The following is a 57671-nucleotide window of genomic DNA, read 5'->3' on the forward strand; positions in this document are numbered from 1 at the left end:
AGAAGTCCAGCAACAACCAGCGCACGCGGGCGACGACGGTTGGTCTCGAACACGGGCGCTTCGCGAACGGCAGTGCACGCGCTGCGCACCGCGCAGGCCCTGGCGAACGCGGCCGGACTCACCCATCTCGACGTACGCGCATGTCCGGAGAACACCGCATCGGGCGGCGTACTTCGCAACGCCGGGTTCCACCAGGTAGGAGATATCACCACGGGGAGGGCACGGCGGGTGCGTTGGTAGCGTGGATGTTTCAGACGGGCAGCTACGGATGGAGGACCGAAATTGGGCAGCTTGGCGGACCATCTGCCGGTTCGGATTGCGGACGTGGTGGTGCGGCGGCTCACCTATGCGGACGCGGAGCCCTTCGCGAAGGGGACCGCGGACGGTTCGGTTCGGCGGTTCGGTCATCTGCCCTTGGCCGACTACACGCCCGAGATCGTGCGCGACCAGATCGACGGCGTGATCGATCAGGGTTTGACCGACAACTCGCTCGCCGTCCTCGCAATCGCGGATGCCGGATCCGACGACTTCCTCGGCAGCGTGGTCCTTTTCGATGTGCGCGACGATCGGGCGGAAGTGGGATTCTGGTTGAGTCCGCAGGGACGCGGCAGAGGGGCGGCGACGCGAGCGCTGCGCGCCGCCGAAACCCTCGCGCATGCGGCCGGACTCACCCACCTGGACGCGCGCACGTCCCCCGCGAACGCCGCATCGGTCAACATCCTCCGCAAGGCCGGATTCCACCAGGTCGGAGACGTCACCACCGGAACCGCGCCCTCGGGCGAAGAGGTGGCGCTGCTGATGTTCGAGAAACGCGTCGCCGAGCCCCACCCCGAGGCATAACGCGCTGCCGATCCCGGAAAGCCAACCGAGATCCAGCCAACGACAGGAATCGTTCCCGCGACCTCACCCCGACCGCCGCAGGCGCACCCCTCGATCAACGAGCGGCAACCCAGTTGATGCATCCCAGTCCGCAGTTCGGCTTCAATCCGCACTTCGGCAAATCTGTCCGATGGCCCTGCAGCACATCAGTTGTCGCATCCCCGTCGGCGCCTTGGCCCACATCCCATAACAGGGTTGGTCCACCAGCAGGCCGGGGTCATTCCCACCATCTCGTCATGTCCGCCGAAGGCGAACCCCGAACCACAGGTGACGCAAGCCCGTCCGCTACACACAGCGGTCGACAGCAATCCTGTTGGCAGAGTTCTATCCGCCGCGCACGACAAAGTAGCTGCAGGGAAGAGTATTGGTGCAAACCTGTGTGGGTTTGGGCCGTCTCGATTTTGGACTGAGCGGAGCGCACGTCGGAGCGGGGGAGCGAAGCGGAGGAGCTCCGGCGTGCGCGGAGGGAGGGAAAAATCGAGACTCAGGGGCCCAAACCCCGCCCGGAGCGAAGCGGAGGGCAAATTAAACACAGCACGAGCGGGTCTGAGCGGATTCACTCCGGAAGCTGTTCGTAGATCCGCGGTTTCAACCACCCCGGTGGTGTCGAGCGTTTTCTCAGACCCAGCCCGCAGCTTCCAGTCCGTCGAAAACCGTCTCGGCCGTGTAATAAAGCCCCTGCATCGACAGCTCCGCCGGTCCGCACGTGACCTCGTTCTTCATAGCGATCCCCTGCGACAGCGCAGTCCCACGCACGCCCTGAAACAGCACGTAACTCGTATTCCCATCACCAAGCACGACATCCCCCGCCTTGCCCACGAAGTACAGGTTGAAGAAGTCCGCCAACTGCGCGCCATACTCGTCTCGCAGTTCGTCCGTAATGCTGTGGGTCGTCCCGATCAGCGCATCACCAATAGTAAAGAAGTCGCGGGTGTTCTCGATCCACGTTCCAGTCTCAGCAATGGCCTTCGGAAAGTCGATCAACAGATGCGCGTCCAGTCCCGCGCCCGCCACCCGCCCCGCCGAGCGGTTCGAATCGGCGGCCATGGCGTAATACCGCTGCCAGCCCGGCGTGACCTGCCCGCCGGTGAGATGCCCGTGCAGGTTGGTCAAATACTCATGGAAAAACGCAAAACTGACCTTGCGCGCCCACACCGGATCATCGAATCCCCCCTGGTCCAGCAGTGGGTTCGCATCCCGCAGGATGTTGCGGTAGAACACCGCGAAAATCCCCCGCCGATCCTTGTGACCGGTGAATATCTCAGCGATCCGGTTCATGCGCTGCTCGCCGTCATGCAGGTCGCTCAGAGTAACCGGGTCCGAGAGCCGAATGAGCTCGGCCAGTTCCCCGTCGCGCACCGCCTCGACCGCGGGCGAATGCGATCCGGTACCGGGGGCATCGACGGCGGCGGCGGTTCCGGCCGCCGATCCAAGGACGCCCACCGTGGCCATAAGGATGACCGCGAGACGGGACGTTTTACGCACAGCACAACTCCAAGCAGATCTACAAAAAGGATTGCTAGAAGTGTGCCAACTGTTCACCAACTCGATCAAATACGGCAAACTCCGCTTTGATCAGGCATCAAAGCAAACTGCTATCGAATAGCCAAGCAGTGCCGAAGAATCCGCATTCGTCACACCCAGCCCCCACCGAACACCCGTGCCGGATATCACACGCCACCCGCCTCAGCGCCCGCCCAACTCCATCCGCAGCGCCGTCACCAGCTCTTCCGGCGTCCCCACCGTGGAATACCCCGCCGCATAACGATGCCCACCCCCACCGAGCGCCGTAGCCACCCGAGCCACATCCACCCCCGGCGACCCATCAACGGAATCGTGCGACCGCAACGAAACCGTCCACTGCTCAGGCTGCATCCGAGATTCCTTGAACACCGCCGCCACCTCCGCCTCGGAGGTAGTCCGAACCAAATCGATAATGCTCTCGACCTCCTCGGAACGCACGCCGTCCAGGTCCTCCCGCCGCACGAAGGCATACACCAGCCCCGCACCCCCCGCCGCCTCCCGATCCAGTTGCGCCGAAGCCAGCACCCGCGACAGCATGGTCAACCACCCGAACGGATGCGTATCCATGAGCGTCCGAGTAATCCCCGCCCCGTCGATCCCGGTCGCGAGCAGCCGCTCCGCGAGCGCATGCGACCCGGGCCGCGCCCATTTGAACGACCCGGTATCGGTGACCAGCCCGGCATACAGACAATGCGCCACATCCCGATCGATGGGCTCCCCCCAGGCATCGAGAATGCGCGCGATCAACCCAGCAGTCGACTCCGCCGATTCATCGACGATATTCACCGTCCCGAACCGCGTATTGGACCGATGGTGATCCAGCACCAAACTGACCCGCGCACCGACCAGTCGGTCTCGCAGCGACCCCAGCCGCCCGGCGCTACCGCAGTCCACCGCCACCAGCACATCGACCTCGTCCGGAACGTCCGCGGGCCGCACCAGCAACTCCGTCCCGGGCAGCGACCGCATGGACGCGGGCAACTCCGCGGGCTCGGCGAACGACACCCGCACCGGCACCCCGCGCCGATGCAGCACCTGCGCCAAGGCCAGCCCGCTGCCGATGGTGTCGGCATCGGGCTGCACATGGCAGAGCACCGTGACCGACCGGGCGGTGTCGAGCACCGACACCGCCGCGGCCAGATCGACCTGTTCCGTCACCGGCGCGTCTCCTCCCCGGTTCGCGACCGCAGGTCAGTCTTCGTCGTCGTCTTCGTCGTCGGCCTTGTACGGGTCGGCGTCACCGGCATAGGTGGCGCCCACCGCGACCTGGGCGACGCGGGCATCGGCGGCGCGGGCGCGAGCCAGCAACTCCTCCATCTGCTTCGCGGCATCCGGGACGGTGTCGAGGGCGAAGGACAGGATCGGGGTGAACTTGACGCCGGTCCCCGCCCCGACCTTGGAGCGGAGAATGCCCTTGGCCTTCTCCAGCCCGGCGGCCGCTTCGGCGTAGTCCGGTTCGGCGTCGAGGGTCTCCCCCATCACCGTGTAGTAAATGGTGGCCTCTCGCAGATCACCGGTCACCTTGGTATCGGTGACGGTGACGAAACGCAGCCGCGGATCCTTGATCTCGTACTCGATGGCCGTAGCCACGATCGTGGAGATCCGCTTGGCGAGTCGGCGTGCCCTGGCCTGATCCACCATGGCCATGCCCTCCTCACTGGATAGATTCAGTCTTCGGGTCCGAAGACGCGGCGGCGTACCGCCAGCAACTGTAACTCCGGGCGATCCGCCACGTGCCGTTCGCACTTGTCCAGCACCTGGGTGAGATGGCTCATGCCCGCACTGGCCATCGCCACACCCAGCAACGTTCACCGGTAAAGGTCGTGTTCCCCGCCTTCGACGGCGCAGACGCCCATTTTCTGGAGGTCCGCGATGATCGGGCGGATGACGGAGCGCTTCTGCTTGAGCGAATGCACATCGCCGAGCAGGATGTCGAATTCGAGCGCTCCGAAGAACAACTTGTCTCCCATGTGTCGCGCACGCACTTATTCTCGTAAAACCAACGCGCCCAAAAGGCGTACGCGGAAGCGCGCCGGATTGGTAAGTGGCCCACGGAAACCCGTGGACCGGTACGGCATCGCCGGGCCCGGATTGCTCCGGACCCAGCGATCGCACTGTACTCCTAGTCGCGCGGCTTCTCGCGCAGCTCGTAGGCCTCGATGACGTCGCCCTCACGAATATCGTTGTAGGTGAGCGTCATACCGCATTCGAAGCCCTCGCGGACCTCGGTCGCGTCGTCCTTCTCGCGCCGCAGCGAGGAGATCGTCACGGTCTCGGCGACCACGACATTGTCACGCAGCAGGCGCGCCTTGGCATTGCGCTTGACCGAACCCGAGAGCACCATGCAGCCCGCGATATTGCCGAACTTGGAGGAGCGGAAGATCTGGCGGATCTCCGCCCGACCCAGCTCGACCTCTTCGTAGACCGGCTTGAGCAGACCCTTGAGGGCCTTCTCGATCTCGTCGATGGCCTGGTAGATGACCGAGTAGTACCGAATGTCGACGCCCTCGCGGTTGGCCGCGGAGGCCGCCTTGCCATCGGCCCGGACATTGAACCCGATAATGATCGCGTTCGAGGCCGAGGCCAGGTTGACATTGGTCTCGGTGACGCCACCGACACCGCGGTCGATGACGCGCAGTCGCACCTCGTCGCCCACATCGATACCGAGCAGCGCCTCTTCGAGGGCCTCGACGGTACCGGAGTTGTCGCCCTTGAGGATCAGGTTCAGCTCCGAGGTCTCCTTCAGAGCGGCATCCAGATCTTCCAGGGAGATCCGCTTGCGGCTGCGCGCGGCCAGGGCGTTGCGCTTGCGAGCATTGCGGCGATCGGCGATCTGCCGCGCGATGCGGTCCTCCTCGACCACGAGCAGGTTGTCACCCGCGCCCGGCACCGAGGTGAAGCCGATGACCTGGACGGGCCGCGACGGCAGCGCCGCCTCGACATCGTCGCCGTGCTCGTCGACCATGCGGCGCACGCGACCGTAGGCGTCGCCCGCCACGACCGAGTCGCCGACGCGCAGCGTGCCGCGCTGGATGAGCACCGTGGCGACCGGACCGCGGCCGCGGTCGAGGTGGGCTTCGATGGCCACACCCTGCGCGTCCATATCCGGGTTCGCCCGCAGGTCGAGCGCCGCGTCGGCGGTCAGCACGACCGCTTCCAGCAGCGATTCGATATTGGTGCCCTGCTTGGCCGAGATGTCGACGAACATGGTCTCGCCGCCGTATTCCTCGGCGACCAGACCGTATTCGGTCAGCTGCTGGCGAATCTTCTGCGGATTCGCGCCTTCCTTGTCGATCTTGTTGACCGCCACCACGATCGGCACGTCCGCGGCCTGCGCGTGGTTGATGGCCTCCACCGTCTGCGGCATGACGCCGTCGTCGGCCGCGACCACGAGGATCGCGATATCGGTGGCCTTCGCACCACGGGCACGCATGGCGGTGAACGCCTCGTGACCGGGGGTATCGATGAAGGTGATCAGTCGGTCGTCGCCATTGACCTCGGCCAGCACCTGGTAGGCGCCGATGTGCTGGGTGATGCCACCGGCCTCGCCCTCGCGGACATTGGCCTTACGGATGGTGTCCAGCAGTCGGGTCTTACCGTGGTCGACGTGACCCATGACGGTCACCACCGGCGGGCGGGACTGCAGGTCTTCCTCGTCGCCGTCGTCCTCGCCGTAGGTGAGGTCGAAGTTGGCGAGCAGCTCGCGGTCCTCGTCCTCCGGGGAGACCACGTGCACGACGTAGTTCATCTCCGAACCCAGCAGCTCGAGGGTCTCCTCGTTCACCGACTGGGTCGCGGTGACCATCTCACCGAGGTTGAACAACGCCTGTACCAGCGAGGCCGGGTTGGCGCCGATCTTCTCGGCGAAATCGGACAGCGACGCGCCGCGGGCGAGACGGATGATCTCGCCGTTGCCGCGCGGCAGCCGCACGCCACCGACGGCGGGAGCCTGCATCGACTCGTACTCGGCGCGCTTCGCCCGCTTCGACTTACGACCCTTGCGGGGCGCGCCACCCGGACGTCCGAAGGCACCCGCGGCACCGCCGCGACCGCCACCCGAACCGGGACGGCCACCGCCGCCACCGCCGGGACGACCCCGGAAACCACCCGCGGCGCCGCCACCGGCACCGGCCGGACGACCGGCGCCCGGACCACCCGGACGCGCCGGACGACCCGCGCCACCGGCGCCGGGACCACCCGGACGGGCCGCACGCTGCGGCATCGCACCCGGATTCGGGCGCGGAGGCATCGAGCCCGGGCTCGGCCGCGGGCCGCCCGGACGGGGGCCGCCACCCTGGGCGCCACCCGGACGCGGACCACCCTGGCCGGGACGCGGGCCACCCTGCCCCTGACCCGGACGGGGACCGGCCTGACCCGGACCCGGACGCGGACCACCCGGGGTCGGGCGCGGACCGGCCGGACGCTCGGGCGCGGAAGAGAAGGGGTTGTTACCGACGCGCGGGGTCTTCGGCCCCGGCTTCGGGCCGGCCGGGCGCGGGCCCGGAGCCGGTGCGCCACCCTGTTGGGCGGCGGGACGCTGCTGCTGGCCCGGCTGTGCCGGACGCGGGGCGCCCGGGGTCGGGCGCTGGGTCGGCTGCGCAGGCGCAGCCGGGGTAGCCGGGGTCGCCGGAGCAGCGGAAGCTGCTGCGGGAGCGACGTTTTCACGCGCCGCGGGCTTGGGGGCCGGACCGGGGCGAACCGCCGGAGCGGGCTTCGCGGCCGGAGCCGGTGCGGGCGCCGGGGCGGCCTCGGCCGCCGCGGGCTTGGGCGCCGGAGCGGCCGGAGCCGACGGACGGGGTGCGCCGGGACGCGGTCCCGCGCTGGCCGGGGACGGCTTGGCAGCCGGGCGCGGCGCATCGCCGGGCTTGGCTGCGGACTTCGCGGTGCCGTTCGCCGGGGCGTTCTTCGCCGCGAACGATTCCCGCAAGCGACGCGCGACGGGGGCCTCCACCGTCGACGACGCCGACTTCACGAACTCGCCCTGCTCCTTGAGCCGCGCGAGTAGTTCTTTGCTCGTGACACCGAGTTCTTTCGCCAACTCGTGCACGCGGGCCTTGCCTGCCACTGCTCTCCTCACTGAGAGGTCGAGCGTGGCAACCCTTGTGGGAAGGGGCGCCCGCACGACCTCAGATTATTTCCGATGGCCGATCATCGCTGGGACTTCACGGTGTGCTCATGAGTGCTCGTGCCTGTTCTCTACGTAATGCTCCAGGGCTGAGATATCCAGATATCCGGACACTCGTAGTGCTCTGCCGAATGCTCGGCGCCGGGTTGCGAAACTCAGACAAGACGAAGAGGGGTGCAACCAGGCACCCCTTCCGGGCTGTCTGCGCCGCGGATCGGGAACGATCGCAATCGTCTGGGGGTCCCCAGCGTCTTGCACCACGATTCGCAACAACTCGGCGGCCAACTCTCGTTTCCGACATCCAATGCAGGTCCGTACGGGTTCTGATCTCGATCGTTCCCGTGCGGCGCGCAAAGGGGCCGGAGACTCGTGCTGAGCCTGCGTCCACTCTACCGCTGTCATGTCCCGATCTCCGCATCCGTACCCTTTGGAAGTTACCAAGCTGTCATCCGAGGGGTTTGTTTCACCTTGCGATCTTGGTCGACCCGAGCCGGGTCGACGCTACCGGGACGGCTCGTACCGCGCTCCCGAGTTTCTAGCCCCGGCCCGCCTCCGTACGCACCCCACCTGCGACATCGGGGGCCGCATCACTGCGAATGTCGATCCGCCAGCCGGTGAGCCGGGCCGCCAGGCGGGCATTCTGCCCCTCCTTGCCGATGGCCAGGGAGAGCTGGAAGTCCGGGACCACGACCCGCGCGGCACACGCGTCCGGATCCACGATCGTGACGGAAACAACTTTCGACGGCGACAGAGCATTCCCGACGAAGGTGGCCGGATCGTCGGCGTAGTCGATGATGTCGATCTTCTCGCCCGCCAGTTCGCTCATGACATTGCGGACGCGCTGACCCATCGGGCCGATGCACGCGCCCTTGGCGTTCACACCGGGGACGGTGGAGCGGACCGCGATCTTGGAGCGGTGCCCGGCCTCGCGGGCGACGGCCACGATCTCGACCGAGCCGTCGGCGATCTCGGGGACCTCCAGGGCGAACAGGCGGCGCACCAGATTGGGGTGGGTGCGCGAGAGGGTGATCTGCGGGCCGCGCGGACCGCGCGAGACGCCGACGACGTAGCACTTGATGCGGTCGCCGTGCTCGTAGGTCTCACCGGGCACCTGCTCGGCGGGCGGGATGACGCCCTCCGCGCCGTGCGCCTCGCTGCCGATGCGCACCACCACGGTGCCGCGGGCGTTCATGCGGGCATCGCGCTGCACGACGCCGCCGACGATATCGCCCTCGTGGGTGGAGAACTCGCCGAAGGACTTCTCGTTCTCGGCGTCGCGCAGCCGCTGCAGCACGACCTGGCGGGCGGTGGTGGCGGCAATGCGGCCGAAGCCCTCGGGGGTGTCGTCCCATTCGGAGATGACATTGCCGTCGGCGTCGAGTTCGCGGGCCATGACGCGCACGACACCGGTCTTCTGGTTGATGTCGATGCGGGCGTTGGGCTGATGGCCCTCGGTGTGCCGGTAGGCGGTGAGCAAGGCCGACTCGATCGCGGAGATCACCGTCTCCATCGAGATCCCCTTGTCGGCGACTATCGCACGCAGGGCTTCGATTTCGATGTTCATTCCACGATCCCTCCGGTCAGTGAATCGGACGCTGCTGCTTCTTGTTCTGCGGATTCCTCCTGCGCGCCGGGCTGGGGACGGCCCGGTGCTACTCCCCCTGCCAGTTCCAGTTCGGCCGCGCCGGGGGGAGCGAACTCCACCTGGACGACGGCGAACTCGATATCGGCCAGCGGCACCGTCACCCGGTGTGGTTTCCGCTTGCCGCCGAGGACCAGCGCCACCTCGGTGTCGGTGGCGGCGCCGACGCGGGCCTCGAACCGCGACTTGCCCTCCGGAGATTCGGCGCCGTGGCGCAGCGTGACCTTGACCTTGCGGCCCTGGGCCCGCCGCCAGTGGCGTAGCTCGGTGAGGGGGCGATCGATGCCGGGGGTGGTGACCTCCAGCAGATACGGGGTCTCACCGAAGTCGCCGGCCTCGCCGAGAGCTTCCGATAGTTCCGAACTCAAGGTGGCGACGGCGTCCAGATCGGCGGAGCCGTCGCTGTCGACCGTCACCTTCACTTTGGTGTGTGCCGTCCCGGCAGCCGAAATATCGACGCCTTCGAGGTCGAATCCCCGGCGTTCAACGAGCGCAGCAACTAGCTGGCTCACCCTTTCCTCGGTCGGCATCGGCATGTGGGGCGGCTCCTGGTTCAGTTGTGACGGGTTGAGTTGTCATTTCGGACGGGTACGGCGAAATACCCTGCCGAAGATCTAGCGTAACGCGCTGAAAGAGTGTAAAGGACCAGCCAACGGTCTCGAGTTCGGCATGGTCGGCGCTGTGCCCATCCGGGCGGTTTGCTGGGGCGATGACGGCGTGTCCAGCTACGACGCGCCCGTAGCGGCGGTAAATCGATCGAGATCACAGCCTATCCGACGGCCCTGGCGCGGCAAACGTGTTGCGACGGCTGGCACCATGTACCCGTGCCAAGCAGTCAGAGCGGCGTATCGATGCCACACCGGCAGAGCGCCCCGCCCGAGTCTCTCGTTCCCCCCGTGGGCCGTCGCGCCGTGCTGCGGCTGGCCGGTGGTGGCGCGCTGGCGGTCGCCGCGGTGGGTGTGCTGAGCGCCTGTACGGACGATCCCGCTCCGGCCGCGCCGGATCCGCTGCTGGCGCAGGAGGAGTCGGCCCTGGTCGATGCCGCCGCCGCGACCGCGGCCATTGCCGTGGCGCCGGAGAAGGCGGGCGCGCTGGAGACCATCGCGGCGCAGCGCACCGAGCACGCGACCGCGCTGCGGGCCGAAATCGATCGCGCCATCGGCACTTACGGGGACGGGACCAAGCCCAGCTATCGCACGCCCCCGCCCACGCCGGTGGTGCCGGTGCCGCCGCCGTCGGTGAGCACGGTGCGTACGCAGTTGAGCGCGGCGCAGCGCTCGGCCGCCGAGCTCGCCGTCCAGCTGTCCGATTACCGCGCCGGGCTGCTCGCCTCGATCAGCGCCGCCTGCGCCACGCACGCGGGGGTGCTGCTCGCATGACCACTCCGGATCAGCAGGCGCTCATGGATGCGTTGAGCGCCGAGTACGCGGCTGTCTACGCCTACGGCGTCATCGCGGCCTATGCGAATTCCGATCGGGCCAAGCTCGTTTCGGAGTACACCGCCGCGCACCGGGTGCGCCGCGATGCGACCGCCGATGCGCTGAAGTCGCTCGGTGCGGGTGTTCCGGCGCCGGATGCGGCGTATACGGCGCCGTTCGTGGTGGACGATCCGATTCCGGCGGCCAAGCTGGCGGTCACGGTCGAAACCGATTGCGCGACGGCCTGGCGGGCGGCGGTGGAGACCGCCGATACGCCCGATGTGCGGCGCACCGCACTCGAGGCGCTCACCGAATCGGCTGTGCGACTGGCCACCTGGCAGTCCGTGCTCGGCGCCAATCCGCCGACGGTCGCCTTCCCGGCTCAACCGTGAACGATTGATCTGAATTTCCTTCGATCGGAAATCGGCGCGAATTGCCGGTAGGGTTGTCGCGCGTCGGCAGGCGTATTTCTCTGCCGTGCAATCAAATTCCGGTGTGAGGTCGAGGGAGACAGCGTGGCGGTCGATACTGCCCGGGAAGAAAAAGCTCTGCGGAAGCTGACAGATCGCCTGGTCGGCGACTATGGCGAAGAGCATGGTGCGGACCAGGTCACGGCCGTGGTGGGGGCGGTTCGACAGCGGTTCGACGGGCATACCATTCGAGAATTCGTTCCCATTCTGGTGGAGCGGATTGCACGGCGAGAACTGACGCCCGCAGTGGAAGCAGATATCTCGCAGGCGAATACGGAAATTGTTCCGACAATTCCCATCAGGGACAAAGAGAATTCCTTCGCCGGTAACCTGCTGGACACCTTGAAGGGCGATAGGCGGATTCTCGGCGGGCTCGCCGCCGCCGTGGTGCTGGTGATCGTCGCCGCCGTGGCGCTCACCGGGCGTGGGCCAGATCCGGCCCCGGTGGCGGGCGCCCCGGCGACCCTCACCACGATCCGCGGGGTGGTGGGGTCGGAGAAGATCGGGTTCTTCACCGATCCGCGCGTGGTCGACGCGCTCGCGAAGCAGGGCTTGCGGATCGAGGTGGACCCGGCCGGTTCCCGGCAGATCGCCACCACGGTGGATCTGGCGAGCTACGACTTCGCCTTCCCGTCCAGCGCGTCCGCCGCCGAGCGAATCCAGCGGCAGCGCAATGTGAGCGGCAAGTACACCCCGTTCTCCTCCCCGATGGCCGTCGCCACCTTCAAGCCCATTGCCGAGCTGCTCACCGCGGCGGGCGTGCTGCGGCCGGGCCCGACGCCGATCCTCGATATGGCGAAGTACCTGGAACTGGTGGAGAAGGGCACCCAGTGGGACGAGCTGCCGGGCAATACGTCCTACCCGGTCCGCAAGCATGTGCTCATCTCCACCACCGACCCGCGCACCTCCAATTCCGCGGCCATGTACCTGGCGGTGGCGGCCTATGTCGCGAACGAGAATTCGATCGTGCGCGGCACCGCCGCCGAAGACCATGCCCTGTCCCGGGTTTCGCGCCTGTTCACCCGCCAGGGATACACCGAGAACAGCACCGACGGCCCGTTCCAGGAATACCTGGCCTCCGGCATGGGCCCGGCCCCGCTAGTGTGGATCTACGAGGCCCAGTACGTGGACGCCGCCGTCCAGGGCCGCCTGAAGCCCGACATGGTGCTCATGTACCCCTCCCCCACCGTGCTGTCCCAGCACACCGTGGTGCCGCTGAACGACAATGGCGATCGCATCGGCCGTCTGCTGTCCACCGACCCGGACCTGCAACGCCTGGCCGCCGAGCACGGCTTCCGCCCCAACGATCCGAGCCTGTTCTCGAAAGTAGCCGCCCAGCATCAGGTCCCGGTGACCCCGGACCTCATCGACGTCGTCGACCTCCCCAGCTACGAAACCCTGGAGCGACTGCTCGACGGGGTCGCCAAGGCCTACAACTGACCCGGAATCAGCTGCCGGAGAAGGCTTCCTGCCGGATGAGCTGAAACATGCTCGGGTTGTCGACAGTGGTGACGACGCCGACGGTCTTGCCCGCATAGCCGCGGTCTCCGGCGAGCCGCAACAGGCTCGCCGCGAGATCGCGCCGCGAGGTGTACCGGCCGTCGGCACGTCCCTCGACCACGGTGTAGTCGGTGATCTCCGGCAGTTCGTAGAGTCCGCTCGGGCGCACGATGGTCCACTCCAGATCGGTTGCGCGGACCAGGTTCTCCATGCGCAGCATGTCCGCGTAGAGGGTCTTGCCCATCACTTTGGTGACGTAAGGCTGCAGGATCCGGTTGAACACGAACCCGGCATCCGGGTACGGGTGCGGGTCCACCGCACTGGAACTCACCGCCAGTAGCCGGTGCACGCCGTGCGCCCGCATCCCGGCGACGATGTGGGCGATGCCCTTCGAGTAGGTGTCGATGGGCGTCTTGGCGAACGACACGCCCAGTACCGAGATCACGGCGTCGCGCCCGGCCACCGCGGCCTCCACGGCCGCGCCGTCGAAGACGTCCGCCCCGATCACTTCCAGCCGGTCGTGCCGCAGCGGAAACCCGTCCGGCTGCCGCGTCACCGCGGCCACCCGATGCCCTGCGCCCAGTGCTTGTTCGGTGAGCAGCCGCCCGGTGGGTCCGTTGGCGCCGAAAACGACGATGTTCATGATGTCTTCCTCCCTGCCACGACCCCGATCTCCTTTGGGCGTCGTATCATATGAGAACCATACAATATGATTTGAGGTTCATACAATATGAGTTCCGTACGAGATTCGGAGGAGGCTCGGCAGCGCCGTCGGCTGACCACCGACGCCAAGACGGCATTGCGCGAGCTGAACACCCAGCTGTCGCTGCTCAACCGCCGTTTCGGTAGCCGAATCGAGCTCAAGGACGCGGACTGGACCTGCCTGGATCTGGTCAGTCAGCACGGGCCGCTCACCCCGAGTGCGCTGGCGCGGCTGGCCGGGCTGCATCCGGCCACGCTGACCGGCATTCTCGATCGCCTGCAGCGCGGCGGCTGGGTGATCCGGGAACGAGATCCCGAATCCACCGACCGCCGCGCTGTCACGGTTCGCGCGGTGAAGGACCGCAACCCGGAGCTCTACCGCATGCTCTCGGGTATGAACGGGCGCATGGACGAGTTGTGTGCGCGTTATTCGGCGGGCGAGCTCGAGGTCATCACCGACTTTTTGCGGGGTTGTGCCGCGGCGGGCAGGGAATCGGCCGCCGAGCTGGCGGAGTGAGGCCGAATACCGCTGGGGCGCATCGTGATCGCCAGGACGGCGGCGCTGAGGAGGGTGAAGACCATGACCCAGACGGCGCCGATGTGCAGGGCGTGGATGAAGGCGTCGTCGGCGGCGCGGGCCAGGTCGGGGCGGTTGATGGCGGCGGCGAGGGGACGGGCCAGTTCGGCGGATTCCCGCATGCGGTCCCGTAATTCGGCGGGGAGGTCGGCTACGGAGCCCGCCATGGCGCGGCTGTAGACGATGGACATGATGGTGCCTCCGATGGCGATGCCGAGGACGCTGCCCGTTTGGCGGACGGTATTGGTGACGGCGGAACCGGCGCCCGCGCGGTCCAGGGGCAGGGTGCTCATGAGGGCGGCGGTCACCGAGCCGATGACCATGCCGATCGACAGCCCCTGGATCGAGAGGACGATCTCGTTCCAGATGATCGGGGTATCGAGGCCGAAGAACACGAAGCTCCCCATGGACAGAGCGGCAACCACCAGAGAGGTGGTGGCGACCGGGCGCAGCGTGAAGCGGCGGACCAGTCGGATGGCGAGCGGGCCGCCGATGATGACGCCGAGTGCGGTGGGGGCGTTGGCCAGACCGGCCTCCAGGGGCGAGAAATCGCGTGCGCCTTGCAGATAGAACGCGCCGTAGAAACCGACGGCGGTCATGGCCAGGAACAGCAGGCCCAGGGCCGCATTGCCGCCGCCGAAGGTGCGGTCGGCCAGGAGGCGCGGGTCGAAACTGGGCTGGGCGCTGCGCAATTCGACGAGGACGAAGGCGGTCAGCAGGAGCACTCCGGCCGCGATGGGCGCCCAGACGTCGACCGGGGTCCACGAGGCCACCTGCCCGGCGCGGATCAGGCCGTAGGCCAGGGCGGCGAGGCCGCTGATCGACAGCACCAGCCCGGAGAGGTCCAGGGGGCGGCGGGTGGGACTGCGGAAGTTCGGGACCAGTACGGCAATGCCGATGAGCGAGACGGCGACCACCGGGATATTGACGAGAAACACCGAGCCCCACCAGAAGTGGTCGAGCAGCAGACCGGCGAGCAAGGGGCCCGCCGCCAATCCGACACCGGCGGAGGTCGAGAACATGCCGATCGCGGCGGCGCGTGCCGGTCCGGTGAAGGTCCAGGTGAGGATGGCCATGGTCGGGGGCATGATAAGCGCGCTGCCCACGCCCATGGCCGCGCGGGCGGCGATGAGCTGCCCGATGTCACCGGCGTAGGCCGCCCACACCGAGGATCCGGCGAAGATCACCAAGCCCGTGACGAGCACGGTGCGATGTCCGAAGCGGTCGCCCAGCGCACCGGCGGTGAACATAAGGGCGGCGAAGACGAGGGTGTACGAGCCTGTGGCCCACTGCAATTCGGCCGGATTGGCGCCGAGCCCCGCAATCGGGTCGGCAAGGGTTTCGAGGGCGGTGCCGAGGATGGTGTTGTCCAGCCAGATCAGCAAGGAGGACAAGAGGAGAACGGCGAGGATCATTCGCTGCCGCACAACGGGCAGCGTCGGAGGCGTGGTCATGAACACCTTCGGTAAGATTGGTAAGAACCTGACAATCCACAGAATGCTAGATTGTCAGGTACCTGTCAATCCCTGAGGAGGGCTGCCCCGTTGAGCTGGGACTGGGACGAAACCGGATCGCTCACCTTCATGGTCCGCAGCGTCTGGCTGAACATGCGCGCCGCAATCGGCGAGGAGCTCAAGGACTTCGGGCTCTCGACCTCGCAGTACGCGACCCTCATGATGGTCGGCGCACGGGAGGGCATGTCGGTCGCCGAGATCGCGCGGGAAGTGGCCAGCACCCGGCAGGCCGCCAATGAAATGGTCGGCGGCCTGGAAGCGGACGACTTGGTCGAACGCCGCCCCAACCCCTCCGACAAACGCAGCCACCAGATCTACATCACCGACCGCGGCCGCGAACGCTTCGCCGCGGCCCGCGTCGCCGTCTCGCGCCGGGAAGCCGAACTCGAGACCGATCTCCCGCCCGACCAGCGCGCGGCCATCCGAGCCTGGATGGCGGGCATCGCCACCGCCTGCCACTGAGCGGCCGGGGCGGCGACCCGCGCGGGCACCGCCGATTCAGGGCACGTAGATCGGAGGATCCCGGCCGGGGTTCTGCTCGACGCACGGCGGCGGGTTGTCGGCGCTGCACGGTTCGGCATTGCAGCGGACGGCGACCGCCACGATCACGACGGCCGCGCAGAGAAGCCACCCGATCCAGCCCAGCACGCCCCATTTCCCCTCATTGCCATTGCGGTTCATCGGGCTGCCTGGTGCCGGGTTCGTTCCTGCCCCAGTGCACGAAAAACGCCCCAACCCCGGGCAATTCGGAGGTGGGGCGCGGTTCTGATGCGGGTCAGCCGCGAATCTTGGCGATGACCGATGCGGCGGCGGTGTCGGCCGGGAGTTCGTCGGCGGTGCCCGCGAAGCGGTCGCGGAGTTCGACCTTGCCTTCGGCCCAGCCGCGGCCGATGACGAGGACGTAGGGCATGCCGAGGAGTTCGGCGTCCTTGAACTTGACGCCCGGGGAGGCGGTGCGGTCGTCGAAGAGGACGTCGAGACCGGCCGAGTTGAGTTCGGCGACAACCTGTTCGGCCCCGGCGCGGGCGGCGTCGTCCTTGTTGGCGATGACGACGTGGATGTCGTAGGGGGCGATCTCGGCGGGCCAGCGCAGGCCCTTGTCGTCGTGCTTCTGCTCGGCGAGGACGGCGACCATGCGGGAGACGCCGACGCCGTAGGAGCCCATGGTGAGGCGGACGGGCTTGCCGTTCTCGCCGAGGACGTCGACCTCGAAGGCGTCGGTGTACTTCTCGCCGAGCTGGAAGATGTGGCCGATCTCGATGCCGCGGGCGGCTTCCAGGACGCCGCGGCCGTCGGGCGAGGGATCGCCGTCGCGGACCTCGGCGGCCTCGATGGTGCCGTCGGGGGTGAAGTCCCGACCGGCGACCAGGCCGACGTAGTGCTTGCCGGGCTCGTCGGCGCCGGTGATCCAGGCGGTGCCGGAGACCACGCGGGGGTCGACCAGGTAGCGGATGCCGTTGGCCTGCAGCGCCTTCGGGCCGATGTAGCCCTTGACCAGGAAGGGGTTGGCCTTGAAGTCGGCCTCGTCGAGCAGTTCGACCTCGGCGGGCTCGACGGAGGCGCCGAGGCGCTTGTCGTCGACCTCGCGGTCGCCGGGCACGCCGACGCCGATGATCTCGGTCTTGCCGTCGGGGAAGTGCAGCTTGACCATCACGTTCTTGAGCGTGTCGGCGGCAGTGACGGGACGGCCCAGCTGCTCGGCGATGCCCGCGCCATTGGCCCAGTCGACCAGGGTCGCGATGGTCGGGGTGTCGGGAGTGTCGTGCACGACGGCCTCGGCCAGACCTTCGAGGGGAATCTCGGGGGGCGCGGCGGTGACGACGGCCTCGACATTGGCGGCGTAACCGGATTCGCGGCAGATGACGTAGGTGTCCTCGCCGACGGGGCTGTCGGCCAGGAACTCCTCCGACGCCGATCCGCCCATGGCGCCGGAGGTGGCGGCCACGATGACGTACTTGACGCCGAGGCGGTCGAAGATGCGCTGGTAGGCCTCGCGGTGGGCGTTGTAGCTCTTCTTCAGGCCGTCGTCGTCGAGGTCGAAGGAGTAGGAGTCCTTCATGATGAATTCGCGCCCGCGCAGAATGCCCGCGCGGGGGCGGCCCTCGTCGCGGTACTTGGTCTGGATCTGGTAGAGCGTGACCGGCAGATCCTTGTACGAGTTGTACTCACCCTTCACCGTGAGGGCGAACAGCTCCTCGTGGGTGGGGCCGAGCAGGTAGTCCTGGCCCTTGCGGTCCTTGAGGCGGAACAGCGCGTCGCCGTATTCGGTCCAGCGGTTCGTCGCCTCGTAGGGGTCGCGCGGCAGCAGCGCGGGCAGCGAGATCTCCTGAGCGCCGATGGCGTTCATTTCCTCCCGGACCACGTCCTCGACCTTGCGCAGCACGCGCAGGCCGAGCGGCAGCCACGAGTAGACGCCCGGGGCGATGCGGCGCACGTATCCGGCACGGACGAGCAGCTTGTGGCTGGGCACCTCGGCGTCGGCGGGATCGTCGCGCAGGGTACGCAGGAAGAGGTGGGAGAGACGGGTGATCACGGGGACACAGCGTAGCCGCTGCCAGCGCGAAGCTCACAAGGCATTACCGTGTTCGCCTGTGCTGGTGCTGCTGCCTCCCTCCGAAACCAAGTCCGATGGCGGATCGGGCGCTCCCCTGAACCTCGACTCGCTGTCGATGCCGCAGCTCACGGCGGTGCGCGACAAGCTGGTCACGCAGCTGACGACGTTGGCAGCCGATCCGGACGCCTCGCGTGCGGCGCTGGGCCTGGGCAAGGGGGCTGACGCGGAGATCGCGCGCAATGCCGCCCTGCGCAGCTCCCCCACGCGGCCCGCCCTGGACCGCTACACCGGCGTCCTCTACGACGCCCTCGATGCCGCGGACTTCACCAAAGCGCAGCGCGCCAAGGCGAATGCGCGGCTGGCCATCGGCTCGGCGCTGTTCGGCGTCATTCGCGCGGGCGATCCCATTCCGGCCTACCGGCTCTCCGGCGGCTCCAAGCTGCCCGGCCTGCCCACGCTGCAATCGGTCTGGAAGCAGGTGCTGCCCGAGGCCCTGCGCGCGGAGACCGATGGCGCGCTGACCGTCGACCTACGCTCGGGCACCTACCAGAATCTGGGCCGCATCCCCGGCGCGATCACCGCCACCGTCCTCACCGAGCGCCCCGACGGCTCCCGAACCGTGTTGAGCCACTTCAACAAACATCACAAGGGCCTGCTGGCGCGGGCGCTGGTGCTCTCGCGCACCGAACCGGCCGATATCAACGGCCTGGCCCGGGTGGCCGAGAAGTCCGGTCTGCGCATCGAAATCGCCTCGCCGACCGAACTTCTCGTCCTGACCTGAGCGGGGCTCAGGCCGGGACGGGCAGCCTGGGTCGCGCCAGCACATCCGCGACCCGCACCGCCACGTAGCCGTAGCCGCCGACCACGATCCGGTCCGCCGGTTCACTCCAGTACAGCGAGGAATAGCTGTCCTTGTCGTCGAACAGTTCCGGGAGCAACGGAATGTGGGTGCCGTCCGCCGGGAAGTAGAGGACGCCGACATCACCGCTGTCGGTGCCGCCGAACTTCAGCAGCAGACCGCCCTGCGGGCCGGGGCGCACGGCCATCACATTGGTCCACGCCGGAACGTGCCGGATCGGCTCGGCACCGCGATGCGCCTCGTACAGGTCGCGATCGGACAGGTAGAAGAAGCCGTCGTCCCCGGCGGGCACCGAGGTGAAGTCGACATGGGAGCTCTTCGCCGCCAGCGCGAAGGTGCGCACAAAGCCCGTTCCCTCGGCATCGAGTTCGTAACCGTCACCGTCCCAGAGCAATACGGTGTCGCCGTCGGCCAGCCGCGCCGTGCCGGTCATCGGGCGCTGTGCGTCGCCGAGCACGCTCTTCGCGACGGCGGCGGGCGCGATGCCCGGAATCTGTTCCCACGCACCGGATTCACCGAGCCACAGCGGACCGGGCAGCGGATCGCCGATCGCCATCTTGCCGAAGCGCAGCAGATGCGTCTTCACCTCGTGCAGCACCACGGGCCTGGTTCCGAGGAAATGGCATTCGTGCGCGTAGAGATCGGCGCCGTCCGGTCCCTTGGCGGGCAGTGCGCGCGGCGCGTCCGCGGAACCGTCGACCAGGATGGGGCCGAACTCCCGCGGCCGCGCCTTGGTGTCGGTGGTGGCGAAGGCCAGCCATCCGCCCTCCGGCGACCGCGCGGCCACGACCCAGAACTCGTTGCGCCGCAGCGCGCATCGCGGCGGCCAGGCGGCCAGATCCCACAGTTCCACCCCGGGGGTGCTGCTGTCGTGGTGGCACATGAGGTGCCCGTCGTGGATATCGTCGAGAATGCTCGCCATGGGCGAGGACGCGGCGGTCTCCACCGCTGCCGCCGGTGTGCCGTCATTGCCGAGATAGCGCGCCCACATAAGTTCCGGATCGCCGGGGAACTCACCGGCGGCGGGCACCGCCAGATCCGTTGCCTCCCAATAGGCGAGCTTGCGATCGACGGCGGCGCGCAGCACGGCCAGCAGTCCCCGGTAGCCGCGCTGCTCACCCTTGGGCAGCGGCGCGATCTGCTCCTCGACCCAGGTCAGTACCTCGGCTACGTGATCGGCCGGAATATAAACGCCGGTGGCGTAATTGCCGGAGAAGGCGTACGGGAAGCGCCCGTGCAGTTGCGGATGCGCCGCGACAAGTTCGGTGAACAGGTCATCGGGTTCGTAGGCGGCCCGGAGCGGGAACTCGTCCGGGAACACCCGGCCCGGTTGCCCGATGGACAGGCTGAACGCCTGTCCGCGTTCGTAGCGGTACGGCAATGAGCACGCGCTGAACATGACCGCCGCGACGCACACCGCGGCCGCCGCGGCCGCGGGGTCCTCCCCGTCCAGCAGCGCCCGCACCTGCTCCCACACCTCGGCGGCTCCGGGATGGACCCGGTCCAGCGCGGTCGGCTCCTCCGACAGCCCGAGCAGCCGCGGCACGAATTCCTCCCGAATCGCCGCCTCGTCCACCAGATGCAGCGTGCAGTCGTAGCCCATATGCCCCTCCGTATCTCGCTGTGCAGGGGCATACAACCACATCCCCGCGACATCGAGGGGACGCCGAGATGCCGTGGGGCCCGCGGTTACTGGGCGGAGTGGCTGGGCAGCACGCAGACGGCGTCGAGGCCGAGAACGTGGTTGAGGCGGCCGAAGGCCAGCCAGGAGCCGAGGCACATGGACAGTTCGACGAGTTCGGCCTGGCTGTAGTGCTTCAGCATGCGCTCGAAGAACTCGTCGTCGAGATTGTGGTGATCGAGGGCGTAGCGTTCGGCGTGTTCGGCGGCCAGGCGGGTGCGGTCGTCGAAGGCTTCGGTCGTGCGCCATTCGGTGACATCGTCGGCGAAGGATTCCTCGACCTTCTCGCCATTGCGGTCGGTGCGCCAGTCCAGGCAGAACAGGCAACCGTTGATCTGGGCGATGCGCAGCCGCGCCGCTTCGAATTCGCGCAGGCCCAAGGTGGTGTGGGAGTAGACGGCGAGGGAGAAGTTGGCGGCGGCCACGCCGATGCCGGGGACCATTTCACCCCAGACGTAGCCGATGGGGTCCTTGCCCTCGGGGATGTCGATGATCATGGGGTGCTCCTGTCGAGAGTTCCGGGACGCAGGGGGATGTCGAGGGCGTCGTAGAGGCCCGGTTCGGCGGCGGTCAGCCAGGAGATGGCGTGCACCAATCTGGCTACGGCGGTGGCGTTTCCGCCCGCGGAGTGATTGCCGTCCTCATCGGTGGCCTGGATGGTGAGCTCGAGGTGCGGGCGGCCCTCGATGATCACGCGGTGCGCGCCCGCGCCGCTGGGTGGCAGGGGCCAGTCGGGGGCGCAGGAGGCGTGGATGCGGGTGACGTGTTCGATGACGATGCGCGGGCGGCCCTCGACGATGCCCTGCACCTCGAACCGGATCGCGCCCTGGGTGCCCGCCTCGAATTTGCCCATGCGCTCGGTGTCCACGGTCTGCTCGAGCGGGCGGCGTTCCACGACTTCCTGGATGTCGTCGAGATCGACGCCGAGACCGCGCGCCAGCAGCCGAATCTGCCCGCCCCACACCATGGTCGGCACGGTGGGCATGATCATGGGCGGCTGATAGTCCAAGGGCTGGCCCATGCCGACCAGGTAGCGCACCGAATCGGGCTGGTCGTAGGTGGTGTAGTCGAAGATCTCCTGGCAGCGGATCACATCCACGCGGCTGCCGAGACCGCTCATGAGCAGCGGGAGCACATCATTGCCCCAGCCCGGGTCGACGCCGGAGACGAACAGCGAACCACCGCCCTCGGCAATGGCTTCCAGGACCCGCTCGCGCAGTTCGCTCGGCGCGCTGCGATGGTCGTAGAGCGGATAGAGCGCGGGCGTGACCACCACGGCTCCGGCGCGAAGGGCGCGCAGGATATCGGCGAGGGCGTCGTCGGGGCGGATGTCACCGGAGGCGGCGTAGACCACCGCGCGCGGTCCGGCGGCGAGGACGGCGGCGATATCGTCGGTCGCCGCCACCCCCAGTTCCGTGTCCAGCCCGGCCAATTCGCCCGCATCGCGGCCGACCTTGGCGGGGTTGTGCACGAGCACGCCGGACAGTTCGAGCTCGGGATGTCCGGCGACTGCGCGAATGGCGGCCCGGCCGACATTGCCGGTGCCCCAGACCACGGTGGAGATCATGGCCGGAGGGTAGCAATTGCTTGGTGGCTCCCGGGGCGATTTCGTGAACACGTTTCAGTTTTCTCCGGCGCCCCGGGAGCGGGGGTTCAGCGCGAGGACATGGCCGAGAGGCGCTGGTCCAGCACGGCGGCCCAGTCGACATTGCCGAGCGCGTTGTAGTCCACGAACAGCACGTCGTAGACATCGCTGCCCTCGCTGATCCAGCCGCCCTTCTTATCGGCCTCGAGGATCACGTCCATGCCCTCGGGGCGCGCGACGAAGGTGACCTCGAGCTGGTTCAGCCGCGGATACCGGTGCGAGGGACCGAATTCGATCTCCTGGTAGAACGGCATCTCCTGGCGGATGCCGCGCAGCCCGCCCCATTCCACATCGGCCGAGCGCAGCGGCAGGCCGAGGCGTTCGATGGCCTCGAGGATGACGTGCTGGGCGGGCAGCGCGCCGATGCCGAGCGGATCGCTGTCGCCCGCGTCGACCGCGCCCGCGATCTCGACGATGGTGCGCACCGAGACCGTCGCGCCGTGCAGATGGCGGCCGTTGTAGAAGGTGATCGGGGTTTCCAGCGGCGTGTAGAGCGAGAACGGGATCTCGAAGGGCTCGTTCGGGCCCAAGGTGGAGGCCCAGTGCACATCGGTGCGGCCGAAACCGCGATTGCTCTCCGACTCCTCGTCGCTGTGCTCGAACTCGACCCGGGTGACGAATTCCAGTGCGACACGGTTGATGTCCTGCGCGACCTTGCCGCCGCGCAACCGGATGACGCCCTGCACCGTACCGCCGGGCTGCACTCCTGGGGTGTGGAGTTCCGTCTCGACCTCGGCGCCGCCCACCCCGACGGACGCCAGCAACTTCTTGAACATGCCCACCAGTGTGTCCGCTGAATGACGAGAACGCTTCCCGGATCCGGTAACCCGTGGTCGAATTCTCGAATGAGCAGCACCGAGGCGCTGGAGCGGATTCGCGCCCTGAAATACCGCTACCTGCGATCACTGGACCTGAAGCTGTGGGACGAGTTCGGCGACACGCTGTGCGCGGATATCGTCGCCTCCTACGGTTCGCCCTCGGGCGGCAGGCCGCTGGACTTCACCGGGCGCGACGAGGTCGTCGAGTACATGCGCACCGGGCTGGGCGGCAATATCATCAGCGTCCACGTGGCCACTCATCCGGAGATCCACGTCGACGGCGAGACCGCCACCGGCAGTTGGTGTCTGGAGGACACGATCATCGTCCCCGACTTCCACATCATGATTCGCGGGGCCGCCTACTACCGCGACGAATACCGGTGCGAGGACGGCGTGTGGCGCATCGCGCGCACCGGCTACGAGCGGATCTACGAATCCAAGATGTCCACCGAGGCGCTGCCCGGGTTCGCGCTCACCGCCAATCGCTGGGCTCCCACCCCGTGAACTGTGCGTTCATCGACGTGTAAACACTTGTCGGTGGCCCTGGCGATAGTGAGTTGCACGGCCGCGCAGTGATGTTCGGCCGCCGCGGTTCATTACGACACAACGCTAGGAAAATCGATGCGCAAGATCCTCATTGGCATGACCGGCGTGGCCTTCGCTACCCTCGCCACGGTGCTGCCCGCCGCCCCCGCGCAGGCCTCCGGCTACTGGGGGGCCATCGCCGTCTCCGGTAACGGCGATCTCGGCTGGTCCTGGAACTACCTCACCGAGAGCGCCGCCAATGACGCCGCCCTCGAAAAGTGCGGCTAAGGCAGCTGTTCGGTGGTCACCACCTTCACCGACTGCGGCGCGGTGGCGTACTCGGAGTTCATGGACAAGTACACCGGCGGCTACGGCGCCTCCCCGTACGCGGCCGAATCCGACGCCAAGTGGTACCACGACTCCTACATCGTGAAGGAAGCCATCTGCAACGACTGAACCTTCGGGGGAGGTTCACCGGGCATCGCACGATGCACTTCGTAGCGATGTTGGCCCCGGGGGCACAGTAGTTCGGGTTGTCCGGCTCGGTTTCCGAGCCGGATTTCCTGTGTCAGCGCTCGGATTTCCCGTATCAACGCTCGGCGGCCTCGACCAGCTTGCGGATCTTCGCGGCATCCGCCGCGGCGGCGGGGTGCTCCCAGAACGGCGCTTTCGCGGCGTACAGCTCGGCGTAGACGGGGGTGTCCGGTTGCGTGCGCCAGGACTCGGCCAGCGATCCGATATCGACGGTGTCGTAGCCGAGAGCCTCGATCAGTTGGGCCGCAGCAGTTTTCGCCTCGGCGTCGTCTCCGGCAATGGGCAGAACGGTGCGGTCGGCGCCCCCGGCGGGGCGGGCCAGCACGGCCAGGTGGGTGAAGTAGATATTGTTGAACGCCTTCACGACTCGCGAACGCGGCAGATGCCGCTGGAGCAGTTCACTGCTGGTGGCGGTACCGGCCTCCAGATCCGGGAACTCGCCGTCGCGATCGGGGTAATAGTTGTTGGTGTCGATGACGACCTTGCCGACCAATTCATCGACGGGGACCTGCCGATAGGCGCGCAGCGGGACGGTGACCACGACGATATCGCCTGCGGCGGCGGCTTCCGCCGGGGTGGCGGCGCGAGCCTTGGGGCCGAGTTCGGCGGCCAGTTCGGCCAGGGTCTCGGGGCCACGGGAATTGCTGAGCACAACGTCGATTCCGGCAGCGACGGCCAGGCTGGCCAGGGTCCCGCCGATATTGCCGCTGCCGATCAATCCCAATGTAGTCATGCCCGCTCCCAACACGAGGTGCGCCGGGGATGTTCCCGGCTATCCGGCCGCGATCTCGGCCGCGCCCGCGGCGAGGGCGGCGTCCAGAATGCCGGGAAAACGCGCGTCGAGATCGGCGCGGCGGAGCCGGACGTAGCGAATGCGCCCGTCCTGTCGCACGGTGATGACGCCGGATTCGCGCAGCACTCGATAGTGGTGGGACATGGTCGATTTGTGCACGTCGATGTCCTCGGCGGCCGCGGTGCAGGTGTGTTCCCGATCGTCGGCCAGGGCGGCGAGCAGACGGAGGCGGACCCGGTCGGACAGGGCGTGCACTGCGCGCTGGCCGATTCGACAGTGCCGCAACCGATCTCCCCGCCGCCGAGCATTCACAGGCGTGAGGATCGTTCCCGCGGCCGCCGACCACCGACGGCCGCGAGAACTCGCCGGGTGGTCTCAACCGAGGGTGATGGCGTCGAGGCGGGTGCGGAGGAATTCGGCGGAGACGACCGGGAGCAGGCCGCCGATGCGGCCGATGGGCGGGGGCAGGGGTGTGACGCGGGCGTCGTGATCGAGTTCGTAGAAGTAGATGAGGGAGACCAGGTCTTCGTCGGGGGCCGAGTCCTGGGGCGGGAGGACGCGGTGGCGGCCCGCGGGCCAGCGTTGACCGCTCCAATGGGCGAGGAGGTCACCGATGTTCATGGTGAGGGCCACGGGGTCGTAGGGGGCGTCTTCCCAGCCGCCGTCCTCGGTGAAGACCTGCAGGCCGCCCGCGCCGGGTTCGCGGTCCGGGACGGTGACGGTGCCGAAGTCGGTGTGCGGGCCGATGCGGAATTGGCCGGGTTCGGGCGGGCCGACGTGGGTCAGCGGTGGATGCCAGTTGATATTGCAGGTCCAGGTGGGGCGGGTGGTGAAGCCTTCGAACGGGTTGTGCGGCAACTCCAGTGCGGCCGCGAACAGGGCCAGCAGTTCGTCGGAGAGGGTGCGCATGGCGTCGGTGTAGGTGGTGAAGAGGTCGCGGAGTTCGGAGATCTCTTGCGGCCATGTGTTCTTCAGGAACCAGACGTCGTCGACGGCCGGGTCGCCGGTGCGGGTGTCGGCGCCGACGGCGAAGGTTTCCTTGAGGTCGGGCGGGGTTTCGGTGCCTTCGGCGTAGCCGTTGGCCTCAAGGCCGGGGCCGATCCAGCCGCGGCCGCCGACCGAGACGGCATAGCGTTGTTTCACGTCTTCGGGGAGGGCGAAGAAGCGGCGGGCGGCGGCGCGCAGGGCGGCCGGAAGCCCTTGGGGGACACCGTGTCCGCGCACCAGCAGGAAGCCCGCGCGCTGCATGCCCGCGTCCACCTCGCGCAGGACGGCGGCGGCCTGCTCGCCACCGGCGCGCCAGCGGTTCAGGTCGACGGTCGCGATGGCGGTCACTCGGCGACTCCTATGTCCTCGTGCCACAGGTCCGGGCGTTCGGCGATGAAGCGGGTCATCATGTCGATGCAGGCGGCGTCGTCGAGGACCGTGATGGAAACCCCGTGTGCGGCAAGCCAATCGTGGCCGCCGCTGAAGGTCCGCGCTTCGCCGACGATGACCGCGCCGATGCCGAATTGCCGGACCAGGCCGCTGCAGTACCAGCAGGGCGACAGGGTGGTCACCATGATGGTGTCGCGATAGTCGCGGCGGCGGCCCGCATTGCGGAAGGCGTCGGTCTCGGCGTGCAGGCTGGGATCGCCCTGCTGGACGCGGCGATTGTGGCCGCGGCCGAGCAGGGTTCCGTCGCTGTCGAACAGGGCGGCGCCAATGGGGATGCCGCCCTCGCCCAGGCCGATCAGCGCTTCCTCGTACGCGGTCGCCAGCAGTTCCGATGCCTTGATCATGCCGATCATGCTGCCACCGCCTGCCGGGATATCCGGGAACGGTTGACGGCCCAGTAGATCGCGGCCGACAGGACGAAGCCGACGAAGAACGTGATATCGCCGAGTTCCGGTAGCTGCCTGGGGATCACGCCGACGAACTTGTGCTGATTGGAGAACAGCAGCACCGACACGCCCAGACCGATGACGAAGGCCGCGACGCCGCTCCAATTGGCGTAGGTCTTGTCGTACAGCAGGTGGTCGATATCGCGGCCGCGGCGCAGGAACTGGTCGGTCAGCACCACGCCCAGCCACGGTCCGATCCAGTAGGCGACAATGAGCAGGAAGGCCTCGTAGCTGGCGGCGGCATCGGCCAGCGCCCACCAGGCCACCAGGCCACCAGGAATCCGACGCCGCCGAAGACGACGCACACCAGTGCGCGCTGGGTGTGCACCGGGAGTTTGACGCCCATGGTCACGAAAGCCATTGCGCCGGAATACACATTGAGCGCATTGGCCGCCACGGCGCCGACGGCGATGGCCAACAGGGCCAGATCCGCCAGCAGATTCGGCAGGTTGCCGGTGAACACATCGGTGGGGCTGCCGGTCACGGTGCTCGCAATGGTCGCCGAGGCCGCGCCGAGCATGCTGAGCCACAGGCAGGAGATGAACAGTCCGGCCGCGGCGTACAGGCCGGTCGCGGTCCTGGACACCGTGGACGGCAGGTAGCGGGAGTAGTCGGCGGCGTAGGGATTCCAGCCCGCCGCATAGCCGAAGGCGGTGCCGACGGTCAGCAGGAAGCCGCCGATGCCGCCCACTCCCCCGGCGGGCGCGGGCGCGCCGAGGTCGGCCTCGGCGAAGACGGATACGGTGACCAGGGCGAACACAATGGCCAAGAGCGGGAAGGCGATTCGCTCGAAGGCCTGCACCAGATTGTGGCCGAAGAACGCGAAGGCGGTCTGCGCCACCACGATCACCAGCAGCGCCGGGACCTTCGGCAGTCCGGTCAGGGTATTGAGCGCGAACGCCCCGCTCACGCTGTTGGTGGCGAACCAGCCGACACCGCACATGATGGACATGAAGGTGGCGGGCAGCGCATTGCCGCGATAGCCGAAGGCCACACGTCCCAGCACCATTTGTGGGACGCCGTGCAGCGGCCCGCGCGCGGAGAGCACATAATGCGCCGCCGCGCCTAGGCCGATACCGACCGCGAGACCCAGGCTCGCCTGCCAGAAGTTCATTCCGAAGGCGGTCACCGAGAGCACGCCGATGAAGATGGTGGCGAACTCCATATTGGGAGACATCCACGTCCAGAACAGCTTTCGCGGTGTTCCGTGCCGGGCTGCCTCGGGTATGTGGTCGTCACCGCCGGGCTCGATGGCGGCGACGCGATCGCCGTAGGCGACCTGGGGCTCGTCGGTCAGTGCCAATGTCGTTCCCTCCCTTTATCTCTCGTGTGTCTCTTCGAGCACGGTGCGGCCCAGCAGCGCGTAGCGCGCCGGATCGGTCTTCTTCAGGTAGGTGGCGTATCCGATACCGGCCAGGGCCACGAGGGCCACCAGATACGGTGTCGCCTTCAGGATGAGCGAACCGGCCTCGGCGCCTGCGGCGGTATCCATATTGACCACCAGCAGCAGCACCACGCCGAGCATGGCGACGCCGCCGATGAGCGGGGCCAGGAAGGTCTTGAACCAGTCCCGGGTCTCGGGATGGTTGGTGCGGAAGTAGTTCATGACCGCGAACGAGGTCACCGCCTGCACCACCAGGATGGCCATGGTCCCGAGCACGGCGAGCAGCGTGTACAAGCCCGTGTAGGGATCCTTGCCCGCCAGTGCGAAGGCGAGCACCAGGACCGCGGCGATACCGGTCTGCACCAGGCCCGCGATATGCGGGGAGCCGTGCTTGGGATGGGTTCGGCCGACGGTGTTCTTCAACCCCGGGATCACGCCCTCGCGGCCGAGTGCGTAGAGGTAGCGGGAGGCGCAGTTGTGGAAGGCCATACCGCAGGCCAGTGAGCCGGTGATCATGAGCCACTGCATGGTGGTGACGGCCCAGTGTCCGGCATAGGTTTCGGTGGGCGCGAAGAAGACGTTCATCGGATTGGCCGAGGCGGCGTAGTCGAGGGCCGTGTCCCTACCGCTGCCGGAGATGGCCATCCAGGACACGAACACGTAGAACGCGCCCACGCCGAGCACGGCGATCATGGTGGCCTTGGGGATGATTCGCTTGGGATCCTTGGATTCCTCGCCGTACATGGCGGTCGATTCGAAACCGACCCAGGACCAGAAGGCGAAGAACAGGCCCAGGCGCGCCGAGGCCGCGCCGCTGAAGGCGTTGACGGGATTGATCGGCTCCAGCGAGATGCCCTCGGGTCCGCCGCCGTGCACCAGCACCGAGACGGCCATGATGGCGAGCACCGTCACCTCGGTCACGAGCAGGCCGATGAGCAGTCGCTCGGCCACCGCCACGCCGAACCAGGTGCCGATGGCATTGATGGCCAGCATGAGGATCGCGAAGACCCACCACGGAATGTCGGTGCCGAGCTGATCCAGCACCGTGGTGTGCGCGAAGTAGGAGAAGATGCCGATCAGCGACGGCTCGAACACCATGTACGCGAAGGTCGCCAGCATGCCCGCGGCCAGACCGGCGGTGCGGCCCAGGCCGAAGGAGATGAACCCGTAGAACGCTCCGGTGGCGGTGATGTGCTTCGACATGGTGGTGAAGCCGACCGAGAAGATCGCCAGCACCACCATGGCGATGAGAAAGGCCGCGGGCGTTCCGATTCCGCTGCCCGACGACATCATGAACGGCACATTGCCCGTCATGGCCGTGATCGGCGCGGCCGTGGCCACGGCCATGAACACCACGCCGAGCAGGCCGACGACATTGGGTTTGAGTCGTGAGACCTCCCCCGTCGGCTGGGTTCCGCTCGAAAGTACGGGTGGCGTACTCGCTTCCATTGTGTAGCTCCTCATCCCGGTCGCATGACCGTGTGAGGGATTGTGCGGGCGAGTTTGTTGCGCGGATATGAAACCGAGTTACCAGCGGAAACCAATACTGTGACTCAAGTCACAAATCTTACAGGCTAGATGATTCACCTTCCGCGACTTTACGGTTCGTCGATGGACAACGCCTTCGCCCGAGCCATGTGGCGGGTGCTCGAACCCCTGCACGCCGTCACCTATTTCGCCCCCGAATGCCGCGCCGCCAACAAGGCCGTCGGCCTGCGCGGCTACTGGATGGGCTACTTCGGCGCCCGCTCCGCCCCCTTGGGCCCGGTCGGCCCCAGCGTCGTGGAAGCCACCTTCTACAACTTCCACCCCGCCATGATCCGCCGCGCCATCCCCGACGCCTGGTCCTTCGCCACCCCCGAAGCCATCCTCGAAACCCGCCGCACCGCAGCCGCATCGGTCCTGCACTCCCTCATCCCCGACCTCCCCGCCCTGGCCGCCCGATCCCTCCCCCACCTCCAACAAGCCATCACCTCCACCTCCGCCTCCGGCCGCCCCCTCTTCGCCGCCAACCGCGACCTCCCCACCCTCGACGACCCCACCCAAGCCTTCTGGCAAGCCGTCACCACCCTCCGCGAACACCGCGGCGACGGCCACATAGCCTGCCTCCTCGCCGAAGAAATAGACGGCTGCGAAGCCCACGTCCTGTTCATGGCCTTCTCCGGCGGCCCCGCCTCCTTCTGGCTCGAAAACCGCGGCTTCACCGAATCCGACTGGGCCGCAGCCCGTTCCCGCCTGGAAGCTCGCAAACTGATCACCGGCGACGAGCTCACCGACGAGGGCCGCGCTCTGCGCACCCACATCGAATCCCGCACCGATGCCCTCGCCGCCACGCCCTATCACGCCGTGCCGGACATCGAATCACTCATCACCCTGCTGACCCCCGCCGCCAAGACCATCGCCCGGAGCGGCGCGGTGCCCTACCCCAATCCGATGGGCGCCGATCCGGCCTGACTCAACTCGGGGAGGCGAGATCGCGGATGAGGAGGGCGGTGTGGAGGGAGGTGCGGGTTTCGCCGTTGTCGAGGTCTACGTCGAGGATTCGTTCTATGCGGGAGAGGCGGTCGTAGAGGGTGGGGCGGGAGATGTTGAGGCGTTTGGCCAGTTCGGTTTTGTTGCCTGCCAGGTCCAGGAATTGGCGGAGGGTGCGGGTCAGGTCGGTGGCTTGGCTGATGTCGTGGCGGAGGAGGGCGCTCAGTTCAGTTTCGGCGAAGCGTTGGACGCCTGGTTCGTCGCGGATGAGGGAGAGGAGGCCGCGGAGGCGGACGTCGCCGGAGCGGTAGAAGGGGCGGGGGGTGGAGGTGGGGAGGGAGAGGGCCACCTCGGCTACGTGGGCGGCTTGGGAGAGTTCGCGGGCCGTGTCGAGGAGGGAGTCGGAGTCCGAACCCGCGCCTATGACGGCTCGGTCGGTGCCTGGGACGCGGCGGATTTCGGCGAGCATGGTGGTGCAGACCGTGGTGAGTAGGTCGTCCAGGTCGCCGGTGCGGGGTAGCGCCAGGATGAGGATGACGCGGTGGCCGTGGTCGGGGGCGGCCAGGGCGGTGGCTTTGGCCAGGGCCACGCCGTGCAGGGCGGCGTCGAGGAGGGCGGCGGTGCGGCGTTGGTGGGCCACCGGATCGGATTCGGTTGCGGCGGAGACGTCTATGGCCAGGGGGACGTAGCGGGAGCGGCGGGTCAGGCCGAGGGTGGCGGCCAGGGCGACGGCATCGCGTTCGTCGGTGAGGCGGCCGGTGATCATATCGTCGATGAGGCCGGTCTGGGCCTGACGGTGCAGGCCGAAGCGGTCGCGTTCGATCATGCGGTGCAGGGTCAGGGTTTGGGCGGCGCGTTCGAGGACCATGCGGGCGCGGGTGGTGGGGACGCGACTGGAACGCAGGACGAGGCGGCCCCAGCGCTGGGTGTGCGGGCCGACGGGGACCACATTGGCGTCGTGGTCGGGCAGCAGGCGGGAGGTGGACTCCCAGTGGTCGAGCAGGGTCGAGGTGGCGGTGTGGCGGGCGGTCAGGGCCAGCACGCGGTGGGTGAGATCCTCGAGGACCACCGAGGCGTCGAGCATGCCCGCCGCGGTTTTCACGATTTCGGCCAGGGAGGCGCGGCGCACGCTCAGGGCGGTGAAGGTCTCGTGGACGGTGCGGGCGAATTCGAGTTCGGCGTACTGGTCGGCCACGATCACCCGGTGCACGGCCTCGGTGATCTCGACGAAGCGGACGATCCGGTGCAGGGCGATGATCGGAAGCCCGAGGCGGTCGGCGGTCTCGCCGATGAGGAGCGGCAGTTCCTGCAGATAGGTGCCCAGCTCGATGACCAGGCCCGAAACACCGGCCAGGGCAAGCGATTCCAGATACTCGACACCGGCGGCGTCGGTATCGGCCAGGGCTTGGCCGGTGGTCAGGATCAATTCCCTGCCGACCAGCAGTTTCGCGACATCCGGTAATTCGCTGACGTGCACCCAGCGCACCGGCCGGTCCAGGGACCCGCCGCCGACCACTTCCGGCTGCCCGGCGCGCACCACCGGCATCGCCAGGACATCAGCGACGGAGAGGAGCACCGACGAATCGTAATACGAAATCCGGAATCACGTACAGATCGTCGGGGTGCTAACGGCGGGTAATGGTGCAGAGTGAGAGCCGGGCCACCGTAGTCCCACCCCTTCGGCCTCCGCCCTCGGCCACCGGGGCGGGATCCACGGATCGTCCTCCCTCCAAGGCCCGTCCCAGTCATGCCGGTGACCGGGGCGGGTCCTCTCGCATATGCACGGCCCGACGCACATCCATCGAATCGAGGAGATATGCAGACCATCGCACACTGGCTCGACGGCAAACCCTTCGCCGGAACCAGCGAGGCCAATGCGCCCGTGACCAATCCCGCCACCGGCGTGGTGACCGGACATGTCACGCTGGCGAATGTCGCCGACGTGCGCACGGTCGTCGATGCGGCCGCCGCGGCATTCCCGGCCTGGCGCGATGCCTCGCTCGCCAAGCGCACCCAGGTGCTGTTCAAGTTCCGGGAGCTGCTCAGTGCCCGCAAGGAGGAGCTGGCGGCCATTGTCACCTCCGAGCACGGCAAGGTGCTCGCCGATGCGCTCGGCGAGGTGAGCCGCGGCCTGGAGATCGTCGAATTCGCCTGCGGCATCCCGCATCTGCTCAAGGGCGGCTACACCGAGAACGCCTCCACCAAGGTCGACATCTTCTCCGTGCGGCAGCCGCTGGGCCCGATCGCCATCATCTCGCCGTTCAACTTCCCGGCCATGGTGCCCATGTGGTTCTTCCCGGTCGCCATTGCCGCGGGCAATACCGTCGTGCTCAAGCCGAGCGAGAAGGACCCCTCGGCCTCGCTGTGGATCGCGGAGCTGTGGGCCGAGGCCGGACTGCCCGACGGCGTCTTCAATGTCGTGCAGGGCGATAAGGTCGCCGTGGACGAACTGCTGGAAAACCCTGGCATCAAGGCGGTGTCGTTCGTCGGCTCGACCCCGATCGCCAAGTACGTCTACGAGAACGGCACCAAGCACGGCAAGCGCGTGCAGGCCCTCGGCGGCGCCAAGAACCACATGGTGGTGCTGCCCGACGCAGATCTCGATCTGGCCGCCGACGCCGCGGTGAACGCGGGCTTCGGCTCCGCGGGCGAACGCTGCATGGCGATCAGCGCGCTGGTGGCCGTCGGACCCATCGCCGACGATATGGTGAGCCGGATCGCCGAGCGCGCCAAGACCATCAAGACTGGTGACGGCACCCGCGGCACCGATATGGGTCCGCTGGTGACCGAGGCGCACCGCGACAAGGTGGCCGCCTATGTCGCCGCGGGCGAATCCGCCGGGGCCACCGTCGTTCTCGACGGCCGCGAGGTACAGGCCGACGGCGCCGAGGACGGATTCTGGCTCGGCCCCACCATTCTCGACAATGTCACCACCGAGATGAGCGTCTACACCGACGAGATCTTCGGCCCCGTCCTGTCGGTCGTGCGGGTGGAGTCCTACGACGAGGCCCTCGCCCTCATCAACGGCAACCCCTACGGCAATGGCACCGCCCTGTTCACCAATGACGGCGGCGCGGCCCGGCGCTTCCACAACGAGGTCGAGGTCGGCATGGTCGGCATCAACGTCCCCATTCCGGTGCCCATGGCCTACTACAGTTTCGGCGGTTGGAAGAACTCGCTGTTCGTCGATTCGCATGCGCACGGCACGGATGGTGTGCACTTCTTCACCCGCACCAAGGCCGTCACCACGCGCTGGCTCGATCCCAGCCACGGCGGCCTGAATCTCGGCTTCCCGCAGAACCACTGAGAAGGAACCGGCCATGACTCTTCCGAACGGACTCGATCCGGAAGTGGCGCGCGCGCAGGCGGCGCGCACCTACGAGCTGGATCGCAAGCACATCTTCCACTCCTGGTCGGCGCAGGCCGCGCTGAAACCCATGGTGGTGAGCGCCGCGCAGGGCTCCTATGTGTGGGACGGCGACGGCAACCGGCTGCTGGACTTCTCCTCGCAGTTGGTGAACACCAATATCGGACACCAGCATCCGAAGGTGGTGGCTGCCATCCAGGAGCAGGCGGGCAAGCTGTGCACCATCGCACCGCAGCACGCCAATGACGCGCGCTCGGAGGCGGCGCGGCTCATTGCCGAACGCACGCCGGGCGAGTTGAACCGGATCTTCTTCACCGATGGCGGCGCGGACGCGGTCGAGCACGCGGTACGCATGGCGCGGCTGCACACCGGCCGGTACAAGGTCCTCGCACGGTACCGCTCGTATCACGGCGGCACCGAGACCGCGGTCAACCTCACCGGTGATCCCCGGCGCTGGCCCAATGATCACGGCAATGCGGGCATCGTGCATTTCTTCGGCCCGTTCCTGTATCGCTCGCAGTTCCATGCGGCCACCGAGGCCGAGGAGACCCAGCGGGCGCTGCAGCATCTCGAGCAGACCATCGCGTTCGAGGGGCCGAGCACCATTGCCGCCATCATTCTGGAGTCCGTGCCCGGCACCGCCGGAATCATGATTCCCCCACCGGGATACCTGGCCGGGGTGCGCGAACTGTGCGACCGCTACGGCATCGTCCTCATTGCCGATGAGGTGATGGCGGGCTTCGGGCGCACCGGAAAGTGGTTCGCCATCCAGCATTTCGATGTGGTGCCGGATCTGATCACCTTCGCCAAGGGCGTGAACTCCGGTTATGTGCCGCTCGGCGGCGTCGCCATCGCACCGCATATCGCGGCGACCTTCGACGACCGCGCCTATCCGGGCGGGCTCACCTACTCCGGGCATCCCCTGGCGACGGCCGCCGCGGTGGCGACCATCAATGCCATGACCGAGGAGCGCATTGTCGAGAACGCCGCCGACATGGGCGAGCGCGTGCTCGGCCCGGCATTGCGCGAGCTGGCCGAGCGGCATCCCAGCATCGGCGAGGTGCGCGGGCTCGGCGTGTTCTGGGCGCTGGAGTTGGTGCGCGACCGCGCGACCCGGGAACCCCTCGCGCCGTACGGCGGCACCAGCCAGGCCATGACCGAGACCATTGCCACCGCCAAGGCCGCCGGTCTGCTGTTGTTCGTCAACTTCAACCGGGTGCACGTCGTCCCGCCGTGCACCATCTCCGAGGCGGAGGCCAAGGAGGGTCTGGCCATTCTCGACCAGGCGCTCACCGTCGCCGACTCGTTCGTGGACTGAATGCGAGCGCACCCACTCCGCCGTCCCACTCAGCGGGATAGCGGCGGAGTTGCCCGTACCGGATGCGGAAACGGGCAAAGGGTGCGAACGTGTGGTGGCTGCTCGGTGTACACAAGAGGAATCAAGGAGCGCAGTGAGTCAGCAGGAACTGCAATTCATCGGCGGTGCGCGCCGGGCCGGATCGGGTGAGCCGCTGTCGATCACCGCGCCCGCCACCGGCGCGGTCATCGCCACCGGCCATGGCGCGAGCTCCGCGGACGTCGCCGCGGCCGTGGCCGCGGCCAAGGCGGCCTTCCCGGAGTGGGCGGGCAAGACCCCGGGCGAGCGCTCGGACATCATGCACGCCTGGACCCGGGTACTGCACGAGCGCGCCGGGGAACTGGCCGCCGTCGAAAGCGTCAACGCGGGCAAGCCGATTCGGCTCGCCCGGGAATTCGATGTGCCCGGCACCATCGACAACACCGCGTTCTTCGCGGGCGCGGCGCGCAATCTGGAGGGCAAGGCCGCGGCCGAGTACTCCGGCGACCACACCTCCGCCATTCGCCGCGAACCGCTCGGCGTGATCGGCTCCATCTCGCCGTGGAACTATCCGCTGCAGATGGCGGCCTGGAAGATCCTGCCCGCCGTGGCGGCCGGAAACACCATTGTGCTCAAGCCTTCCGAGCTGACGCCGCTCACCTCGCTGCTGTTCGCCGAGGCGGCGACGGCGGCCGGTGTCCCTGCGGGCGTTGTCAATGTGCTCACCGGCGTCGGCCCGGTCGCGGGGCAGGCGCTGGTCGAGCATCCCGATATCGCCATGGTGTCGTTCACCGGGTCGACGGTGGTCGGGCGGCAGGTCGCCGCGACCGCCGCGGGTTCGGTCAAGCGGGTGCATTTGGAACTCGGCGGTAAGGCGCCGTTCGTCGTATTCGACGATGCCGATCTCGAAGCCGCCGCCCGCGGCGCGGTCGCGGGCGCATTGATCAATGTGGGCCAGGATTGCACCGCCGCCACGCGCGCTTATGTGCAGCGGCCGCTGTTCGACGAATTCGTCTGGCGGGTCGCCGATCTCATGGATCGGGTGACGCTCGGACCGGTCGAAGATCCGGAAACCGATATGGGTCCGCTGATTACTCTGAAGCATCGCGACAAAGTGATCGGCATGGTCGATCGCGCCCGCGAAGCCGGTGCGAAAGTCATTCGCGGCGGCCGAATTCCGGAACACACCGATACGGGCGGCGCGTACTACGAGCCGACCCTGATTACCGGCGCGACCCAGGATTCGGAAATCGTGCAGCAGGAAGTCTTCGGCCCGGTGCTCGTGGTGCTTCCCTTCGATACCGATGACGAGGCAATGGAACTCGCCAATGACACCGCCTACGGCCTCGCGGCCTCGGCCTGGTCCACCAATGTGTACCGCACCCAGCGCGCGAGCCGCGAGATCCGAGCGGGCTGCGTGTGGATCAACGACCATATTCCAATCATCAGCGAAATGCCGCACGGCGGCTACAAGGCCTCCGGTTTCGGAAAAGACATGTCCACCTACGCATTCGACGAGTACACCAATATCAAGCATGTCATGTCGGATATCACCGCCGCCGCGCACAAGTCGTGGCACGACGTGATCTTCCGGGCCGAGTAGACAACCGAATATCAGACCCGACGGGCGAACTGCCTCCGCCCGTCTCCGCCGTGAGGGCGGGGCGCCGAATCACTCTCCACTCGGCACCCGCCCTCACGGTCGTGCGTGTAGCGCAAAGACTACTCGACAACTGAATTCGTTGCGTAACAGGGATTTTTCAATGGAATCGCTTGCGCAGAAACCAGACTATGGGAATATCTTCTCGACGCCGCAGCACCGCTGCGAACTCCGTTATCCCGTCTGGTGAAGGTGCCACCCTCATGAACAAGTCCTCGGACTCCCTGCCACCCGCGCTGCGCGGCTTATTCGGCGCGCGACCCACCCGCCGCGGCCTGATCCGCGGTGGCGCGCTACTCGCGGCGGCGGGCACGCTCGCCGCCTGTGGCACCAAGGGTTCGTCCAATACCGGGGCGGGGGCCTGCACCGCGCCCGTCGACACCTCCGCACTGGAGAAGACCGTCAACTTCTCCAACTGGCCCGGCTATCTCGACGAGGATCCCGGCAATGCCGAGATCCATCCCACCATGGCGGAATTCACCGCCAAGACCGGCATCAAGGTCGACTACGTCGCCGATGTGAACGACAACAACGAGTTCTGGGGCAAGGTCAGCGCACAGCTCGCGGCCCGCCAGAACATCGAGCGCGACATCATGGTGCTCTCGGACTCCACCACGGTGAAGGTGGTGCGGCAGGGCTTCACCCAGAAGTACGACCGCTCCAAGATGCCGAACTTCAGCAAGAATCTCGCGCCCATGCTGCGCAATACCGAGATCGATCCGGACAACGATCGCATGGTGCCGTGGCAGTCCGGGCTGGTCGGCATCGGCGTGAACACCAATGTCACCGGCGAGGTGCGCACCATCGACGAACTGCTCACCCGGCCGGATCTCAAGGGCAAGGTGGTCTGCCTGACCGAGATGCCCGACACCATGGGGCTGATGCTGCATTCGCTGGGCAAGAGCGCCGCCAAGTTCACCGACGACGACTTCGACAATGCGCTGGCCAAACTCCAGAAGGCCGTGCAGTCCGGGCATATTCGCAAGTTCACCGGCAACGAGTACGTGCAGGATCTGGCCAAGGGCGATATCGCGGCCTGTATGGCGTGGTCCGGCGATGTCATCCAGCTGACCGCCAAGGACGAGAAGATCAAGTTCATCAGCCCGGACGAGGGCGCCATGCTCTACTCCGACGAGGCGCTCATTCCCATCACGTCCTCGCATGCCGAGAGCGTCATGAAACTCCTCGACTACTACTACGATCCGGCGGTCGCGGCGCGGCTGTCGGCCTTCGTCAACTACGTGTGCCCGGTCGCCGGTGCGCAGGAGGAGATGGCGAAGTTCGATCCGGAGCTGGCCAAGAACGAGCTCATCTTCCCGAGCGCGGCGACCCAGAAGAAGCTCAAGGTCTTCATGCTGCTCGACGAGGCGAAGGACAAGGACTACCAGTCCAAGTTCCAGACCGTCACGGGAGCGTGATAGTGACCGATCAGCACCTCCATATCGAGGGCGTGACGAAGAGTTTCGGCGATTTCACCGCGGTGTGCGAGCTCGAGCTGACCATCCCCGACGGGTCGTTCTTCGCCATTATCGGGGCCTCGGGCTGCGGGAAGACGACCACGCTGCGCATGATTGCCGGGCTCGAGGAGCCGACCACGGGGCGGATCACCCTGGGCGGCAAGGACATCACGCCCATGAAGCCGTACAAGCGGCCCATCAATACCGTCTTCCAGAACTATGCGCTGTTCCCGCACATGACCGTCGAGGACAATGTGGGATACGGGCTGCGGCGCAAGGGCATCGGCAAGGCGCAGTCGCGCACCCAGGCCGCGCAGATGCTGAAACTGGTGCAGTTGGAGGGTTTCGGGTCGCGCAAGCCCGCCCAGCTCTCCGGCGGGCAGCAGCAGCGGGTGGCGCTCGCCCGCGCGCTGGTCAATCATCCCGAGGTGCTGCTGCTCGACGAGCCCTTGGGCGCACTAGATCTCAAGCTGCGGCGGCAGATGCAGCTCGAGCTCAAACGCTTGCAGACCGAGGTCGGCATCACCTTCGTGCACATCACCCACGATCAGGAAGAAGCCATGAGCATGGCCGATACCGTCGCGGTGATGAACGGCGGCTGCCTGGAGCAATCCGGTGCGCCACAGGAGATCTACGACTATCCGGCGACCGCGTTCGTGGCCAACTTCCTGGGCCAGACCAATCTCGTCGAGGCCACCGTCACCGGCAGCGGGGATTGCGTGACCGTGGACGCGCACGGGCAGCGACTCGCCGTGCCGATCGAGCGCAGCCGGGTCACCACCGGAGCGGCTCTGGTCGGCGTACGGCCCGAAAAGCTGCACATCGCAGCCGATCCCGAGGATGTGCCCGCCGCGCACACCAGTGTCACCGGCACCGTCACCGATGCCATCTTCCTGGGTGTGTCCACCCAGTATCTGGTGCAGGCGGAGTGGGGTCAGGAGCTGACCGCGCTGGTGCCCAATGCCGGTCCCGCGGGCATGATCGCGCCTAACACGCAGGTGTCGGTGCACTGGCATCCCGATCACGCGTTCCTCCTGGGACGGTCGTGATGCCCGGCCTGTTACCCGCCGCCACCGCCGAGGTCGCCGCGCCGCGCGTGAAACGCGGTCTCACACCGTATCTGCTGCTCGCGCCCGGCACGCTGTTCCTGCTGGTGTTCTTCGCGGTGCCGACCGTGCAGCTGCTGGCGGCCAGCATGTACGACCGCACCGGATCCATCGAATCCGGTTACGCGCAGACCTTCTCGATCGACAACTTCGCCTTCGCCTGGGACGCCTATCACCCGCAGATCCTGCGGTCACTGGGGTATTCGCTGATCTACACGGTGCTGTGCCTGCTGCTGGGCTATCCGCTCGCCTACGCCATCGCGTTGAAGGGCGGGCGGTGGAAGAACCTCATGCTGCTGGCGGTCATCGCGCCGTTCTTCACCAGCTTCCTGGTGCGGACCTTCGCCTGGAAGGCGATTCTCGCCGATACCGGTGAAGTGGTGGGGTTCCTCAAGGCGATCCATCTGCTCGACGCCGACGGGCGGCTGCTCGCGACGCCCATCGCGGTGATCGCGGGGCTGGTCTACAACTTCCTGCCGTTCATGGTGCTGCCGCTCTACGCGAGTCTGGAGAAGCTGGATCCACGGCTGCTGGAGGCCTCGGCCGATCTGGCGCACGGACCGGTGCGGACGTTCTGGCGGGTGACGCTGCCGCTGTCCATGCCGGGCGTGGTGGCGGGGACGCTGCTGACCTTCGTGCCCGCCATGGGTGATTACGTCAATGCGCAGCTGCTGGGCAATACGAATACCACCATGATCGGCAATGTCATTCAGTCGCGATTGCTGGTGGTGAAGGACATTCCGGTGGGCTCGGCGCTGTCGGTCATGCTGATGATCTCGATTCTCGTGCTGGTCGTGCTGTACCTGCGCAAGACCGATACCGATGAGGTGGTGTGAATGGCCCAACTCTCGGGACTCTCAGGGGCTTCGCCCCTGAAACCCCAAACGCCCCGCACCCGCCGGGTCATGCAATGGCTGCGCGCGAATTCGGTGCTGCTGCTCGGGTTTCTGATCCTCGGCTATCTGCTCGCGCCGATCGCGGTGGTACTGCTGCTGTCGTTCAATCAACCCGAGAGCCGCAATACCACCTATGTCCTCGATTTCGACGACTTCCACTTCACGCTGAACAACTGGACCGATATGTTCGGCCCGGCCGGATTGCGTGACGCATTGATCATGAGCTTGATCATCGCCACGCTCGCGGCGCTGGCGGCGACCGTATTGGGTACCGGAATCGCGTTCGCGCTGGCGCGTTATCGGTTCCGCGCGCGGTCCACGGTGCAGGCGATCATCTTCCTGCCGATGGCCACTCCCGAGATCGTCATGGGCTCATCGCTGTTGACACTCTTCATCGGATTGGGCATTCCGCTCGGGTTTTGGGCTATTCTCATCGCACACGTCATGTTCTGCTTATCGTTCGTCGTAGTCACCGTGAAGGCGCGATTGGCCGGGCTCGACCCGAGGCTGCAGAAGGCGGCCATGGATCTCTACGCGACGCCGTTCCAGGCGTTCCGATCCGTGGTGCTGCCCCTCGTCTGGCCGGGCATCCTGGCAGGCGCCCTGTTGGCGTTCTCGCTGTCCTTCGACGACTTCGTGGTCACGAACTTCACCGCGGGCACCGAACAGACCTTCCCCATGTACGTCTGGGGCATCAATCTGCGCGGTATTCCGCCGCAGGTCAATGCGGTCGCCAGTGCCACCTTCCTGATTTCGCTGGTCTTCGTCATCGCCGGGCAGCTGCGCATGCGCCGCCGCTCCGACGATCGCGCCGCCACCAGCTGACCCCGCCGAAAGCCGCCGGTCGATCCTCCCTGTTCCGGGAGTGATCACCGGCGGCTTTCGTGCACCCGGGAGATGAAAACACCCCCATAGACCAACGCACACCGTTGTTGGGCCGGGCGGCCGGACCGCCTGGCAAGAGAGAAGGAGTTGATCGGCCATGCAGGCCAAAGCGAGCAAACTGTGGGCGTCGGCACTGTCAGAGGCAGCGCCGACGCCGTACTGGACCGACCGGCCGGACCGGCCATCCCCCACGGAACCCCTCACCACCGCCACCGACGCCGATCTGGCCGTCATCGGCGGCGGCTACAGCGGGCTCTGGACGGCATTGATCGCCAAGGAAAGAAACCCGGGCACCGATGTGGTGCTCGTCGAATCCGCCATGTGCGGGCATGCGGCCTCCGGGCGCAATGGCGGATTCTGCGCCGCCAGCCTCACCCACGGACTCGGCAATGGCATGGAGCGCTTCCCCGACGAGATCGACGATCTCGAACGCCTGGGACAGGAGAACCTCGACGCCATCGAGGACGCCATTCGCCGCTACGGCATCGACTGCGATTTCGAGCGCACCGGCGAATTGGAGGTCGCCACCGAACCGCATCAGCTCGAATGGTTGCGGGAGAGCCATGATGCGGCGGTCTCGCTCGGTTACCGCAGTGAATTGCTCAGTGCGGCGCAGGTACAGGATCTGGTGCACTCGCCGACCTATCTCGGCGGCTGGTGGGACCGCGACGGCGTCGCCATGCTCGACCCGGCCCGACTCGCATGGGGTCTGCGCCGCGCCTGCCTGGAGCTGGGCGTGCGGATCTACGAAGGCACGCCGGTGCAGCGCATTTCGAAGTCGAACGGCAGGCTGACCCTGCACACGCCGCACGGCGAAGTGCGGGCGCCGCGAGTCGCCCTGTGCACCAGCGCCTTCCAGGGGCCGCTCGCCATGGTGTCGCGGCATGTGGTGCCGGTCTACGACTATGCGCTCATGACCGAGCCGCTGACCGAGGAGCAGCTGGAATCCATCGGCTGGGGCCGCCACCGCATGGGATTGGGCGATGCCTCCTACCAGTTCCACTACTACCGCCTGACCAGTGACAATCGCATCCTGTTCGGCGGTTACGACGCGATCTACCACTTCGGCGGCAAAATCGCCCCCGACCTGGAGTACAACGAGGAAACCTTCGAAAGACTCTCCGAACACTTCTTCCAGACCTTCCCGCAATTGGACGGTCTGCGCTTCACCCACCGCTGGGGCGGCATCATCGACACCTGCGGACGGTTCTGCGCCTTCTTCGGGTCCGCCTACAAGGGCAGACTGGTGTACGCCGCGGGCTATACGGGGCTCGGCGTCGGCGCGACCCGCTTCGGCGCGGAGGTCATGCTGGACAAGCTGTACGGGCTCGATACCGAGCGCACCCGGCTGCGCATGGTGCGTTCCCGGCCGCTGCCCATGCCGCCGGAGCCGTTCCGCTCGGTCGGCATCAATCTCACCCGATGGTCGCTCGCGCGGGCCGATGCACACCAGGGGCGACGCAATCTGTGGCTGAAGGCCATGGACGCCACCGGATTGGGGTTCGACAGCTGAGTGAGACGGCCCGGCTCCCTGCCGCTTTCGCGGGGGCCGGGCCGTCCGGGCTCAGGAATGCGGGATGTCTCGCAATTGTCTCAAAAATAGTCTCATTCGGCCGAGGCCGTGAGATGGCGGTACACGGTCGCGCGCGAGACGCCCAGTTCGGCGGCGATTCTGTCGACGGTGTAGTCGCCGGAATCGCGCATGCGGCGCGCGGATTCGACCATGGCCGCGGACATCGCGTTCGGGCGACCGCGGCCCGACGGGCGCGCGGGGGTCTCTCGCGGCTGGTCCCGCGTGGCGGTGTCGGCGCGTAATCGAGTCCAGCCCAGCAGGAGTGCGGCGCCGTCGAGAATGGCCGCGCGCAGCTGCGCGATGGGCTGGTCGGCGTAGATCATGACGGGATCGCTCAGCGCCGCGAATATCTGGGCGGCTCGCACCTGCGCGGCGAGGTCCGGGTCCGGTCCGGCGATCAATTCCTGTGCGCCCAGGCCGATATCGCGCATGCGCGCGAAGGTCGCCGGGTTGGTGGCCAGGATGTGGCCGTGCATCTGCATCCGCATCAACTTCCGGTGCGCGAGCCAGACGTCGACCAAGCCCTCGATCACCGCCCAGCATCTCGCCTCCGCGTCCGGGGCCTGCCGCGCGGATTCCACCACCGTCTCGGAACCGGCCAGCAGCGGTTCGACCAGCGCGGAGACGATATCGCTCTTGCTCGGGAAGTGGTAGAGCACGGCGGTTTTCGTCAGCCGCACCCCTTCCGCGATCTCGCGCACGGAGACGGAGTGGTAGCCGCGCTCGGCGAACAAGTCGAGCGCGGTCCGCAGTATTCGGCTGCGCGGATCATCGGTCACGAGGTGAATCCTAACCGTTGACTGACCGGCGGTCAGTTCCGTACCGTCGCTACTGACCGTTGGTCAGCATTTTTGAGACGGGGTGTCATTATGAAGAACGAGCGAATTCTGATTTCCGGGGCGGGCATCGCGGGGCAGACGGTGGCGTACTGGCTGGCGCGCCACGGGTTCCGGCCGACCATTGTCGAACGGGCGGCGCAGCTGTCCCGCGGCGGGCAGGGCGTCGACATTCGCGGTCAGGCGATCGCGGTCGCCGAGCGAATAGACATCATGGCGCGAGCGCGGGCGAGCGCCATGCGCACCGCCGGACTGCACTACGTGGATGCGGCGGGCCGCGAGATCGCCCGGGTCGATATGCGCCGCATTCAGGAGAAGTACGACACCGCCGATGTCGAGATCATGCGCGGCGACCTCGTGCACATCCTGCACGACGTCACATCCGGCCAGGTCGAATACCTTTTCGGCGATTCCATTACCGCCCTCGATCAGGACACCGACGGCGTCACGGTCACCTTCGACCGCTCCCCCGCCCGCCGATTCGATCTGGTGATCGGCGCGGACGGCCTGCACTCCACGGTGCGCCGCCTCGCCTTCGGCCCGGAACGCGAATTCGTCCACCACATGCGTCACTACTTCGCCTTCTCCGACGCCGATCCCCGCCTCGGCGACAACGGCTGGATGACAATGTTCAACACCCCCGGCCAGATGGCAGGCATCTACAACTCGGCCACCTCCCCCGAAGCCAAGGCCTACTTCATCTTCCGCAGCCCCGAACTCGACATCGACCATCGCGACCCGGAATCAGTCCGCGCCGTCCCGACCAAGCAGTACGCCCCCGAAACCGCCTGGCACGTCCCACAACTCCTGGCCGCAGCCCTAGCCGACCCGGACCTCTACTTCGACGCCCTAGCCCAAGTCCACCTCCCCACCTGGTCCACCGACCGCATAGCCCTCGTCGGCGACGCCGCCTACTGCGCCTCCCCCGCCTCCGGCGCAGGCGCCGAACTCTCCCTCCTCGGCGCCTACCACCTGGCAGGCGCCCTCGCCGCCGCGAACGGCAACCACAACACCGCCTACCCCCACTACGAACAAGCCCTCCGCCCCCTCGTAACCACGAAACAAAAAATAGGCCCGAACCTCCGCCTAATGGTCCCGAAGTCCCGCCTCGGAATAACCCTCCGCAACACCATGACCCGCCTCCCCCTCCTCGTACCCCTAGCAGGCATGGAACGCATCATGTCCCCCAAATCCACCCCACCCCTCCCCCACTACCCACACCCAACCCCCACCCGCTGCCCCTGACCCGAGCATGTAATGGTGCAGGCGAATCACGAGAAGCCCCCTGCACCACTACATTGGCCCGCTTGGAGTTGGTTAGACTGTGCTGCAACGGCCCCCACCACTCCGGCCCCTCGTGGGTCATAACTGGCCGCAGGCTGCAATGATCCGCGCGGCGTCGTGCGGATCATTGGAACCTGCGGAATCAGATGGGGGCGTTCAGGCTTCATCACCATCCCAGGGGTAGTCCCAGCTGTTCGGCGGGGTGTCGACTACGCCCGAGGCGAGCAGATCCTGGGATGTGAAGGTCTTTTCGACTTGCTCGGCTATCAGGATGCGGAGCAGGTTTTCCAGGATGTCGAGGTGGGCTGCGCGGGATTCCGCGTGCAGGTCGGTGATTCGCTGTGTCGCGGTGTGGACTTCGGCACCGGGGTGGCCGGATTCGTCCAGGGTCTTGATCAACAGACCGGCTTCGAGGTAGCTCGCGTATGGATGGCTCAGGGCCAGGCAGGACCGGACGGTATTGCGGATGCCTGCGCGAGCAGGTACGCCTCGGCGAGGTCGCGGGTACCGTAGGTGCGTTGGCCGGGCCGGTTCTCGGTGGTCACGCCGCGACAGTAGACAGGGTCGGGGGCGTAGAGCGAGCCGATTATGGGATGTGGGTGATGGCTATGGCGGATTCGACGAGGCTGCCTAGGTAGAGGGTGCCGTGGTGTTCGGCTACGGAGGTGACGAGAGCGTAGTCGGTGCCTTCGCGTTGGAGGTCGTGGACGGGGGTGCCGGTGAAGTCGAAGGCCATGGCCCAGGCGGTGCGGGCGGGTTTGGGGCGGAGGGGTTCGGGCATGGCCCAGGTCAGCTGGCGGAGGATGCCGGGGAGGGGGAGCAGGGTGTCCAGCAAGGGGTTTCGGGGGGTGACCAGGGAGACCCAGATCAGGTTGTCGGTGCCGAGGTACACGTTGTCGGGGCAGCCAGGGAGGTTTTCGATCAGGGGGTCGTGGGTGCCTGCGTTCGGGCCGGTCAGCCAGTAGCGGGTGAGGCGGTAGGCGGCGGTTTCGGCTACCACGAGGCAGGAGCCGTCGGGGGCCAGGACCACGCCATTCGCGAAATCCAGGTTGTCGACGAGGGTTTCGATGGCGCCGTCGGGGTGGCGGCGGAAGAGGCGGCCGGTGCCGGAGTGTTCGAGGATGTCGCCCATCCACTGTTTCAAGGGCCAGCGGCGGGTGGATTCGGAGAAGTAGATGGTGCCGTCGGCCGCGGCGACGACATTGCTGGGGAAGGTGAGGGGTTGGCCGTCGACTTCGGTGGCGAGCACCTCGATCGTGCCGCCGGGTTTGTCCAGGCGGAGCAGGCCGCATTCGGCATCGCAGATCAGGAGCGAGCCATCGGGTTCGGCGTGCAGGCCTAGGGGGCGGCCGCCGGTGTGGGCGATCTGTTCCACCGTGCCGATGCCGGGGTCGACGGCCAGGATGGCGCCGTTCTCGATGCCGGTGAGAACGCGGCCGTCGGCGGCCACCACGACGTCTTCGGGTGCGATGCCGGGCAATTCGATGCGGCGTAGGTCGGGCATGGGTGGGATGCTGCGGGTTTCGCGGGCCCGGGGCGTGGCCTTGGGCGGCGTCCAGCGGCGCGGCTGCATCTTCGGCATGACCCACGGTAACGCTAGGCGGGGACCGGCTTTTCGGTGTTTCGCAGGAGAAGTACGGCCGTCGCCAGGTAGATGGCGACTATGACCAGGTTGAGGATGCCCTGCGGGGTCTCGCCGTGATCGAAGCGATCGATGGCGGCCACGGTGATGACGCCCGCGCCGAAGAGAAAACCCGAGGTCAAGGCCGAGAGGGCGAAACGCGCGGGCAGGGCGGCGGCGATCAGGAGGAACAGGGAAAAGGCGGCGTCCGGCAGGGCGAAGATATTGTCGGCGCGATAGTCGGGATTGAGGGCCAGGGCGGCGAGCAGTCACAGGCTGACGGGGACGGCGACGATTCGGGCGAGCTGGATCGGCATATCGACTCCAAGGCGAAAACCATTGTCTGGGAACAGAATTTCCGAGCTCCGGAATCGCGGCAACTCGGACACCCGACCGAGTGGCGAAGGGCACCGGGCACAGGGACTTTTGCCAGGGGCAAGAGTTCGGCACACTGCGTGAATGGGGACAAAGCTCGAAACAGTATTGCTGGACCGCTGGGCGGAGCTGGCCGGGCCGATGGCGCGGGCGGTCGGGGAGGATCTAGTACGCCGCTACAGCGAACCGCACCGCCGCTACCACACCGTCGACCACCTGGCCGCCATGCTGGCGGTCATCGACGACCTGGCCGCGGACGCCACCGATATCGACGCGGTCCGCTACGCCGCCTTCTTCCACGACGCCGTCTACGCCGTGGACCGCGCCGACAACGAGGAACGCAGCGCGGAATTGGCGGAGACAGTGCTCCCGGCGCTCGGCGTCACCCCCGCGACGGTCGCCGAAGTCGCGCGGTTGGTCCGCCTCACCTCGGGGCATCACCCCGACCCCGCCGACCGCAACGGCGGCGTGCTCTGCGACGCCGACCTGGCCATCCTGGCCGCCGACGAATCCGCCTATGCCACATACACATCCGCGGTACGCGCCGAATACGCCCACGTCCCCGACGACCTGTTCCGCAAGGGCCGCGCCGCAGTGCTACAGGGTCTGATGCAACAGCAGCACCTGTTCCGCACCCCCATCGCGCGCTCCCGCTACGAGGCCGCCGCCCGCGCCAACCTCACCCGAGAACTGGCAACCCTTACCGAATAGCCCGGACGCACTTCCACGGTGCGCTGGTGGCGGGGCGGACGGCTCTCTGCCACCGGCGCGGCGGGGGCCGATTACAGGAGTTTGGTGGCGCCGGTGAGGACTGTGCGGAGGATTTGTTCGATTTCGGTGAATTGGGTGTGGTCGCAGATGAGTGGGGGTGCGAATTGGATGACGGGTTCGGCGCGGTCGTCGGTGCGGCAGTGGAGGCCGTTGGCGAAGAGTTCCTTGGAGATGTGGTCGCGGAGGACTCGGGTGGATTCTTCGGGAGTGAAGCGTTCTCGGGTGGACTTGTCTTTGACCAGTTCGACGGCCCAGAAGTAGCCTGCGCCACGGACTTCGCCGACGATGGGGAGGTCGGCGAGCTTTTCCAGGGTGGCGCGGAAGAGGTCTTCGTTGGCGCGGACGTGGCCGTAGAGGTCTTCGTTCTCCATGATGTCGAGGTTGGCGAGGGCTACGGCGCAGCCTACGGGGTTGCCGCCGTAGGTGGAGCCGTGCATGAACGGGACGTCCTGGCGCTGGAAGGGTTCCATCAGTTTGTCGCTGATCAGGACTGCGCCTAGGGGGGCGTAGCCGGAGGTCAGGCCCTTGGCGGTGGTGATGATGTCGGGCTGGTAGCCGAAACGCTGTGCGCCGAAGGCGTATCCGAGGCGGCCGAAGGCGCAGATGACCTCGTCGGAGACCAGCAGGACATTGTGGCGGTCGCAGATTTCGCGCACGCGCTGGAAGTAGCCGGGCGGCGGGACGAAACAGCCGCCGGTGTTCTGCACGGGTTCGAGGAAGACGGCGGCGACGGTCTCCGGACCTTCGAAGAGGATCGCCTCCTCGATGCGGTCGGCGGCCCACAATCCGTAGGCGTCGTAGTCGTCGGTGTGCTCGGTGGCCCGGTAGAAGTTGGTGTTGGGCACCCGCTGGGTGCTGGGCACCAGCGGCTCGAAAGGCGCTTTCGCGCTCGGAATTCCGGTGATCGACAGCGCGCCCAGCGATGTGCCGTGATACGCCATCGACCGGCTGATCACCTTGTGCTTGGTGGGCTCCCCCGCCAGCTTGAAGTACTGGCGCGCGAGTTTCCATGCGGTTTCCACAGATTCGCCGCCGCTCACGGTGAAGAACACGCGGTTCAGGTCCCCGGGCGCGGACGCCGCCAGCCGGTCGGCGAGTTCGATGGCCGGAGGATGCCCGTACCCCCACAGCGGGAAATACGACAGCTCCATCATCTGCTTGGCGGCCGCCTGCGCCAGCTCCGCGCGCCCGTGCCCGACCTGCACCGCGAACAGGCCCGCCAATCCGTCGAGATAGCGCTTACCGCTCGCATCGAACAGGTAGGCCCCTTCACCCCGGACGATGACGGGTGCTTCGGTCTCGTCGCGCCCGTTGTGATTGGTGAAGTGCATCCACAGGTGGTCGCGCAGGACGCGGGAGGCGTCGGCGACGGGTCTGGATTCGGCGGTGGCAGTCATTGCGGGACTCCTCGAAGTAGGACTTGCTTCGGTTATCCCACAGTTTCAGCATCTCAGCAACCGATTTCGTTGTTTCAAGATTGTGAGCTACGGATTTCGTTGCGAAGTCAGCGGGTGCCCCACTTGTAGGTATGCTTGCGCAATTTCAGGTAGACCATGATCTCCGCATGCCGCACCCCGGCCAGCGCCCGAATGCGCGTGGAGACCAGATCCAGCAGCGCCTCGTCGTCGGGGCAGACCGCCTCGCACAGCACGTCGTAGCGCCCCGCGCACACCACCACGTAGTTGATCTCGTCGATGGCGGCCAGCGCATCGGCCACCGGCTGCACCTGCCCGTCCACCGTCACCGCGATCATGGCCTGCCGAAACAACCCCACCTGCAAGGGATCCGTGACCGCCACGATCTGGATGACCCCCGCGTCGGCGAGCTTCTGCACCCGCTGCCGCACCGCCGCCTCGGACAGCCCGACCGCCTTGCCGATGGTCGCGTAGGCGCGCCGCCCGCCCTCCTGCAACTGGGCGATGATCCGCTTGGAGATATCATCGAGCACCGGGGTGCCCTTGCCGGAATTCAGATCGCTCACCCTGGTCATCCTTGCGCAAACCCGCGCGCGCCAACAACCGGAAGCGCTCGGCGCGGCGAGTCATCAAGATCGTTTTGCGTGGTTTGACACATTTCTTGCAACGAAATCGGTTGCGAACATCGCTTGACGGTACTGATTCAGTCGCCGAGGCTCGAAGGTATCCACACTCATCGCGTCTGCGAATCGCGGTCATCGAAAGGCGAGCAACCGTGAAAGTAGGCATCCCGCGCGAGCTCACCACCCAGGAGTATCGCGTCGCCGTCACCCCATCCGGCGTGGCCGAGCTGACCCGCCGCGGCCACCGCGTCCTCATCGAGACGGGCGCAGGAATCGGATCCGCCATCCCGGATACCGAATTCGAAGCCGCCGGGGCCCGCATCCTGCCCACCCCCGCGGAAATCTGGGCCGCCGATCTGATTCTCAAGGTCAAGGAGCCCATCGAAGCCGAATACGAGCGCCTGCGCCCGGACCAGACCCTGTTCACCTACCTGCATCTGGCGGCCTCCCGGGCATGCACCGAGGCGCTGCTGGAACGCAAGGTCACCGCCATCGCCTACGAAACCGTGCAACTGCCCGACGGTTCGCTCCCGCTGCTCTCCCCCATGAGCGAGGTCGCCGGACGCCTGGCCGCGCAGGTCGGGGCCTATCACCTGATGTCCCCCTTCGGTGGCCGCGGCGTCCTGCCCGGCGGCGTGCCCGGAGTGGGCGCGGCCACGGTCGTGGTCATCGGCGGCGGCGTCGCTGGCGAAAACGCCGCCGTCATCGCCGCCGGAATGCGCGCGGATGTCCGGATTCTCGATGTGAGCGTGCCGCGCCTGCGCGACCTGGATCGCCGCCACGGCGATCGCATGGCAACCGTGGCCTCGACCGCCCACGCCATCGACGAACAGGTCCGGGCCGCGGACCTGGTGATCGGCGCCGTGCTGGTGCCCGGCGCCCGCGCCCCCTCGCTGGTCTCCAACGCCCTTGTGGCCCAGATGAAACCGGGCTCGGTCCTGGTGGACATCTCCATCGACCAGGGCGGCTGCTTCGCCGACTCCCACCCCACCACCCACGCGGAACCCACCTACCGCGTGCACGATTCGGTGTTCTACTGCGTCGCGAACATGCCCGGCGCGGTGCCCAGCACCTCCACCCGGGCACTGTCCAATGTGACGCTGCCGTACGCACTCGCCTTGGCGGACAACGGCGCCCGCGAGGCCATGCACGCGGACCCCGCATTGGCCAAGGGCCTGGCCACGATCGAAGGGGAGCTGGTGAGCGCACCGGTGGCCGAGGCCCACGATCTCCCCGCCATCGCCCTGTCCGACGCGCTATCCTGACGACCTTTCGCCGCTCGAAAACGCAGCGTGTCGAGGACTTCCTCCGCCCGCGTGCGAACCTCGCACCTCACCCCGCGGCCCGCCTGCGCGGCACACCGCCGGTTCGCCATCGCGCGCCGAGCGTGACATGTGCGCCCCGCGCGCTGGTATCGAAATCTCGCGCGGCTCAGGACTTCTGGGCTTCGTCCTGCGCGTGCTGGGCCTGGGCCAGTTGGGCAGGGGTGTAGCGCAGGGTCAGGGCGAGTACGCCCATGACCGCGGTGCCGAGTGCGCAGACCAGGAGGACGAGGGTGTAACCGCTGCTGAGGGCGTCGATTTGGAGCGGGGTCATATCGGCGACCTTGCCGTTGGTGCCGCCCATGGACAGGGTGCGCGACAGGGCGACCGGGCTGAGCAGGCCCACCGCGAAGGGGGTGCCCATGTTCATGAACATCTGGCCGACCGCGGACAGGGGGCCGATATGGGCCATGTCCACGCCGACCAGGACGCACAGCGGCAGGATCACGATCGCCATGCCGACCGCGAAGCCGACCACCGATAGCAGGATCAATAGCGTCGGCAGATACTCCGCGGACGCGTCCAGGGTGGAGCCGAAATACAGCCCGGCCGCCAACAGCGTCGCGGCCCCGGCCAGTAGCCAGCGCGGCTGCGCGTACTGCACGGCCTTGGACGCCACGCCGGTGCCGACGCCCGCGCCGAGGGTGAACGGGATGCTGGCCAGACCCGCCATGAGCGGGCTGTAACCGAGCACGTTCTGCAGGAACTGGGCGACGAAGAAGGTCGTCGCGCCCAGCACACCCGAGGCCAGGAAGATCGCGATGAACGAGATCACCCGATCCCGGCTGTCGAACAGCGACCACGGCAGCAGCGGGTTCTTCACGTACCGCTCGGCGAAGACGAACACGATCAGCAGCACCAGTCCGCCGATCAGCGAACCCAGGATGATCGGGCTGTCCCACCCCATCGAGGGCCCCTCGGTCGCACCGAAAACGATTGCGGCACAGGCCGCCGTGCCCAGGATCGCACCGCGCACATCCAGGCTGATCCGATGATGCTCGGTATCGCGCAGCTGATAGATCGCGCCGATCACGATGAGAATGCCGATCGGCACATTGATCCAGAAGATCCAGCGCCAATCCCATTGCGTCAGCGCACCGCCGATCACCAGACCGCCCACCGAGCCGATGCCCACCATGGACCCGAAAATGGCGACCGCCTGATTGCGCGCCGGACCCGGCGCGAAAGTGCTGGCCACCAAGGCGAATACGGTCGGCGCGGCAATCGCCGCACCGGTGCCCTGCAGCGCGCGGGCCCCGATCAGCCACGCCTCGTTCTGCGCCAGCCCGCACAGCGCCGAGGCCAGCGTGAACACCGCGACGCCGAGGATCAGCATGCGGCGGCGGCCGAACGAGTCGCCGAGCCGCCCGCCCAGCAGCATGAGCCCCGCGAACGGCAGACCATACGCCGTCACGGTCCACGCACTGCCCGCACCGGACAGATTCAAATCGTCCTGCAGCCGCGGCAGCGCCAAAATCATGACGGTGCCGTCCAGCACCACCATCAACTGCAAACCACTCAGTACAAGGATGGCGAGCCCGAACGCCCGCTTGGTCACCGGATACTGCATCGTCGCAGCGGGGTTCTCGAGCACCCCGCCACTGTAGTGGATGCCTCCCCCACGCCCCTCCCCCTCACTCGCCACCCCACGCCGCGACTGGTCATGCGATCACCGGGAACTGGTGGCGGCGTTCGCCGAGTAGCTCCCGCCACCAGTTCCCGGTCGACGATGTTTCAGAGTGGGTTCGCGTCGGGGGCTCCGGCGGTGAAGCCCGCGGTGGGGCCGATGACGATGATGGCGGGGGGACGGATGCCTTCGGCACGGACCTGGTCGGCGACGGTGGACAGGTCGGCGCGGACCACGCGCTGGGTCCGGAGGCTGCCTTCCTGGATCACCGTGACCGGGGTGTCGGCGGCGCGGCCGCCGTCCAGGAGGGCGGTGGCGAACTTGTCGATGCGCTCGACGGCCATGAGCAGAACGATGGTGCCGCGCAGGCGAGCCAGGGCGGGCCAGTCGACCAGGGAATCCGGGTGATCGGGGGCGACGTGGCCGGAGACGACCACGAATTCGTGGGTCACGCCGCGGTGGGTGACCGGGATTCCGGCCAGCGCGGGCACCGAGATGGCACTGGTGACACCGGGGACCACGGTGACGGGAACACCCGCGTCGACGCAGGCTTCGAGTTCTTCGTAACCGCGGCCGAAGACATAGGGGTCGCCGCCTTTGAGGCGGACCACGAACTTCCCGGCCTTGGCCCCCTCGATGAGCGCGGCATTGATGGCTTCCTGAGCCATGGCACGCCCGTAGGGGATCTTGGCGGCATCGATGACCTCGACATCGGGGTCGAGTTCGGCGAGAAGTTCCTGCGGCACCAGGCGGTCGGCGACAACGAGATTCGCACGCGCCAGCAGGCGGCGGCCCCGCACGGTGATGAGATCCGGATCGCCCGGACCGCCGCCGACCAGGACCACGCCCGGCGTGACAGGCGCCGAATCGTCGGTCACCACACCCGATTGCAGGGCTTCGAGCAGGGCGGTGCGCACCGCGGCGGACCGGCGATGCTGCCCACCGGCCAGAACGCCCAGGGTCATGCCGTCGTAGCGGGCGGTCGCGGGGGTGACGGCGGTGCCGAGACGCGCGGTATCGGCCCGGACGCAGAACACGCGGCGGCGGCTGGCTTCGGCCACGACCGCGGCATTCGTCTCCGGCTCGTCGGTGCACGCCATGGCGTACCAGGCGCCGTCTAGGTCGCCGTCGGCGTAGGCCCGCAACTCCAGGGTGATCTGCCCGGAGGTGGCCATCCCTTCGACGGCAGGCGTCGCCTCACGGCTGATCACGTGCACGTCCGCACCGGAGGCAATGAGCAGGCCGAGACGCCGCTGAGCGACGGTACCGCCGCCTACGACGACGACCCGGCGCCCGTTCAGATCGAGGCCGACCAGGTAATTCGGGTCTCCGGCGGGCTGGCTGTCGGCTGCGGGTGACGTGTGTTGCACAAGGATTGAGCGTACGGCCTGGTTATCGACCGGACTCAACCGACCGGCAGTCGTGCGGCAACCGATAGAGAGCTCACCACGACTGCTGATCGAAAGAGGTTTCAGAGGCGGCTGTAGACCTTGGTGGGCGTGATCCGGACGACGACGCGCTCGGCGTCGTTCACCGAAGCCGGGTTGAAGTCGATGTAGTTCTTGCCGGTGAAGTGCAGCGAGGCGCGGTTCGGGAGGGCGCGTTCGGGGTCCGGCTCGATGCTGACCTTGCCTCGAATTTCGGCGTAGACGAACGGTCGGTCCGGCGGGTTGATCATGACGGTGGCGCGGGGATCCCGAACCAGGTTCTTGTACTGCTGGCGGGAGACGGTGGTCAAGTAGATCAGGTCTTCACCGTCTCGAAGCAGCCAGATCACGGTCAGGTGCGGCTGGCCGTCGGCACCGAGCGTCGCCACCGTCGCGTAAACCTTCGACTCGTCGACGTACGTCTTGAGTTCCTCCGGAAGTGTGGTCACGCGTGGTTCGAACGCTCTGGGGTGGAGGGTGATTCCCGGCGGAGCGTCCTACCCGGGAAATCGAGCCGACATTCCTAAGCTCTGCACCATGACGCGTCGTGCCGCCGTGCTCGGGATGCTCGTTGCCGTCCTCGTGATCATGCCGCCGGGTCCCGGTACGGCGGACGCCGAGACGGAGGGCTCGTACCACCCCGCACCGGGCGTGGAGACGACGTACTCACAGCCCGGCCCCTGGGACGTCACATCCGACATCGCCTTCGGCTGTTGCGATTCCACCGGCGCGTCCTATGACATCTGGTATCCGACCCCGCTGGGCGCGGGCGGGGTACGGCATCCGATCATCACCTGGGGCAATGGCACCGATGCCGTTCCCACGCAATACGACTACCTGCTGCGGCATCTGGCGTCCTGGGGTTTCGTGGTGATCGCCACCGAGAACCAGCAGACCGGATCCGGCGTGGACATCGCCGGAGCGGTGGACTACCTGCTGCACCGGGCAGCCGATCCGGCCAGCCCGTTCCACGGCACACTCGATTCGAATGCCGTTGGCGCGGCGGGTCATTCACAGGGCGCGACCGGAGCGCTCAATGCCATGACCAACTCCGGCGGCCGGATCGAAACGGTGGTCCCGATCGAGTTGCCCATGCAGATCCTGTGCGCGACGGGATCGTGGTGCCCTGACACCTCGCGGCTGACCGGCGGTTCCGTATTCCTGGTCAACGGCTCCGACGATGTCTTCATCGCGCCGTCGCGGCAGCCCCTGCCGCCACAGGTGATCGGCTTACAGTCCATCCAGGCTTACTACGACGCGATTCCTCGCGCGATCCCGAAGGTATGGGGAACGCTCATCGGAGCGAATCACAATGACGTACAAGGCCAGCCGAGCTGCGCCGGAGTGTCCTGGCCCTGCACGACCGGCGTGTACGGATACCTCGGCTATCCCACCGCCTGGCTGGCCGCCCGCTTGGCTGTCGACCAGCGGGCGCGGCAGGCATTCATCCCGGAATCGGGTGCCTTCTTCGCACCGAATCCCCACTGGGCCAACCAGATCGGATCCGCCACCGATTAACGAACGCCCGCACCGGTGCGCGGATAATCCTGCACCAGATCCAGCCCGTTCTGCCGCACCGGGAAGGCGTCGAGATCGACCGCGTGCAGCGTGATCGTCACCGGACGCCCTTCCAGCTCGCCGGTCAATGTCATGGCATCCGGCGTGGACCGCTCATAGCTGAATGTCGCCAGCGGCGACTCGGACTCGGGTGGGCTCAACGTGATCCGATGCGCGCCGGAGTCGATGTCCGCGCCGACCATCACCATGTCATCGTTCATGCGCTGATACACGGCAGTCCCGGGATCCTCGAAGATCAGTCGCCGCCAACGGCTTTCATCGGTGAGCAGCGGCGCCACCGGCTGCCCGTCACGGGTGAACTCGGTGACCTCCCAGATCCCGTACAACTCCGATTTCGCCCGCCCGCTGCCCCATTCGGTCCAGCCTTCCCAGGTCGCCATGGCGAATCCGGCCGAGAACCAGACGAGCAGGACCACCTGAACCGCCGCCACGATCCGGCGGCCCCGCCAGGTGCGGACCGCTTCGGGCGCGGTGGACGGTCCGGCCGCGCCGCCGAGCAGCACCGCTGTCAACCGGCGCGCATCGGGGGCCAGCAGCACCAGGCCCATCAACAGCAGATGGAACGACAGCAGTTTGACCGGCACGTCGTAGGTCATGTTGAGGACCCACACCTGCGCCATGCTGACCAGGCTGAGCAGCACGCCCGCCAGCGCGGTGCGCGGCAGCAACAGCAGGACGCCGCCGGTGATCTCGGCAATGCCGAGCAGGCTCTCGTAGACCGGTGACGCGCCGACCTGGGTCCACAGCACCGATATCAGGGTGAAATCGCCGAACGGACTCAGCAGGGTGATCAGTGACGGCTCCGGCATCTGCGCCGGAATCGCCTTGGCGAACCCGTACAGCAGCATCTGCCCGGCCACCAGAATCCGGACGAACAGGAAGAACCAGCCCGCCAGGCGGCGGTACTCGAGGCGCTTGCGATCCAGCACACTCCACACGATCGTGGCCACCACCGCGGCCGCGAAGAAGCAGAACACCAGGACCCACAGATAGGTCTGATCACCGCTGCCGGAATCGGTGCGCAGGACGGCCTCGACGTCGAAGACGGTGCGCCCCACCCATTCCACCAGCGGACTCGGGAACTCCGCGTAGGCCCGGCCCCACTTCTCAGGAATCGAATTGGTCAGGGGGCCGAATAGCGCCAGGATCGGCTGCGGGTAGATCAGCAGGAACAGCCCGAAGTACACGAAACTGAACCGGAACGCGACCCGCGTGACCGGGTTCCAGCGCCCGGGCTCGGCCGGGGTGTCCGGCTCGAGGTCGATCGTCGCGTCCGCAGTCTGCACACTCATCCAAGCCCCTCACTTCAGATTTCCCTCTGACGCTAGGGAGTGCCCCGGCTCGGTCGCATCACCCTGCAGGGCGAACCTCGCATCCCCCTACGGAACTAATCGCCCCTGGCGACTACGCGCGCAACATCAGGGTGGACAAGCGGAATCCCGCTGAACGGTACTGCTCGAATTCGACCCCGAATTCCCCTCCGCAAGCCAACTAGAACGAGTTACATTTCACCCAATTTCACTGCGTCAGGAGGACCAATGACGTCGGCCGACCCCAACCAGCGGCGGCAACTGACCACCAGCGAGCGCGACCTCGATGTACTCACCGAGGAACTCACCGGGTGGCTGGCCACGAAAGTCGAAGCCGATCAGCCGCCGAAGGTCACCTCGCTCACCCGCCCGACGGCGGGCGGCATGTCCAGCACCACGCTGCTCTTCGATGCCGAATGGAGCGAGCACGGACAACCCGCGGGCGGATCGTTCGTCGCGCGTCTGGCGCCGGAGGACAGTTCCTTCCCGGTCTTCGAGACATACGATCTGGCAACGTAATACGCGATCATCGACGGCGTCGCCAAGGCCACCGATGTGCCGCTGCCGCAACTGTGCTGGCTGGAGAACGACGAATCGGTACTCGGATCGCCGTTCTTCGTCATGCGGCGGGTGAACGGCCGTGTGCCCGAGGACAATCCGCCGTATGTATTCCTGAGCTGGCTGTTCGACTCCACGCCCGAGC

Annotated in this window: 56 protein-coding genes and 3 pseudogenes (1 of these 59 running past the window's edge); 26 read left to right on the forward strand and 33 right to left on the reverse strand. The window is 67.2% G+C overall.

From position 1 onward, the window contains the following. The first annotated feature begins 282 nt into the window (after positions 1-282). Positions 283-840 carry a GNAT family N-acetyltransferase gene (locus NC4_RS36760; protein WP_245722186.1) on the forward strand — a complete coding sequence of 186 codons (558 nt, stop codon included), beginning with the start codon at positions 283-285 and terminating at the stop codon, positions 838-840. A 657-nt stretch (positions 841-1497) separates the two neighbouring features. Here NC4_RS36760 and NC4_RS36765 read toward each other — a convergent pair. The 8 genes and pseudogenes from NC4_RS36765 to rimP all read right to left on the reverse strand — a co-directional run bounded on the left by NC4_RS36765 (position 1498) and on the right by rimP (position 9706). Further along, the gene (locus tag NC4_RS36765; RefSeq protein ID WP_067548572.1) at positions 1498-2364 is read right to left on the reverse strand and encodes a DUF5995 family protein; all 867 of its coding nucleotides are present in this window, start codon (positions 2362-2364) and stop codon (positions 1498-1500) included. A gap of 201 nt (positions 2365-2565) precedes the next feature. Beyond that, a complete protein-coding gene (locus NC4_RS36770; RefSeq protein ID WP_067548575.1) occupies positions 2566-3561 on the reverse strand; it encodes a DHH family phosphoesterase in 996 nt (331 codons plus the stop codon). A gap of 33 nt (positions 3562-3594) precedes the next feature. Then, the gene (rbfA, locus tag NC4_RS36775) at positions 3595-4044 is read right to left on the reverse strand and encodes a 30S ribosome-binding factor RbfA (RefSeq protein WP_067548794.1); all 450 of its coding nucleotides are present in this window, start codon (positions 4042-4044) and stop codon (positions 3595-3597) included. Positions 4045-4070: 26 nt separating this feature from the next. Further along, positions 4071-4361, reverse strand: a pseudogene (locus NC4_RS36780) (DUF503 domain-containing protein). Positions 4362-4525: 164 nt separating this feature from the next. Continuing rightward, positions 4526-7468 carry a translation initiation factor IF-2 gene (infB, locus tag NC4_RS39735; protein WP_084530142.1) on the reverse strand — a complete coding sequence of 981 codons (2943 nt, stop codon included), beginning with the start codon at positions 7466-7468 and terminating at the stop codon, positions 4526-4528. A gap of 108 nt (positions 7469-7576) precedes the next feature. Continuing rightward, positions 7577-7930 carry a YlxR family protein gene (locus tag NC4_RS39740; RefSeq protein WP_084530143.1) on the reverse strand — a complete coding sequence of 118 codons (354 nt, stop codon included), beginning with the start codon at positions 7928-7930 and terminating at the stop codon, positions 7577-7579. 133 nt (positions 7931-8063) lie between these two features. Further along, positions 8064-9092, reverse strand: a complete 1029-nt coding sequence (nusA, locus tag NC4_RS36790; RefSeq protein ID WP_067548583.1) for a transcription termination factor NusA — start codon at positions 9090-9092, stop codon at positions 8064-8066. Further along, on the reverse strand, positions 9089-9706 hold the full coding sequence (gene rimP / locus NC4_RS36795; protein ID WP_067548586.1) for a ribosome maturation factor RimP: 618 nt from the start codon (positions 9704-9706) through the stop codon (positions 9089-9091). Before rimP ends, nusA begins: the two co-directional genes overlap by 4 nt. A gap of 360 nt (positions 9707-10066) precedes the next feature. Between rimP and NC4_RS36800 the strand changes: the two genes are divergently transcribed. From NC4_RS36800 to NC4_RS36810, 4 genes and pseudogenes are all read left to right on the forward strand, one after another. Continuing rightward, positions 10067-10549 (forward strand): hypothetical protein, encoded by a 483-nt coding sequence (locus NC4_RS36800; protein ID WP_245722188.1) that lies wholly within the window; start codon positions 10067-10069, stop codon positions 10547-10549. Next, on the forward strand, positions 10546-10980 hold the full coding sequence (locus tag NC4_RS36805) for a ferritin-like domain-containing protein (protein ID WP_067548592.1): 435 nt from the start codon (positions 10546-10548) through the stop codon (positions 10978-10980). Before NC4_RS36800 ends, NC4_RS36805 begins: the two co-directional genes overlap by 4 nt. A gap of 123 nt (positions 10981-11103) precedes the next feature. Beyond that, positions 11104-11283: pseudogene (locus NC4_RS45260) on the forward strand (three-helix bundle dimerization domain-containing protein); the annotation flags it as partial. A 117-nt stretch (positions 11284-11400) separates the two neighbouring features. Beyond that, a complete protein-coding gene (locus NC4_RS36810; protein WP_067548797.1) occupies positions 11401-12498 on the forward strand; it encodes a hypothetical protein in 1098 nt (365 codons plus the stop codon). Positions 12499-12505: 7 nt separating this feature from the next. On the opposite strand, the gene NC4_RS36815 is transcribed toward NC4_RS36810, so the two are convergent. Next, positions 12506-13201 carry an NAD(P)-dependent oxidoreductase gene (locus NC4_RS36815; protein ID WP_067548595.1) on the reverse strand — a complete coding sequence of 232 codons (696 nt, stop codon included), beginning with the start codon at positions 13199-13201 and terminating at the stop codon, positions 12506-12508. Between the two features lie 87 nt (positions 13202-13288). On the opposite strand from NC4_RS36815, the gene NC4_RS36820 reads away from it, so the two are divergent. Further along, positions 13289-13777 (forward strand): MarR family winged helix-turn-helix transcriptional regulator, encoded by a 489-nt coding sequence (locus NC4_RS36820; RefSeq protein ID WP_067548598.1) that lies wholly within the window; start codon positions 13289-13291, stop codon positions 13775-13777. Here the strand turns inward: NC4_RS36820 and NC4_RS36825 are convergent. Further along, entirely contained in the window at positions 13687-15291 is a 1605-nt protein-coding gene (locus NC4_RS36825) for an MFS transporter (protein ID WP_218021393.1), read from the reverse strand. The two genes, NC4_RS36820 and NC4_RS36825, sit on opposite strands and share 91 nt — an antisense overlap. Positions 15292-15381: 90 nt before the next feature. Here NC4_RS36825 and NC4_RS36830 point away from each other — a divergent pair, with 90 nt between their 5' ends. Further along, complete coding sequence (locus NC4_RS36830; RefSeq protein ID WP_218021394.1) at positions 15382-15813, forward strand: MarR family winged helix-turn-helix transcriptional regulator; 432 nt, start codon at positions 15382-15384, stop codon at positions 15811-15813. A 36-nt stretch (positions 15814-15849) separates the two neighbouring features. Here NC4_RS36830 and NC4_RS36835 read toward each other — a convergent pair whose 3' ends face one another. Then, complete coding sequence (locus NC4_RS36835; protein ID WP_067548604.1) at positions 15850-16032, reverse strand: hypothetical protein; 183 nt, start codon at positions 16030-16032, stop codon at positions 15850-15852. Between the two features lie 94 nt (positions 16033-16126). Then, entirely contained in the window at positions 16127-17884 is a 1758-nt protein-coding gene (locus NC4_RS36840; RefSeq protein ID WP_067548606.1) for a proline--tRNA ligase, read from the reverse strand. A gap of 58 nt (positions 17885-17942) precedes the next feature. On the opposite strand from NC4_RS36840, the gene yaaA reads away from it, so the two are divergent. Then, entirely contained in the window at positions 17943-18686 is a 744-nt protein-coding gene (gene yaaA / locus NC4_RS36845; protein ID WP_067548610.1) for a peroxide stress protein YaaA, read from the forward strand. Between the two features lie 7 nt (positions 18687-18693). Here yaaA and NC4_RS36850 read toward each other — a convergent pair whose 3' ends face one another. The 4 genes from NC4_RS36850 to NC4_RS36865 form a co-directional block, all read right to left on the reverse strand. Next, entirely contained in the window at positions 18694-20367 is a 1674-nt protein-coding gene (locus tag NC4_RS36850; protein WP_067548613.1) for a hypothetical protein, read from the reverse strand. Positions 20368-20453: 86 nt separating this feature from the next. Then, entirely contained in the window at positions 20454-20942 is a 489-nt protein-coding gene (locus tag NC4_RS36855) for a carboxymuconolactone decarboxylase family protein (RefSeq protein ID WP_067548617.1), read from the reverse strand. Next, positions 20939-22012, reverse strand: a complete 1074-nt coding sequence (locus NC4_RS36860) for an NAD(P)H-dependent amine dehydrogenase family protein (RefSeq protein WP_067548620.1) — start codon at positions 22010-22012, stop codon at positions 20939-20941. The genes NC4_RS36855 and NC4_RS36860 overlap by 4 nt, the downstream gene beginning before the upstream one ends. An 86-nt stretch (positions 22013-22098) precedes the next feature. Further along, a complete protein-coding gene (locus tag NC4_RS36865; RefSeq protein ID WP_067548803.1) occupies positions 22099-22866 on the reverse strand; it encodes a sporulation protein in 768 nt (255 codons plus the stop codon). Positions 22867-22935: 69 nt separating this feature from the next. On the opposite strand from NC4_RS36865, the gene NC4_RS36870 reads away from it, so the two are divergent. The 3 genes from NC4_RS36870 (at position 22936) to NC4_RS40830 (ending at position 23889) form a co-directional block, all read left to right on the forward strand. Further along, entirely contained in the window at positions 22936-23412 is a 477-nt protein-coding gene (locus NC4_RS36870) for a nuclear transport factor 2 family protein (protein WP_067548623.1), read from the forward strand. Between the two features lie 117 nt (positions 23413-23529). Next, the gene (locus NC4_RS39745; protein WP_084530144.1) at positions 23530-23721 is read left to right on the forward strand and encodes a DUF4189 domain-containing protein; all 192 of its coding nucleotides are present in this window, start codon (positions 23530-23532) and stop codon (positions 23719-23721) included. A 12-nt stretch (positions 23722-23733) separates the two neighbouring features. After that, on the forward strand, positions 23734-23889 hold the full coding sequence (locus tag NC4_RS40830) for a hypothetical protein (RefSeq protein WP_157555450.1): 156 nt from the start codon (positions 23734-23736) through the stop codon (positions 23887-23889). A gap of 133 nt (positions 23890-24022) precedes the next feature. On the opposite strand, the gene NC4_RS36880 is transcribed toward NC4_RS40830, so the two are convergent. The 6 genes and pseudogenes from NC4_RS36880 to NC4_RS36905 all read right to left on the reverse strand — a co-directional run bounded on the left by NC4_RS36880 (position 24023) and on the right by NC4_RS36905 (position 29476). Then, positions 24023-24700 (reverse strand): NADPH-dependent F420 reductase, encoded by a 678-nt coding sequence (locus NC4_RS36880; protein WP_067548626.1) that lies wholly within the window; start codon positions 24698-24700, stop codon positions 24023-24025. 39 nt (positions 24701-24739) lie between these two features. Next, positions 24740-25045: an ArsR/SmtB family transcription factor gene (locus tag NC4_RS36885; RefSeq protein ID WP_157555451.1), complete on the reverse strand. Its 306-nt coding sequence runs from the start codon at positions 25043-25045 to the stop codon at positions 24740-24742. 90 nt (positions 25046-25135) lie between these two features. Next, positions 25136-26095, reverse strand: a complete 960-nt coding sequence (locus NC4_RS36890; protein WP_067548632.1) for an isopenicillin N synthase family dioxygenase — start codon at positions 26093-26095, stop codon at positions 25136-25138. Next, positions 26092-26541, reverse strand: a complete 450-nt coding sequence (locus tag NC4_RS36895) for a nucleoside deaminase (protein WP_067548806.1) — start codon at positions 26539-26541, stop codon at positions 26092-26094. The genes NC4_RS36890 and NC4_RS36895 overlap by 4 nt, the downstream gene beginning before the upstream one ends. A gap of 5 nt (positions 26542-26546) precedes the next feature. Then, positions 26547-27946 (reverse strand): annotated as a pseudogene (locus tag NC4_RS36900) (purine-cytosine permease family protein). A 15-nt stretch (positions 27947-27961) separates the two neighbouring features. After that, positions 27962-29476: an APC family permease gene (locus tag NC4_RS36905; protein ID WP_067548636.1), complete on the reverse strand. Its 1515-nt coding sequence runs from the start codon at positions 29474-29476 to the stop codon at positions 27962-27964. Between the two features lie 162 nt (positions 29477-29638). Here NC4_RS36905 and NC4_RS36910 point away from each other — a divergent pair, with 162 nt between their 5' ends. Further along, positions 29639-30481: an SCO6745 family protein gene (locus tag NC4_RS36910; RefSeq protein ID WP_067548639.1), complete on the forward strand. Its 843-nt coding sequence runs from the start codon at positions 29639-29641 to the stop codon at positions 30479-30481. A gap of 1 nt (position 30482) precedes the next feature. On the opposite strand, the gene NC4_RS36915 is transcribed toward NC4_RS36910, so the two are convergent. Further along, positions 30483-32075, reverse strand: coding sequence for a PucR family transcriptional regulator (locus tag NC4_RS36915; RefSeq protein WP_157555452.1), 1593 nt, complete (start codon positions 32073-32075; stop codon positions 30483-30485). A gap of 240 nt (positions 32076-32315) precedes the next feature. Between NC4_RS36915 and NC4_RS36920 the strand changes: the two genes are divergently transcribed. The 8 genes from NC4_RS36920 (at position 32316) to NC4_RS36955 (ending at position 42719) form a co-directional block, all read left to right on the forward strand. After that, the gene (locus tag NC4_RS36920) at positions 32316-33806 is read left to right on the forward strand and encodes a CoA-acylating methylmalonate-semialdehyde dehydrogenase (RefSeq protein ID WP_067548642.1); all 1491 of its coding nucleotides are present in this window, start codon (positions 32316-32318) and stop codon (positions 33804-33806) included. Positions 33807-33819: 13 nt separating this feature from the next. Then, positions 33820-35184 carry an aspartate aminotransferase family protein gene (locus NC4_RS36925; protein ID WP_067548645.1) on the forward strand — a complete coding sequence of 455 codons (1365 nt, stop codon included), beginning with the start codon at positions 33820-33822 and terminating at the stop codon, positions 35182-35184. Positions 35185-35317: 133 nt separating this feature from the next. After that, positions 35318-36805, forward strand: coding sequence for a gamma-aminobutyraldehyde dehydrogenase (locus NC4_RS36930; protein ID WP_067548648.1), 1488 nt, complete (start codon positions 35318-35320; stop codon positions 36803-36805). Positions 36806-37065: 260 nt separating this feature from the next. Continuing rightward, complete coding sequence (locus NC4_RS36935) at positions 37066-38280, forward strand: ABC transporter substrate-binding protein (RefSeq protein WP_067548651.1); 1215 nt, start codon at positions 37066-37068, stop codon at positions 38278-38280. Between the two features lie 2 nt (positions 38281-38282). After that, positions 38283-39368 (forward strand): ABC transporter ATP-binding protein, encoded by a 1086-nt coding sequence (locus tag NC4_RS36940; protein ID WP_067548654.1) that lies wholly within the window; start codon positions 38283-38285, stop codon positions 39366-39368. Beyond that, positions 39368-40261 carry an ABC transporter permease gene (locus NC4_RS36945; RefSeq protein ID WP_067548656.1) on the forward strand — a complete coding sequence of 298 codons (894 nt, stop codon included), beginning with the start codon at positions 39368-39370 and terminating at the stop codon, positions 40259-40261. The genes NC4_RS36940 and NC4_RS36945 overlap by 1 nt, the downstream gene beginning before the upstream one ends. A 69-nt stretch (positions 40262-40330) precedes the next feature. Further along, positions 40331-41146: an ABC transporter permease gene (locus tag NC4_RS36950; RefSeq protein WP_067548659.1), complete on the forward strand. Its 816-nt coding sequence runs from the start codon at positions 40331-40333 to the stop codon at positions 41144-41146. Positions 41147-41303: 157 nt separating this feature from the next. Next, positions 41304-42719 (forward strand): NAD(P)/FAD-dependent oxidoreductase, encoded by a 1416-nt coding sequence (locus NC4_RS36955; protein ID WP_067548662.1) that lies wholly within the window; start codon positions 41304-41306, stop codon positions 42717-42719. Between the two features lie 92 nt (positions 42720-42811). Here the strand turns inward: NC4_RS36955 and NC4_RS36960 are convergent, their stop codons facing one another. Further along, positions 42812-43558: a TetR family transcriptional regulator gene (locus NC4_RS36960; RefSeq protein WP_067548665.1), complete on the reverse strand. Its 747-nt coding sequence runs from the start codon at positions 43556-43558 to the stop codon at positions 42812-42814. Positions 43559-43648: 90 nt separating this feature from the next. On the opposite strand from NC4_RS36960, the gene NC4_RS36965 reads away from it, so the two are divergent. Beyond that, positions 43649-44860 (forward strand): FAD-dependent monooxygenase, encoded by a 1212-nt coding sequence (locus NC4_RS36965; protein ID WP_067548668.1) that lies wholly within the window; start codon positions 43649-43651, stop codon positions 44858-44860. Between the two features lie 195 nt (positions 44861-45055). Here the strand turns inward: NC4_RS36965 and NC4_RS36970 are convergent, their stop codons facing one another. The 3 genes from NC4_RS36970 to NC4_RS40835 form a co-directional block, all read right to left on the reverse strand. Beyond that, positions 45056-45298: a hypothetical protein gene (locus NC4_RS36970; RefSeq protein ID WP_067548671.1), complete on the reverse strand. Its 243-nt coding sequence runs from the start codon at positions 45296-45298 to the stop codon at positions 45056-45058. A gap of 187 nt (positions 45299-45485) precedes the next feature. Continuing rightward, entirely contained in the window at positions 45486-46481 is a 996-nt protein-coding gene (locus NC4_RS36975) for an SMP-30/gluconolactonase/LRE family protein (protein WP_245722189.1), read from the reverse strand. Positions 46482-46495: 14 nt separating this feature from the next. Next, positions 46496-46663 (reverse strand): hypothetical protein, encoded by a 168-nt coding sequence (locus NC4_RS40835; RefSeq protein WP_157555454.1) that lies wholly within the window; start codon positions 46661-46663, stop codon positions 46496-46498. A 316-nt stretch (positions 46664-46979) separates the two neighbouring features. On the opposite strand from NC4_RS40835, the gene NC4_RS36980 reads away from it, so the two are divergent. Next, positions 46980-47606 (forward strand): HD domain-containing protein, encoded by a 627-nt coding sequence (locus tag NC4_RS36980; protein WP_067548674.1) that lies wholly within the window; start codon positions 46980-46982, stop codon positions 47604-47606. Between the two features lie 71 nt (positions 47607-47677). Here NC4_RS36980 and NC4_RS36985 read toward each other — a convergent pair whose 3' ends face one another. Both NC4_RS36985 and NC4_RS36990 read right to left on the reverse strand, forming a co-directional pair. Beyond that, entirely contained in the window at positions 47678-49063 is a 1386-nt protein-coding gene (locus tag NC4_RS36985; RefSeq protein WP_067548677.1) for an aspartate aminotransferase family protein, read from the reverse strand. 107 nt (positions 49064-49170) lie between these two features. Beyond that, entirely contained in the window at positions 49171-49656 is a 486-nt protein-coding gene (locus NC4_RS36990) for an Lrp/AsnC family transcriptional regulator (protein WP_067548680.1), read from the reverse strand. A 200-nt stretch (positions 49657-49856) separates the two neighbouring features. Between NC4_RS36990 and ald the strand changes: the two genes are divergently transcribed. Next, the gene (ald, locus tag NC4_RS36995) at positions 49857-50969 is read left to right on the forward strand and encodes an alanine dehydrogenase (RefSeq protein WP_067548683.1); all 1113 of its coding nucleotides are present in this window, start codon (positions 49857-49859) and stop codon (positions 50967-50969) included. 166 nt (positions 50970-51135) lie between these two features. Here ald and NC4_RS37000 read toward each other — a convergent pair whose 3' ends face one another. The 3 genes from NC4_RS37000 to NC4_RS37010 all read right to left on the reverse strand — a co-directional run bounded on the left by NC4_RS37000 (position 51136) and on the right by NC4_RS37010 (position 54529). Continuing rightward, complete coding sequence (locus NC4_RS37000; RefSeq protein WP_067548686.1) at positions 51136-52596, reverse strand: MFS transporter; 1461 nt, start codon at positions 52594-52596, stop codon at positions 51136-51138. Between the two features lie 164 nt (positions 52597-52760). Next, positions 52761-54023 (reverse strand): uroporphyrinogen-III C-methyltransferase, encoded by a 1263-nt coding sequence (cobA, locus tag NC4_RS37005; protein WP_067548689.1) that lies wholly within the window; start codon positions 54021-54023, stop codon positions 52761-52763. A gap of 101 nt (positions 54024-54124) precedes the next feature. After that, positions 54125-54529 carry a PPOX class F420-dependent oxidoreductase gene (locus tag NC4_RS37010; protein ID WP_067548692.1) on the reverse strand — a complete coding sequence of 135 codons (405 nt, stop codon included), beginning with the start codon at positions 54527-54529 and terminating at the stop codon, positions 54125-54127. A gap of 88 nt (positions 54530-54617) precedes the next feature. Between NC4_RS37010 and NC4_RS37015 the strand changes: the two genes are divergently transcribed. Next, on the forward strand, positions 54618-55598 hold the full coding sequence (locus NC4_RS37015) for a poly(ethylene terephthalate) hydrolase family protein (RefSeq protein ID WP_067548695.1): 981 nt from the start codon (positions 54618-54620) through the stop codon (positions 55596-55598). Here NC4_RS37015 and NC4_RS37020 read toward each other — a convergent pair. Beyond that, entirely contained in the window at positions 55595-56950 is a 1356-nt protein-coding gene (locus NC4_RS37020) for a DoxX family protein (protein WP_067548698.1), read from the reverse strand. The genes NC4_RS37015 and NC4_RS37020 overlap by 4 nt on opposite strands. Positions 56951-57196: 246 nt before the next feature. On the opposite strand from NC4_RS37020, the gene NC4_RS43765 reads away from it, so the two are divergent. After that, positions 57197-57487: a hypothetical protein gene (locus tag NC4_RS43765; protein WP_245722190.1), complete on the forward strand. Its 291-nt coding sequence runs from the start codon at positions 57197-57199 to the stop codon at positions 57485-57487. 9 nt (positions 57488-57496) lie between these two features. Further along, positions 57497-57671, forward strand: the beginning of a protein-coding gene (locus NC4_RS37025) for a phosphotransferase family protein (protein WP_281186574.1). It continues 650 nt past the right edge of the window; the window shows 175 of its 825 coding nt (coding positions 1-175); it begins with the start codon at positions 57497-57499; the stop codon falls past the right edge of the window.

This window comes from Nocardia crassostreae (assembly GCF_001613405.1).
Classification (GTDB): Bacteria; Actinomycetota; Actinomycetes; order Mycobacteriales; family Mycobacteriaceae; genus Nocardia; species Nocardia crassostreae.

Bases quoted from the DNA above. Each gene is read 5' to 3' on its own strand.
- NC4_RS39745 (WP_084530144.1), top strand. From the start codon at position 23,530: ATGCGCAAGATCCTCATTGGCATGACCGGCGTGGCCTTCGCTACCCTC.
- NC4_RS36825 (WP_218021393.1), bottom strand. From the start codon at position 15,291: ATGACCACGCCTCCGACGCTGCCCGTTGTGCGGCAGCGAATGATCCTC.
- NC4_RS36820 (WP_067548598.1), top strand. From the start codon at position 13,289: ATGAGTTCCGTACGAGATTCGGAGGAGGCTCGGCAGCGCCGTCGGCTG.
- NC4_RS36860 (WP_067548620.1), bottom strand. From the start codon at position 22,012: ATGATCTCCACCGTGGTCTGGGGCACCGGCAATGTCGGCCGGGCCGCC.
- nusA (WP_067548583.1), bottom strand. From the start codon at position 9,092: ATGAACATCGAAATCGAAGCCCTGCGTGCGATAGTCGCCGACAAGGGG.
- NC4_RS36990 (WP_067548680.1), bottom strand. From the start codon at position 49,656: ATGACCAGGGTGAGCGATCTGAATTCCGGCAAGGGCACCCCGGTGCTC.
- NC4_RS36975 (WP_245722189.1), bottom strand. From the start codon at position 46,481: ATGCCGAAGATGCAGCCGCGCCGCTGGACGCCGCCCAAGGCCACGCCC.
- NC4_RS36880 (WP_067548626.1), bottom strand. From the start codon at position 24,700: ATGACTACATTGGGATTGATCGGCAGCGGCAATATCGGCGGGACCCTG.
- NC4_RS37000 (WP_067548686.1), bottom strand. From the start codon at position 52,596: ATGCAGTATCCGGTGACCAAGCGGGCGTTCGGGCTCGCCATCCTTGTA.
- NC4_RS36805 (WP_067548592.1), top strand. From the start codon at position 10,546: ATGACCACTCCGGATCAGCAGGCGCTCATGGATGCGTTGAGCGCCGAG.
- NC4_RS36935 (WP_067548651.1), top strand. From the start codon at position 37,066: ATGAACAAGTCCTCGGACTCCCTGCCACCCGCGCTGCGCGGCTTATTC.
- NC4_RS36910 (WP_067548639.1), top strand. From the start codon at position 29,639: ATGGACAACGCCTTCGCCCGAGCCATGTGGCGGGTGCTCGAACCCCTG.
- NC4_RS36855 (WP_067548617.1), bottom strand. From the start codon at position 20,942: ATGATCATCGACATCCCCGAGGGCAAGGACCCCATCGGCTACGTCTGG.
- NC4_RS36895 (WP_067548806.1), bottom strand. From the start codon at position 26,541: ATGATCAAGGCATCGGAACTGCTGGCGACCGCGTACGAGGAAGCGCTG.
- NC4_RS43765 (WP_245722190.1), top strand. From the start codon at position 57,197: ATGACGTCGGCCGACCCCAACCAGCGGCGGCAACTGACCACCAGCGAG.
- NC4_RS36925 (WP_067548645.1), top strand. From the start codon at position 33,820: ATGACTCTTCCGAACGGACTCGATCCGGAAGTGGCGCGCGCGCAGGCG.
- NC4_RS36835 (WP_067548604.1), bottom strand. From the start codon at position 16,032: ATGAACCGCAATGGCAATGAGGGGAAATGGGGCGTGCTGGGCTGGATC.
- NC4_RS36870 (WP_067548623.1), top strand. From the start codon at position 22,936: ATGAGCAGCACCGAGGCGCTGGAGCGGATTCGCGCCCTGAAATACCGC.
- rbfA (WP_067548794.1), bottom strand. From the start codon at position 4,044: ATGGTGGATCAGGCCAGGGCACGCCGACTCGCCAAGCGGATCTCCACG.
- NC4_RS36965 (WP_067548668.1), top strand. From the start codon at position 43,649: ATGAAGAACGAGCGAATTCTGATTTCCGGGGCGGGCATCGCGGGGCAG.
- NC4_RS36815 (WP_067548595.1), bottom strand. From the start codon at position 13,201: ATGAACATCGTCGTTTTCGGCGCCAACGGACCCACCGGGCGGCTGCTC.
- NC4_RS36920 (WP_067548642.1), top strand. From the start codon at position 32,316: ATGCAGACCATCGCACACTGGCTCGACGGCAAACCCTTCGCCGGAACC.
- NC4_RS36850 (WP_067548613.1), bottom strand. From the start codon at position 20,367: ATGGGCTACGACTGCACGCTGCATCTGGTGGACGAGGCGGCGATTCGG.
- NC4_RS37015 (WP_067548695.1), top strand. From the start codon at position 54,618: ATGACGCGTCGTGCCGCCGTGCTCGGGATGCTCGTTGCCGTCCTCGTG.
- NC4_RS36985 (WP_067548677.1), bottom strand. From the start codon at position 49,063: ATGACTGCCACCGCCGAATCCAGACCCGTCGCCGACGCCTCCCGCGTC.
- NC4_RS36955 (WP_067548662.1), top strand. From the start codon at position 41,304: ATGCAGGCCAAAGCGAGCAAACTGTGGGCGTCGGCACTGTCAGAGGCA.
- NC4_RS36980 (WP_067548674.1), top strand. From the start codon at position 46,980: ATGGGGACAAAGCTCGAAACAGTATTGCTGGACCGCTGGGCGGAGCTG.
- NC4_RS36905 (WP_067548636.1), bottom strand. From the start codon at position 29,476: ATGGAAGCGAGTACGCCACCCGTACTTTCGAGCGGAACCCAGCCGACG.
- NC4_RS37020 (WP_067548698.1), bottom strand. From the start codon at position 56,950: ATGAGTGTGCAGACTGCGGACGCGACGATCGACCTCGAGCCGGACACC.
- NC4_RS39740 (WP_084530143.1), bottom strand. From the start codon at position 7,930: ATGACAGCGGTAGAGTGGACGCAGGCTCAGCACGAGTCTCCGGCCCCT.
- NC4_RS36945 (WP_067548656.1), top strand. From the start codon at position 39,368: ATGCCCGGCCTGTTACCCGCCGCCACCGCCGAGGTCGCCGCGCCGCGC.
- NC4_RS36865 (WP_067548803.1), bottom strand. From the start codon at position 22,866: ATGTTCAAGAAGTTGCTGGCGTCCGTCGGGGTGGGCGGCGCCGAGGTC.
- rimP (WP_067548586.1), bottom strand. From the start codon at position 9,706: ATGCCGATGCCGACCGAGGAAAGGGTGAGCCAGCTAGTTGCTGCGCTC.
- NC4_RS36950 (WP_067548659.1), top strand. From the start codon at position 40,331: ATGCAATGGCTGCGCGCGAATTCGGTGCTGCTGCTCGGGTTTCTGATC.